Below are 52,988 nucleotides of genomic sequence, written 5' to 3'. Positions count from 1 at the left end.
GTCGACACCTACCGCTCGTCGGGGGCGGGCGGGCAGCACGTCAACGTCACCGACTCGGCCGTCCGCCTCACCCACCTTCCCACCGGCATCGTCGTCTCCTGCCAGAACGAGCGCAGCCAGTTCCAGAACAAGGCCAAGGCCATGCAGATCCTGGCGGCCAAGCTGGCCGAGCGGGAGCGGGAGGAGCGGCGGGCCAAGCTGGACGCCCTCTCCGGCCCCCAGAGCCGGGTGTCGCGCGCCGGGAGCTTCATCCGGGGCTACGTGCTGGCGCCCTACCAGAAGGTCAAGGACGAGCGCACGGAGATGGAGACGGGCAACGTCCAGTCCGTGCTGGACGGCGACCTCGACCCGTTCATGGAGGCCTACCTACGGTGGCGGCGGACCCAGGGGTAGCCTGAGGCCGGAGCGGGGCGTCGCCGCGGCTCCACCGTCCCCCTCATGATCAAACTCGAGTCCGTCACCAAGGCCTACAAGGGCACCACCGTCGCGCTGCGGGACTGCTCGGTCGACATCCAGAAGGGCGAGTTCGTCTTCCTGGTGGGCCCGTCGGGGTCCGGCAAGTCGACCTTCCTCCGCCTCCTCACCAAGGAGGAGGAGCCCGACGCCGGCCGCATCTGGGTGGCGGGCAAGGACATCGGCCAGCTCAACTCCTGGAAGGTCCCGTACCTGCGCCGGAACATCGGCTGCATCTTCCAGGACTTCAAGCTGCTGCCCAACAAGTCGGTCTACGAGAACGTGGCCTTCGCCCTCGAGGTGATCGGCCGCCCCAAGCACGTGGTGGCCTCGCAGGTACCGCAGATCCTCGACCTCGTCGGGCTGGCCAAGAAGATGGACAACAAGCCCAACGAGCTGTCGGGCGGCGAGCAGCAGCGGGTGTCGATCGCCCGGGCGTTCGTCAACCGGCCCCTGATCCTGCTGGCCGACGAGCCGACCGGGAACCTCGACCCCAACACGACCATGGGGATCATGCGCCTGCTGGACCGCATCAACCGGACCGGCACCACCGTGGTGATGGCCACCCACGACCAGGGCATCGTCGACTCGATGCGCCGTCGGGTCATCGAGCTCGACCGCGGGACGGTGGTCCGCGACCAGGCACGGGGCGTGTACGGGTACGGCACGTGAGCCCCGGCGGCCGCGCCGGCGCCCGGGGTGCCCCGGCCGGCCCCCGGCCCGCTTCTGGCACCAGGAACCGGCGCCATGCGGTCGATTCCTGGTGCCAGAACGAGGGAGGGCCCGGCTCGGCCGACTGGTGGTTCCGGCGCCAGCTCGTGATGGCCGGCGTCGCCGCCGTCGTGGTCCTCCTGGCCGTCGCCGGCGCCGGCTTCGCCATCGACCGGGGCAGGGATGCGGCCGCCGCCGCCCTGCGGCCCACGGCCGACGGCCGGGGCGTGATCGCCGTGTCGCCGGCCGCCGAGTCGACGCGGGCCGCCACCTGGGTGGTGGCCGTCGCCGTGGTGGCGGTGGCCGCCGTCCTGACCGTGCTGTTGGACCACACCTTCCGGGTGGCCCGTTTCGCGGTGCTGGCCCGACCGGGCCGCGCCTACCCCGAGGAGGCCGCCGCCGAGGCGGCGCAGGAGGAGCCCCGAGCATGGCCCTGAGCCTCGACTACGTCGTGCGGGAGACGGCGAGCAACCTGCGGCGCAACGTGTTGATGACGGCTGCCGCCGTCCTCACCGTCGCCGTCTCCCTGTCGCTCGTGGGCGGCGCCCTGCTGCTCAAGCAGGGCGTCTCCAAGGCGAGCCTCCAATGGCGGGGCGGCGTGGAGCTGTCGGTGTTCATGCTCCCCGAGTCGACGGCCGAGCAGAAGGCCGCCGTCGAGACCGAGCTCTCGGCCATGCCCGAGGTCAAGAGCTTCACCTTCGTGGACCAGAACGCGGCGTTCGAGGAGTTCAAGGAGATGTTCGCCAACTCCCCCGACCTGGTGGAGAGCGTCGGCCCGCCCGATCTGCCCCCCTCGTACCGGATCGTGCCCAAGGAGGCGGAGTTCGTCGACGTGGTCGGCGACCGGTTCAAGAACCGGCCCGGGGTGAAGGAGGTCGTCTACGCCCGCGAGGTCGTCGAGACGCTGCTCAAGGTCACCCGGGCGCTCCAGATCGGCATCGTCTCGGTGGCCGGCGTCCTGCTCCTGTCGGCCGTCCTGCTCATCCTGAACACCATCCAGATGGCGATCTTCGCCCGGCGCCGGGAGGTGGCGGTGATGAAGCTGGTGGGGGCCACCAACTGGTTCATCCGCGTCCCGTTCATGCTGGAGGGGATGGTGCAGGGGCTGGTCGGGGCGACGGCGGCGTTCGGCGTGGTGGCGGTGGTCCGCAACCTCCTGGCCGGAGCGGTGGGCGACAGCGAGCTCGGGGTGCAGCTGCTGCCCCCGGCCAGCGACGTGGTCGGTACCGGACTGTTCGTCCTCTTCGCCGGCGCCGCCATCGGGACGGTCGGCTCCGCCTTCGCCGTGCGCCGCTTCCTGGACGTCTGACGCTTCGACGTCATTCGTTCGCTTCGCCCACTCCATTCGGTCGAGTCGGATCGAGCTCCGGCGGGCGACGGCCTCCCGTCCCGACCAGTCGGCGGCGGACCGCCACCGCGCCCTCCCGCCGGCCTCTCAAGGTCGCCCCCCGGGTGGTCGACCTTTCCGGAGGTGACCCGGGCCCCCCGCTCCACCTTGGCCGCCGCCGTCGCGGTGGCCCTCGTCGCCTGGGCCGGGCCGTCCGTCGCCGAGACGCCGAAGAGCGCAGCCGACCGCCAGGCGGAGATCAAGGCGGAGATCAAGACGCTCAAGGAGGAGGTGTCCGAGGCGTCCGAGGAGGAGTCGGCCCTGCTGGCCGCCCTCGACGAGGCCCAGGAGCGCCGGGCGTCGCTGGACCGGAAGGTCACCGTGCTCGACCCCCAGGTGGCTTCGGCGGAGGGGGAGGCGGCGATCGCCGAGGCGGCCCTCGAGAGGGTGCAGTCGGAGTTCGTCCGGGCCCAGACGCAGCTGGCCGTGGAGAACGAGGCGCTGGCGTCGGAGAAGGCCCGGCTGCGCCGGCGCGCCGTGGCCGCGTACATCGCCAACCCCCCGGCACGGGCGGCCGAGCTGCTGCTGCGGGCCGGCGACCTGCGGGAGATCGCCGCCACCTCCGGCTACCTGTCGAGCGTGGTCGAGGCCCAGCGCGACGCCGTCCGTCGCTACACGGCCAGGCGCGACGCCACCGACACCCTGCGGGCGACGGTCGAGGTCCGGAAGGACGCCGCCAAGAAGCAGCGCGACGTCGTGGTGAACCGCTTCTCCGACCTGGAGGGGCTGCGCAACGAGCTGGCCGCCGTGCGGGCCGAGGCGGCGGGCGAGGAGGCCCGCCACGCCTTGCTGCTCGAGCAGGTCCGCCTGCGCAAGACCGACTTCGAGAACCAGATCGCCGCCCTGCGCGTGGAGTCGAGCGGGGTCAGCGCCCTGCTCCGGGGGCTGACGCCGGTGGCCGGCGCCGTCACCATGGCGCCGGGCCGGCTGTCGCTCCCCGTCAGCGGCGTGCCCCTCACGTCGAACTTCGGCCCCCGGCTCCACCCGATCTTCGGCACCGTGCGAGACCACGACGGCGTCGACTTCGCGGCACCGTCCGGCTCCGCCATCCGGGCGGCGGCGGCCGGCACCGTGGTCGCGGCCAACCCCCGTGGCGGCTACGGCAACGCCACGATCGTCGACCACGGCGGCGGCGTCGCCACGCTGTACGCCCACCAGAGCGAGATGTTCGTGGCGCCCGGCACCGTCGTGGGGGCAGGCCAGGTGATCGGGTCGGTGGGGTCCACGGGGTTTTCCACGGGCCCGCACCTGCACTTCGAGGTCCGGGTCCGGGGCATCCCCGTCGATCCTCTCGGGTTTTTCGCCGTTCGCTGAGGTTCCCGGTTGGTTGGGGCGCTCGCCCCGTCTGGGTAGGACCTACGTCGTGGGGACGGCTGCCGATCTCATCCCGGCGGATGCGTCGCTCGACTCGCTTCGTGGCATCGCCGCGTCGTGCACCGCCTGCCCCCTCCACGAGCGTGGGACGCAGACGGTGTTCGGCCAGGGGCCCGGCTCGGCTGTGGTGATGCTGGTGGGGGAGCAACCGGGCGACCGGGAGGACGTGGCCGGGGAGCCGTTCGTGGGCCCGGCGGGGGCGCTGCTCGACCGTGCCCTGGCGGACGCCGGGATCGACCGGTCGGACGCGTACGTGACGAACGTGGTGAAGCACTTCAAGTGGCGGCCCGCCGGCAAGCGGCGGATCCACCAGAAGCCGACCGCGGCGGAGATCGCCGCCTGCCGGCCGTGGCTGGACCGCGAGATCGAGCTGGTCGACCCCCGGGTGGTGGTCTGCCTCGGGGCGACGGCCGCCCAGGCGCTGCTCGGGCGCTCGTTCCGGGTGACCCGGTCCCGCGGCCAGTTCGTGGAGTGGGAGCGGGAGCCGCTGGCGCTCGCCACGGTCCATCCGTCCTCGATCCTGCGCGCCGCCGACGACACCAGCCGCCGGGACGAGCTGGCCGCCTTCGTGGCCGACCTGAGGGTGGTGGCCGCCGCCCTGGCGCCTGCCCGTTAGGGTTTGCCGCGCCGATCCGGTGGGCAACAACTCAGCATACCGGGAGATCCCGGGGGCGATCAAGACCTCACAAGGAGGCCAGAAGTTATGGGTATCGGTGTCAGCGTTTTCCTCATCGCAGTCGGTGCAATCCTTTCGTTCGCCATCGACGTCACGACCGAGGGCGTGAACCTGGACACGGTCGGCGTCATCCTCATGATCGTCGGCGCCATCGGGCTGCTGGCGTCCCTGCTGTTCTGGAGCAGCTTCAGCCCCTACAGCCGTGGCCGCGACGAGGTGGTCGTCCGCGACCGCGAGATCGTCTGATACCACGAAATACCTTTTCACCAGCGTCGATGCCGCCCTTCCGGGCGGCATCGACGCGTCCGGGCCGGTCCCCCGCTGGGCCGTGACCGACCATGAGCAGCTGACCGGCGCCGAGCTGGAGGCACAAGAGGGCGAAGCACTTCCCGACCGTGAAGCGATGCCCACCGTCAAGGTGGGGATCGGGACCGGCATCGACAACTTTGCGATGCCGATCAACGAAGCCATTGCCATCAAACGACGAGTCGATCGGGTAACCCCGTCAGGTCCCGCCGGCGAACCTTGGGGGGTAACGACGGCCCAGTGGTGAAGAGCTGGTGGAGGGCGTTCAGTCGGTTGTGGACATTGAGCGCGGCGGTCTGAATCGGGTGCGGATGGTTGCGAAGGCCGTCGCGCTGCCCTCGCTGCGGAACGTGCCGCTGATCTTGCCTCGACCTCGAACACGACGACCCCGACGACGACCGAAGCCGCCGTCGACCACCACGACCGCCGGCGCCACGACCACGACCACCGGGTCCGGGTAGGTGGGGCGGCTGCTGGTCGTCGCCGTCGCAGGGGCGCTGCTCGCCGGCGTCGCCGGCGCGTGCGGGGGGTCGCCGGCGAAGTTCCAGCCCCCGTTCGACTGCTGGGCGGCCAGGACGAACGCCTGGCGGGAGGCCAGCGAGGCGGGCGACGAGGGCGGCCCCCTGGCCGACGCCGAGGAGGCGATGGCGCGGCTCGGCGCCGGGCGCCTTACCCTCCAGCTGTCGACGTCGGCCGGGGAGGGCGAGAAGGCGGGCCCGGTCGGGTTCCGCATGGAGGGCCCCTTCGCCATCGGCGACGGGGCGATGCCGGTGCTGGACCTGCGGTACACCCGCCTGCTGGGCGACCGGACGTCCGAGACCCGGGTGGTGTCGACGGGCGAGGTGGCGTTCGTGGTGGCCGACGGGAAGACCATCGAGGTGCCGCCCGAGGAGGCCGCCCGCCTCCGCCTGGGGGACGGCGACGGCGGCATCGCCGACCTCGGCATCGCCGGGTGGGCCCGCGCACCCGAGGTGGAGGAGCGCGACGGCGGGGTGCGCGTGGTCCGGGGGACGGTGGACGTGGCCGACCTCCTGTCGGACCTGGCCCGAATCGGCGAGCAGGCGGGCGGTGGCGGACGCGGCGAGCCACTCGACGACGAAGCGGCCGAACGACTCCAGCGCCTGGTCGAGTCGAGCGAGCTGGTCGCCGAGCTCGGCACCGACGATCTCCCCCGCTCGCTCCGGGTGGTCGTCGACTTCGCCGGCCGGGTCCCCGACGACCTCCGGGAGGCGCTGGGCGCCTACGCGTCACCCCGGCTCGAGCTCACCCTGTCGCTCGAGCGCCTCGACGGGCCCCTGGAGGTCGAGGCGCCCGAGCGCTGAGCCCGCTCAGCCGCTCTCGATGAAGATGCACTCCCCGGGGCAGTCCTCGGCGGCGTGCACGACGTCGCGCTCGCGGCCGCCGGGGACGGCGGCCAGGCCGTCCGACATGCCGGGGTCGTTGAAGACGTGCTCACCCTCCCGCACGTAGGCGATGCCGTCCTCGAGGAGCACGAACACCTCGGGGCAGTGGTCGACGCACAGGCCGTCGCCCGTGCACAGGTCCTGGTCGATCCACACGCTCAGCGCCACGGCTCCCATCCTGTCAGGCGCGGCGGTCCCGCACCGACGGGGCGGGCCGGCCGGGCCGGAGGACGCCTCGCCACCGGTACGATCGAGGGGTGAGGACGACGCCGGCGCCCGCCGGGTCGACCGGGGCCGCAGGCGCTCCCGACCGGTCGGGGCACGCGCACGACCCCGTCCCGCCCGGCGCCGGCGAGCAGGCGGCCGCCCTGGCCGGCAGCCGGGCGGAGGCGGTGCGACGGGCCCGCCGGCTGAACGTCGCGACCATCGGGTGGAACGCCGTCGAGGGAGTGGTCGCCGTCACCGCCGGCGTCGCCGCCGGGTCGGTGAGCCTGGTCGGGTTCGGCCTCGACTCGGCCATCGAGGTGTCCGCCGCCGTGATCCTCGCCCTGCACCTGCGGCGGGAGGGCGCCGGCGCGTGCATGCAGGAGAGCGACCGCCGGGCGACCCGGGCGATCGGCGTCAGCTTCGGCCTGCTGGCCGTCTACGTCGCCGTGGAGTCGGTGCGTGAGCTGGTCACGACGGGCCGCCCCGAGGCGAGTGTCCCCGGGCTGGCGATGGCGGTCCTGTCGCTGCTCGTGATGCCGTGGCTGGCCCGGGCCAAGAGGCGGCTGGCGCCTGCCCTCGGCTCGCGGGCGGTGGAGGCCGACGCCACCCAGACGAACCTGTGCGCCCTGCTGTCGGGCGTGCTGGTCGTCGGCTTGGGCGCCAACGCCCTGTTCGACTGGTGGTGGGCCGACCCGTTGGCGGGGCTCGCCATCGCCGCCGTCGCCGCCAGGGAGGCGGTCACCACGTGGCGGGCGGAGTCGCTCGAGGACACCTGCTGCGCGTGAGGGAGGCGGGGCGAGGCGGCGCCCAGCCCCGAACCTGTCACGGAAACGACCCGGATCCGGGTCGTTCCGGCGACAGGTTGGCGGCTAGCCGCCGCCCCCGGCCGACTTCTGGCGGGCGACGACGCGGCTGCGGGCCATGGCTGGCGGGCGGGCGCCGGGGGGAGCCACCAGGTCGTCCAGCAGGCGGCGGGTGGCGGCCGCCACCTCCGCCACGGCCCGGTCGAACGCCTCCTGGTTGGCCCGCGACGGCGTGCGGTGGCCGCTGACCTTGCGCACGAACTGGAGGGCGGCGGCGCGGACCTCGGCGTCGGTCGCCTCGTCCTCGCCCCGCAGTGTCACGATGCTCCGGCACATGGCGTCCACGTTGGCACACGGCTCGGCGCGACGGTGGCGGGGCCGGTCGCGGGCGGCCGTCCAGGTGGTGCTGGTCGGCGGCGTGCTCGCCGTCGTGGCGGCGCGAGGCCCCGACGGGGACCCCCTGCTGCCCGACCGGCTCCACGCCCTCCGCCCCGCCCAGGACGGCACCTACCGGATGGTGGGCAGCGAGCGGGACAGCCGAACGGGCCGCACCGTCGACACCTCGGAGACCTTCAGCGTCGAGCCGTGGTTCGAGGTCGGCGGGGTGAAGCACCAGATCACCCGGGCGGGCGGCGCGGCGGAGTGGGAGACGGCGTTCCGCCACGACGGCGCCCACCGCCTCCGCGAGTCGGCGGGCGGGGTGTCGCAGTCGTGGGACCCGCCGCTGCGCACCTACCCGGCGCCGCTCGGGGTGGGGACGACGTGGACGGCCCGCAGCACCGCGACGGTCCCCGACGTGGCCGGGTTCCGTCGGGTCACGACGGTGGAGGCCCGCACCGAGGTGGCCGACGCGGCGACCGTGGAGGTCGCCGGCCGGCGGGTGCGGGCGTACGTGCTACACGCGTGGGTGCGGACGACGGTGACGTCCACCAACCGGGCCGACGGGACGGCCACCACGGCGACGTCGGTAACGGAGGGCCGGTCGTGGTTCTCGCCCGAGCACATGCTGGTCGTGCGCAGCCACCGGGCCACCACGGTGGACGGCGGCGCCGGCGGCCAGCGCTACCGGGTGGTCCGCCGCCTGGAGCTGGAGCGGCTGGAGCCGGCGTGAGTCGTGCTCAGCCGCCCAGGGCGGCGCGCAGGACGGCCAGGCGCTCGGGGACCACCCGGTAGTACGCCCACCTGCCCCGCTTCTCCCGGCTGACCAGGCCGGCGTCGGTGAGGACGGCGAGGTGGTGGCTGATGGTGGGCTGGCTGCGCCCCACCGGCCCGGTGAGGTCGCAGGCGCACGCCTCGTCGCAGTTGGCGATGATCGACAGCAGGCGGAGCCGGACCGGGTCGGCGAGCACCTTGAAGGCGGAGGCCAGCTCCTCGGCCTCCGAGGCGGCGAGGACGGCATCGCCGATCGGGCTGCAGCACGCTTCGATGACCCTCAGCTCCATGCCGCCAGGATACACATTGACAGCCATCGATGGATGCGCGATGGTGGAGACACATCGACAGTCGTCGATGCAACGCTCCCGGGGAGGCCCGATGTCCCGAGTCCAGCTCGCCCTCAACGTGTCCGACGTCGACGAGGCGGTCGCCTTCTACTCGAAGCTGTTCGCCGCCGAGCCGGCCAAGCGGCGGCCCGGCTACGCCAACTTCGCAATCGCCGAGCCGCCTCTCAAGCTGGTCCTCATCGAGAACCCGGCGGCGGCGGGCACCCTGAACCACCTCGGGGTCGAGGTCGCCTCTGCCGGCGAGGTCACCGCCGCCGGGGCCCGCCTGGCCGGCCAGGGCCTGGCCACCGCCACCGAGGAGGACGTCACCTGTTGCTACGCCGTGCAGGACAAGGTGTGGGTCGACGGCCCGGACGCCACGCCGTGGGAGGTGTACACGGTGCTGGCCGACGCCGAGACGCCCGACGGCCGGCCGGCCGAGTCGACGTCGTGCGGTGCGGGCGCCTGCTGCGGCAGCTCGACCGCGACCACCGGGGAGGTGTGCTGCTCATGATCCCGTCGCCCTTCACCGCCGACCTCGCCCGGGACCACCGCTCGGCGCTGGTGGCCCGTTCGTCCCGACACCCGGCCCGCTCGCCCCGCCGGCGGGGGGCGGTCGCCGCTCTCGCCACTATCGTCGCCCTGGCCCGCTCGGTGCGAACCCGGCCGGCGGCGCCGGCCTGCGCCGCCTGTTGAGGTCCGGCCCGCGAAACCGCCCCCGGACGCTCGGTCCGGGGGCGGCGGGGTGGAGGTGGCGGGAATCGAACCCGCGTCCTTCAGCTTCTCAGCAGGGCTTCTCCGAGCGCAGCCGGTGGAGGATCTCGGGCCCCCCGTCGTCACCGGCACTCGGCGAAGGGCCCCAGTCAGCTGAGATGTCCCCGGCGGCCCGCTGACGCAGCTGCCGGGTGAGCCCTACTGGATGGCGCCGGTATCCGGTCCGCAGGGCTGGGACCGGGCCGACGTCGCTACGGTCTAGGCAGCGATTGCGAAGTTCTTAGCTTCGGCATTTGTTGTTGGTTCCGGCTCTTTAACGTGGCTCCGGAGACCACGGCTCGCTTCTCCTGCATCGACGACCGAAGTCGAGGCCAGTCACCCCCTTGATGTGGCGCGTCCCATTCTAACGCCCCGGGAAGGCCGCTTAATCCACCCGCCGCCTCGGGGCGACGGCCCGGTCGGCTTCGCGGGCGGCGTCCCGGGCGGCGATGGCGTGGCGCTTGTCGTAGGTCTTGCGGCCCCGGGCCAGGGCGAGCTCGACCTTGGCCCGGCCGTCCTTGAAGTAGATCGCCAGGGGGACGAGGGTGAGCGACTCCTGCTGGGTGCGCTCCCGCAGCTCGTCGATCTCCCGCCGGTGGAGGAGCAGCTTGCGCACCCGTTCGGGGTCGTGGGCGCCGAAGCCGGTGGCCATGGCGTAGGGCGACACGTGGACCCCGTGCAGCCACACCTCGCCGTCCTGGACGCGGGCGAAGGCGTCCCGGAGCTGGACCTTGCCGTCGCGGATCGACTTCACCTCGCTGCCCTGGAGGGCGATGCCGCACTCGAACGTCGAAAGGACGTCGTAGTCGTGGCGCGCCTTGCGGTTCTGGGCGACCGGGCGCGGGCCCTTCGGCGATTTCGACTGCTTGGCGGCCATGGCCGGTCGAGGCTACCGGGTAGCCTGCGCCGCCCTTCGATGCTGCGCCTCTCCGCCCACGTCCGCCGCCAGATGGTCGACCACTGCCTCGCCGCCCTCCCCGAGGAGGGCTGCGGGCTGCTCGGAGGCACCCCCGACCCGGCCGAGGCCACGGTCTGCTACCCGACGCGCAACGTGGAGGCGTCGGCCCGGCTCTACACCGTCGACCCCCTCCAGCACCTGAAGGCCGACCGGGACGCCGAGGCGCGGGGCCTGGAGCTGATCGGCGTGTTCCACTCGCACACCCACACCGACGCCTACCCGTCGCCCACGGACATCGCCCAGGCGCCCGATCCCGGGTGGCACTACGTGCTCGTCTCCCTGAAGTACGCCGATCCCGTCGTGCGCTCGTTCCGGATCGTCGACGGGAAGGTCGACGAGGAGCCGGTCACCGTCGGTGGAGCGGTGGCCCCGCCGGTAGAATCCTGACCGTCCCGGTCAACGTTTCTTTCAAGGGAGGCCCCGTGCCGGTCGAAGTGCGCCTGCCCACCATCCTGCGCCAGCACGCCGGTGGTCAGGCCTCGGTCAGGGCCAACGGTTCCACGCTCAACGAGGTGTTCGAGGACCTGGTCCGCCAGTTCCCGGGCCTGGCCGGCCAGGTCGTCACCGACGACGGGACGCTCCACAGGTTCGTGAACGTCTACCGCAACGACGACGACGTCCGGTACCTGGAGAAGCTGGAGACCGAGGTCTCCGACGACGACGTGATCTCGATCCTGCCCGCCGTGGCCGGGGGGGCGGGCGGCTAGCCGGGTGGCCGTCTACGCCAGCGTCCTCGACCTGATCGGCAACACGCCGCTGGTCGACGTGTCGCAGCTGAGCGCCAACCCGCGCTCGCGCATCCTCGTGAAGCTGGAAGGCCAGAACCCGGCCGGCTCGGTGAAGGACCGGGTGGCGCTGTTCATGGTCCAGCAGGCCGAGAAGGAGGGGCGGCTGACGCCCGGGCAGACGATCGTCGAGTCGTCGTCGGGCAACACCGGGATCGGGCTGGCCCTGGTGGCCAGGGTGAAGGGCTACCGGCTCAAGATCGTGCTCCCGGAGAACGTGTCGGAGGAGCGCAAGCAGCTACTGGGGATCTGGGGCGCCGAGATCGTCACGACACCCGGGACGGAGGGCTCCAACGGCGCCATGCGCCGGGCCCAGGAGCTGGCCGCGGAGCACCCCGAGTGGTGGTTCCCGTTCCAGTACGGCAACGAGGCCAACCCCCGGGCCCACTACGAGGGCACCGGCCCCGAGATCTGGCGGGACTGCCCCGAGGTGACGCACCTGGTCGCCGGCCTCGGCACCAGCGGCACGCTCGTCGGCGTCGGGCGGTTCCTCAAGGAGCGCAACCCCGACGTGCAGGTGTGGGCGGTGGAGCCCCCGGCGGGCGAGATGGTGGACGGGCTCAAGAACTTCGACGAGGGCTTCGTCCCGCCCATCTTCGAGGCCAACGGCGGCGCCGACCTCCTGGACCGCAAGATGATCGTGCGGCCCCGCGAGTCCCTGGAGGAGGTGCGCCGCCTGATCGACGTCGGCGTGTTCGCGGGCATCTCGTCGGGCGCCGTCCTGGCCGGCGCCAGCCGCTGCGCGTCCCAGATGGACGACGCGGTGATCGTCGCCATCGTCCCCGACGGCGGCTGGAAGTACCTCTCCACCGGCGCCTGGACCGACGACCTCGACGTCGTCACCGAGCGGGCCAGGCGAACCGTCTACTTCTGAGTTGTCTTCCCCGGCCGGGGCCCCAACCCCGGCCTCCTCGCCGAGGCGGGGTCCCCATCCCCGCCCGGCGCCGTGGCTGGCGCCCGACGCCCCAACCCCGGCCTCCTCGCCGAGGCGGGGCCACATCCCCGCCCGGCGCCGTGGCTGGCGTCACGTGGGGCAGAGTGTGGGCGGTGGACGATCGGCCGATCGGGATCTTCGACAGCGGCTTCGGCGGCCTCACCGTGGCCCGCGCCCTGATCGACCTGCTGCCCGAGGAGGACGTCGTCTACTTCGGCGACACGGGCCGCTACCCGTACGGGCCCAAGCCCCTGGACGACGTGCGGGAGTACGCCCGCCAGGTGACGGCCCTGCTGGTCGAGCGCCACGACGTGAAGATGGTCGTGGCCGCGTGCAACACGGCGGCGGCGGCCGCCCTCGACCTCCTGCGCTTCGAGCACGACGTGCCGATCGTGGGCGTGATCGACCCCGGCCTGCGTGCCGCGGTCGCGGTGACGCGTAACCGGCGGGTGGGCGTGATCGGCACGGTCGGGACCATCGGCTCGGGCGCCTATCAGCGGGCCAACGTCGCCCACCGGACCGGCGTCGAGCTGCACTGCTGTGCCTGCCCGGGCTTCGTGGAGTTCGTGGAGAGGGGCGAGACCGACAGCGAGCAGGTGCACGTTCTGGCCGAGCGGCTGCTGGCGCCGCTGCGGGAGGCCGGCGTGGACACCGTGCTGCTGGGCTGCACGCACTACCCGTTCCTGGCCCGCACCATCGGCGACGTGATGGGCCGGGAGGTGGTGCTCGTGTCGTCGGCCGAGGAGACGGCGTTCGAGGTGCGGACCATCCTGGACGACACCGGACTGGTGCGCCGCAGCGGCGGCAAGGGGACGCACCGCTTCGTGTCCTCGGGCGACGTGGACGAGTTCAAGCGCCTCGGGTCCCGCCTGCTCGGTCCCGAGCTGGCCGAGGCGGAGGCGTGGGCGTGGGGCTGACCTTCACCGTCCTCGGGTGCTCGGGCAGCTACCCGGGCCCCGGCGGCGCAGCCAGCGGCTACCTGGTGCGGGGCGGGGGCGTCGCCGTGTGGCTGGACGCCGGCTCCGGCACCCTGGCCAACCTCCAGCGCCACGTCGCTCTCGACGCCGTGGACGGCGTGGTCCTCACCCACGAGCACCCCGACCACATGAGCGACATCGAGGGCTACCGGGTGGCGTGCGCCTACGTCATCGACCGCACCGGGGTCCCCGTGTACGCCCCCTCCGGGGTGCGGGCGCGCCTGTCGGCCGAGCCCGAGCCGGCGTTCGACTGGCGGACCGTCGCCGACGGAGACGCCGTGGAGGTGGGCGGGCTGTCCCTGCGCTTCTCCCGCACCGACCACCCGCCCGAGACGCTGGCCGTGCGCGTCGACGGGGAGGGCCGCTCGATGGCGTACACGGCCGACACCGGTCCGGCGTGGTCCATGGCCGGCGCGTTCGGCGACGGGGTCGACGTGGCCCTCTGCGAGGCGACGTACCTGGCCGACCGCGAGGGCACGGCCGGGCACCTCAGCGGGCGCCAGGCGGGCGCGCTCGCCCGGGCGGCGGGCGCCCGGCGCCTCGTCCTCACCCACCTCTGGCCGGTGATCGACCCCCAGGCGGTCCGGGCCGAGGCCGAGGGCGCGTACGGTGGGCCGGTGGACCTGGCCCGTATGCACGAGACGTACGAGGTATGACCGGCGCGGCACCGGGGCGCCGTCCCGACGCAGCGGTGCCCCGGTGACGGAGCGGAGCTACGGGCGCAAGCCAGACGACCTGCGCCCGCTGAGCTTCCAGCGCGACTACACCGACTTCGCGGCCGGCTCGGTGCTGGTGAGCATGGGACGCACCCGCGTCCTGTGCACCGCCTCGGTGGACGAGCAGGTGCCGCGCTGGATGAAGGGCACCGGCAAGGGGTGGGTGACCGCCGAGTACTCGCTGCTCCCCGGGTCGACGGCCGAGCGGGTCAGCCGGGAGGCGGTCAAGGGCCGACAGTCGGGCCGCACCCAGGAGATCCAGCGCCTCATAGGCCGCAGCCTGCGGGCCGTCACCGACCTGGCGGGCATGGGGGAGATCTCGGTCGTGCTCGACTGCGACGTCCTCCAGGCCGACGGCGGGACCCGAACGGCCTCCATCTGCGGTGCCTACGTCGCCCTCCACGACGCGCTCACCCGCCGGGCGCAGGCCTCGCCGGCCCGCCCCTTCGCCATCAAGGAGGGGTGCGCGGCGATCTCCGTCGGCGTCGTCGACGCGGTGGCCATGCTCGACCTCGACTACTCGGAGGACGTGCGGGCGGAGGTCGACATGAACGTGGTGATGACGTCGTCGGGACGGTTCGTCGAGGTCCAGGGGACGGCGGAGGGCCTCCCGTTCACGCGGACCGAGCTGGACGACCTGCTCGGGCTGGCCGAGCACGGCATCGCCGAGATCCTCGACGCCCAAGCCGCCGTCCTGGCCGAGCCGCCCCCCCGCCGCTGAGCGAGCCGGGCGTGCGGCTGGTCCTGGCCTCCGCCAACCGCGACAAGGCGGCCGAGATCGCCGCCGTGCTCGAGGGCTTCGAGCTGGTGCCCCGGCCGCCGTGGGTGGGGGAGGTCGACGAGACCGGGGAGACCCTCGAGGAGAACGCCCTCCTCAAGGCCCGCGCCATCCGGGAGGCCACCGGGGAGGCGGCGGTGGCCGACGACACCGGCCTCGAGGTGGATGCCCTCGACGGCGCCCCGGGCGTGTACTCGTCCCGCTACGCCGGCCCGGAAGCCTCCTACGCCGACAACGTGGCCGCCCTGCTCGCCGCCCTGGGCGACCGCCCCGACCGCACGGCCCGGTTCCGGACGGTCGCCGTCGCCTGCTTCCCGGATGGCCGGGAGGTGATCGCCGACGGAGCCGTCGAGGGCACGATCACCACCGAGCCCCGCGGCGAGGCCGGGTTCGGGTACGACCCCGTCTTCGTGCCCGACGGCCTCGACGGGCGCACGTTCGCCGAGATGACGGCCGCCGAGAAGAACGCCGTCTCCCACCGGGGCCGGGCCTTCCGGGCCCTGGCCGCCCTCCTGGCGACGCGTCGGTCGCCGACCTGATCGCTCGGCGGACGCCCGGCACCGGTGCGCGGTGCGCAGCGCCCCGGACAACGCGCTCAGACGTCGCGGTCCATCAGGCGCCGGTAGCGGGCCTCGAGGAACGAGAAGAGGCCGAAGGTGAACAGCCCGGCGGCGACGACGGCGAGGAGCGCCGGCCCGTAGGGCGCGTGGGCCAGGCGCTGGAGGGCACCGTCGATGCCCACCGCCTCGTTGGGGTCGTAGCGGACGGCGGCCCGGACGAGGAAGGTGCCGACCAGGCCGAACACCACCGCCCGGGCCGCCAGCCCGACCGTCGCCACACGCGGGAGCCACCGCCGGGCCCGCCGGCTCATGTCGCCCGTGTCGAACTTCTTGCGGTAGTTGCCGGAGGACGCCCGGTACCCGTTGTAGACGCCGGCGCCGATCACGGCCAGGCCGATGGCGGCGACGGCGAGCCGCCCCAGCGGCGCCCGCAGCACAGCGGCGGTGAGGTCGGCCTCCTTGGTGCGGTCGTCGCCGCTCGAGCCGGCCACCAGGCGCAGGGCGGTGAGGCAGAAGCCGGCGTACAGCAGGCCCCGGCCCAGGTCCGCCGCCCGCTGCGCCCAGCCCTTGGGGCCCGTCCCGTCGCCCTCGGTGTCGAGGAACGCCGCCGACAGGCGCCACACGGCGTAGCCGGCGAAGCCCACGGCGGCGGCCACGAGCAGCACCTTGCCGAGGGGTTGGTGGGCGATGGCGGTGAGGGCCCCCTGCTGGTCCGGCCTCTGGGTGGTACGCCCGGCGGCGACCTGGAGGGCCAGCACGCCCACGATGGCGTACAGCGTGCCCCGGGCTGCGAGCCCGGCGCGGCCCAGTCCCTGCACGACCGGGCTCTCGGCGGCCTTGTCGCCCAGGTCCTCGTCGTCGCGCTCGTCCGCGTCGTCGCCCACGGCCCTCGTCCCCCGGATGGTGTCGGTCATCGCCGCCACATGTCCCCAGGGAGGCCCCCGTTCGAACCCCCGCCGCGCAGGTTGTCGCCGAACGCGGCGAACGGTTGGTCGGCCGCCGGGGCGGGTAGGTGCAGGGTACCGAAACGAGACGTCGAGAGCAGAAGGGGTGGCTCATGCCGCAGACCAACGAGAAGGAGTTCCCCGGCGACGACGCCTACGTGGCGCCGGAGGGACAGGGAATCGACGCCGACGACCCGTCCCAGATGTCGCTGTACGACGGCGCCGGCAACGAGACCGTCGTAGTGATGGGCGAGAACGAGCAGGGCCGCCGTGCCCAGGGCACCGGGGCCACCGCCGAGGAGGCCCGGGCGGACGCGGAGAAGGGCGACTCCCTGCTCGGCGAGGGGTTCGGGCCCGCCAACTGACGCCACCGGCCGACGCGGACGAGGGGCGCCTCCGGGCGCCCCTCGTCGCGCGTACGGCGCCCGGTCACCCGGGGACGGGCGGCTCCTGGCCGAGGGCGTGGGCGATGACCGCCGAGTAGTCCAGGCCCCCCAGCCCCGCTTTCTCGGCGTCCTCCATCCACGACCGGGCGGCGGCTCCCACACGGAGGTCGACGCCGTTCTCGGCGGCGGCGTCGGCGACCAGCCCGAGGTCCTTGACGGCGAGGGCCAGCTTGAAGTTGGGCGGCGAGTAGCGGCGCGACTCCACGTTGGCGCGCTTGCTGCGGACGGTCACGCCGATGGGCGACTCGGCGAGCACGTCGAGCACCGCCGAGCGGTCGAGCCCGAGCCCGTCCGCCAGCGCCAGCGCCTCGGCCAGGCCCGTCATCAGCGCACCCAGGGTGGAGTTCGCCACCAGCTTCATGGACGCCCCGGCGCCGAGCGGGCCGAGCAGGACGGGGTGACCCAGGTGGGCCAGGACGCCCTCCCAGCGCCGGAACAACCCGGCGTCGCCGCCCACGAACACCTTGAGGGAGCCGTCGCCCGCCTGCGGCACGCTGCCCAGGACGGGAGCGTCCAGCATGGTCACGGGCTCGGGCAGGCGGGACCGGACGGCGTGGACCGCCGCCGGCCCGATGGTCGACATCTCGACGACGGTGCTGCCCCCGGCTATGGCCGCAGCCGCCCCGTGGTCGCCGAACAGCACGGCGTCGACGGCGCCGGGCGCCGACAGCATGGTGAACAGCGCGTCAGCGCCCTCCGCCGCCTCGGCGGGCGAGCCGGCGAGGCGCGCGCCCCGCTCGACGAGCGGTACCGCCCGCTCCCGCGTCCGGTTCCAGACGGTCACGTCGTGGCCGGCGTCGACCAGCCGGCCCGCCATCGGCGCGCCCATCTGCCCGAGCCCGCAGAAGCCCAGCCTCGCCATGGCGCCAGTCAAGCAGCCGCCGCCGGGTGTCGTGCCGGGGGCCGGAACGGGGGCATACCTACGGGGAGCCGCCGACCGAGGAGGACCGATGGGCCGTCTCGCCGCCGGTCACCACCGTCGTGCTCACCCTCGTCGCCGCCCCGCCGGGGCCGCTCCCGGCGCGGGACGGCCGTTCCCGGACGTCATCGCCCTTCCGACCGGAGTCCAGCCCGAGGGCATCGCGTCGGGGCGGGAACGACGTTCTACGTCGGCTCCATCCCGACCGGGGCGGAGCACCGGGGTGACCTGCGGACGGGCGTGGTCGAGGAGGCCCCGCTCGTCCCCGCTCGGGCCGGGCAGTCGGCCATCGGCGTGGAGGAGGCCGGCGGCCTCCTGTTCGTCGCCGGGGGGAACACGGGCAAGGCGTTCGTGTACGACGCCGCCACCGGCGAGGACGTGGCGGTGCTGACCCTCACCACGGGGGCGACGTTCGTCAACGACGTGGTGGTCACCCGCCGGGCCGCGTTCTTCACCGACTCGGTGAACCCGGTGCTCTACCGGGTCGACCGCGAGACGCTGGAGGTCGGCGTCCTCCCCCTCAACGGCGACCTCGTCCACGTCGCCGGGTTCAACGTGGACGGCATCGACGCCAGGCCTGACGGCGCGACCCTGGTGCTGGTGCAGTCGAACACCGGGCGGCTGTTCACCGCCGACGCCGAGACGGGCGCGACGCAGGGGATCGAGCTGGCCACCGGCGAGGCCGTCCCCGCGGGCGACGGCATCCTGCTGCACGGCCGGACGCTGTACGTCGTCCAGAACCGGCTGAACCGGGCCACCGAGGTCCGCCTCTCGGGTGACCTGGCGACGGGCACGGTGGTGGGGCGGACGGCGAACGCGGCGTTCGACGTGCCGAGCACGATCGCCCGCTTCGGCTCCCGGCTCTACGCCGTCAACGCCCGCTTCGGCACGGCGAACGCGGGGACGGCCGCCTACCCGGTGGTGGGGTTCCCCCGGCCGTGACCCGGCCGGCCGCCGATGAGGGCCTGCTCGGGCTCGGCGCCGTGGCGAGGAGGATGTCGAGGTCGTCGTCGGGCCGACCGATGACGTGGGCGCCCATCGGCGGTTCATGCGGCAGGAACAGGCGATATTCGCCCACTCTTGCCGCATGAACAACGCCGCCCGTCGGGGAACTCGCCAGGCGAGCGCGATCCAGAGATGCCGGTAGGTCGCGGCGAGGCGGTGCTCGCCGCGGCGGCCGGTGAGGCGGCGGGTCCCGCCGCGACTTCCTGATCGGCTGGCGGTCCGCCGCCACCCTCCGGAGAGATGCCGCTCGGCTCCGGAGTGCTGTGGCGGATCTGGCCCACGGGAGAAGCCCGCGGCGAGCGGCCGCCCGAGGCCGAGGTCGTCCCCCTGACAGGGTGGGTGGGCCTGCCACCGCTGGGCGAGGCGATCGGCGTGGTGAAGCAGGCCAAGGCGGCGGTCAAGAAGGCGCTGCAGCGGGACTGAGCAGCAACTCGGGCCCAAGGCGCCACAGCCTGCCGGTGGTCGTCTCCGCCCTGGTCCATCGCCACCAGGCGCCCGTCGGCCAGGAAGCCGAGCCCGTAGGCGTTACGCAACCCCCACGCCACCAGTTCCAGCTCGGAGCCGTCGAGGCGACAGCGCATGACTGCCGCCGTGCACGGCAGGTGGGCGTTCGGCCACCAGCTCGGCGCCCGCCTGCGCCGTCACGGGCGGGCCACCGGCGACGGCTCACGTTCTGTCATGCGCGACAGGGCGAGAACCACCAGCCCGAGCAGGATCACCGCAGCGAACACCACTGCCCCGGTGGCGAACGAGGCGGCCAGTGCTCCGGCCACGCCGTAGAGCACGGCAGCGGGCAGCGATCCCACCAGGGCGGCCACCATAGAGGTGCGCCAGCCGAGGGGCGACGCTCCCGCCATGAAGGCTGTCGTCTCGGCCAGGATCGGCACCGGCCGCGTCACCACGATGGCGAGCACCCCCCATCGGAGCAGGAGTTGCTCGGCACGGCTGCGTTCCTCCTCGGCCACCAGGCGCGCCATGGCCCGCTCGCCCCGACGGCCGAGGGCGAACCCCAATGAGAAGGCACCCACGGATCCGACGAGGGACAGGGCGGCGCCGAACACGATGCCGAACAGGGCGCCGTGCGCCAGCATCACCCCGCTGGAGGGCACCGGAAGGAAGACGTCGGCCCCGAGGAGCCCGATCCCGGTGCCAGCGGCGAGAACTCCTCCTCCAGCATCGAGGAGCGGCCTCGGGTCACTCAGCGGTTCCACGCCCAGCGCCTCGACTACCGCAAAGGTGAGAAGCATCGCCGCCATCACGGCAGCAGGCACGGTCCAGTACCGCCTGGTGGGCACGATGTCACCGGACGCTAGCGCTCGCCGGACCCGCCTCCCGGCTGGCGTCTGCTGACTCCACACGGACGGGGTAGCCGCTCATGTGCGGTGGCAATCGCTGCGTCCGATCCCGGTCCACTCCGAGTGCCGTCCTACGGGGTCTACGCCGAAGCGAGCGACGGCCCCCAAGTGACTACGCTGGCGGCGACATGCCGCAGCGTCGACGGAGTCTCGTTCTGTTGCTGCTGACGGCGCTCGCCACGTTTGCGCTGACGTCGGCGGGAGCCCCCGGCGGCGCTCACTCGTCGGCGCCTCAGAACAGGGCGGACGCGGCCTTTGCCATCGACGGGGACGTCGACGCCTTGACCGCCCGGCTCACCGGCTCCGACCGGCGGGATGCGCCACAGCGAACGTCGACGCAGCGATTCTTGCTGCTCGCGATCGTCGCTGCCCTTCTCGGACTTCATCGCTTCGGCCGACCAAGGGCGCTGCGATTCGACCAGCCCGGGCCGCTCCGGGTGTCGTTGTGGTCGCCGTCGGTCGGACGGGCACCACCTTTCCTCCAGCTCGCGATCGCCTGATCCGATCCGCGCCGGCCTACCGCCGGCAGAGCTGGAGGAACCCACATGTCGAGCGCGTCTCGTTGGCGCGCCGTCGCCGCACTGGTTGCGGTGGTCGGCGCGACGGCCCTGGCGTTCACCCGCTCCCCTCGTCTCGGACTGGACCTGGAGGGTGGAACGCAGATCGTCCTGGAAGCCCAGGACACAGAACGGGTGGAGGTGGACGGGGACGTGGCGTCGCGCACCGTGGAGGTGCTGCGGCGCCGGGTTGACGCGCTCGGCGTGGCCGAGCCCACCCTGCAACGCTCGGGCGAGCGACGCATCATCGTGGAGCTGCCCGGGGTGGCCGACCCCGACGAGGCGGTGGAGGTCATCGGTCGCACGGCGCAGCTCGAGTTCCGCCCGGTGCTCGGGGTCGACGCCGGCCCTGCCGAAACGCCGAGCAGTGGACCACCACCACCACCACAAGGCCCCGAGGACGAGATCTTCGAGAGCGAGGACGGCGAAGAACTGCGGCTCGGTCCGCCCGCGCTGGCGGGGGAGGCGGTCGGCTCCGCGCGGGCGCAGGTGGCGGTCGATCTCGGCGCCTCCTGGCACGTCGTGGTGAGCTTCCGGGGCGACGGCGGCCGCCAGTGGGCGGCGCTGACGGGCGAGGCCGCCTGCGCGCCGGCGGGCGACCCCCGGCGCAGGGTGGCCATCGTGTTGGACCGCGAGGTCGTCTCCAGCCCCCAGGTGAGCCCGGAGGTGGCGTGCGGCGAGGGGATCGCCGGCGGCGAGACCTCCATCACCGGCAGCTTCAGCGAAGGCGAGGCCAAGGACCTGGCGCTGTTGATCCGAGCCGGCGCGTTGCCGGTGCCGGTGGAGATCGTCGAGCAGCGCACCGTCGGGCCCACGCTGGGCGACGCCGCCATCCGGGCCAGTGTGCTGGCGGCCGCCATCGGCGCCGCTTTGACCATCCTGTACATGGTCGCCTACTACCGCCTGCTCGGCGTGCTCGCGGCGCTGGCACTGATGGTCTACGGGCTGCTCTCCTACGCCACCCTCCTCGCCATCGGCGCCACGCTCACCCTGCCCGGCATCGCCGGGTTCATCCTGGCCATCGGCATGGCGGTGGACGCCAACGTGCTGGTCTTCGAGCGGGCCAAGGACGAACACGAGGCCGGCCGCGGCGTCCGACCGGCCACCGTGGCGGGCTTTCGGCGGGCGTGGTCGGCCATCGCCGACTCCAACGCCACCACCCTGCTCGCCGCCGTGCTGTTGTTCTTCTTCGCCTCCGGTGCCGTGCGGGGCTTCGGCATCACGCTGTCGGTGGGTGTGCTCGTCTCCATGTTCTCGGCCCTGGTCGTCACCCGCGCCCTCGTCGAGGCGGTCCTGCGCTGGCGGCGGGTGCTCGCCGCCCCTGGGGTTCTCGGCCTGCGCGTGGGCGGCCGGCTCCGGAGCTGGTTGGCCGAGCGCGGCCCCGACCTGCTCGGTCGCCGACGGCTGTGGTTCGCCATCTCCGCCGGCGTCCTCCTCGTCGCAGTGGCCGGCATCGCCACCCGGGGCCTGAGCTACGGGCTCGAGTTCTCCGGCGGGCGCCTCATCGAGTACCAGACCGAGCGCCCGGCCGACCTCACCGCCGTGCGCCAGGAGCTGGCCGACGCCGGGCTTCCACGCGCCGTGGTGCAGGAGTCCGGCGACGGGAACGTCACGGTGCGGACCGGCAAGGTCACCGCCGCCCAGGAGGACGACGTCGCCGCCGCCGTGCGGAGTGCGGGTGGGGACGCCCAGGAGGTCCGTGACGAGTTCGTGGGGCCGACCATCGGCGACGAGCTGCGCCGCAAGGCCTTCATCGCCCTGGGCCTCGCCCTCGCCGCCCAGCTCGCCTACCTGGCCGTCCGCTTCCGCTGGACCTACGCCACGGCCGCTGTGGCCGCCATGTTCCACGACGTCACCATCCTGCTCGGGGTGTTCGCCTGGCTCGGCAAGGAGCTCGACGGGGTGTTCCTCGCCGCCATGTTGACGGTGATCGGCTACTCGATCAACGACTCGGTGGTGGTGTTCGACCGGATCCGCGAGCAGCGCCGGGCCCGCTCGGGCGAGTCCCTGGCCGAGGTGGCGAACGACGCCTGCCTGCAGACCATCCCCAGGACCATCAACACCGGCCTCGGCGCCTTGTTCATCTTGGTGGCCCTGTACCTCCTGGGCGGGGCGACGTTGACCGACTTCGCCCTGGCCCTGCTCATCGGGATCGTGGTGGGCACCTATTCGTCGATCTTCACCGCCGCTCCGCTGGCCGTCGCCCTGGAACGACCTGGCCCGCTCCCGCCCGCCCGCGCCGCTCCACCCCTCAAGCCCCGGCAGAGCGCCTCGGGCGGCGACCGGCTCGACGAGGCCGAACCGGCACCGTCGCCGCCCTCTGCCCGGGTGCTCGTCCCGGTCCGCTCGCCGCAGCCGGTGCCGCGACCGCGCAAGAACCGACGTCGAGGAGGACGCCGACGATGAATCCATCCGAGCCCCGCCGCCGTCTCGTCACCGGGGACGTCACCGAGGTGGCGCTGCCCGGCATCGGCCAGCGCTACGACGTGCCCACCGTCGAAGGCGGCACCGTCACCGTGGTGATCCACCACTCCGGGCGACGCGACCTCTACGTCCTTCGCGGCGGCGACCAGCCCCAGGCGGCGGTGGCCCTCACGGACTCCCAGGCGCGCACGCTGGGCGCCATCCTGGGCGGCGCCTACTTCAAGCCCGCCGTCGTCGAGGAGATCGAGGCGGTCATCGGCGGCCTGCTCATCGACTGGGTGACCCTGGACGAGAACTCGCCGGGGACGGGCAGGACCATCGCCGACCTCCAGGTCCGCAGCGAAACGAAGATGACCATCGCCGCCATCCTGCGCGACCACGAGACCCTCGTCGCCCCCGAGCCGTCGGAGACCCTGCGCGCCGGGGACCGCCTGGTGGTCATCGGCCGCCAGGAGGACCTGCCCGGGTTCCGTCGCCACGTCGTGCGCCGCTGAGCAGTGGGCGACACCCTCGTCGCGGTGGGAGGCGCCTTCCTGGCCGCCGGCCTGCTGGCCCGGGCCGGTCGGCGCGTTGGGCTGCCCACCATCCCGTTCTTCATGGCCGCCGGGGTCATCTTCGGCCCCAACACACCCGGCCTCGCCCTGGTCGAGGACCCTCACGACCTGGAGCTGCTGGCTGCCCTCGGGCTGATCCTGTTGTTGTTCCACCTCGGCCTCGAGTTCAGCCTCAACGACCTGGTCGCGGGGGGGCGCCGGCTGCTCGGGATCGGCTCCATCTACCTGCTGCTCAACGTCGGCGGTGGGTTCCTGCTCGGGCTCGCCTTCGGCTGGGGAACCAGCGAGGCACTGGTCATCGCCGGTGCCGTGGGCATCTCGTCGTCGGCCATCGTGACCAAGCTGCTCGTCGAGCTGCGCCGGCTGGCCAATCCCGAGAGCCGCCTGATCCTCGGCGTCATCGTGGTGGAGGACATCTTCCTCGCCTTCTACCTGGCCCTGCTCCAGCCGGTGCTGGGCGACGCGCAGGGGGCGGCCGACGCCGCACTCCAGTTCGGCGCCGCCTTCGTGTTCCTCGTCTCCCTCGGCGCCGTCGCCCGCTGGGGAGCGGGGATGGTCGGCCGCCTCGTCGACAGCCCCGACGACGAGCTGCTCACCGTCTGCTTCGTCGGCGTCGCCGTCCTCGTCGCCGGCGTGGCCGAGGAGCTCGGCGTCTCCGATGCCATCGGCGCGTTCATGGCCGGCCTCATCCTGGCCGAGAGCCCCGTCGCCCACCGCATCGAGCGGCTGGTGCTCCCGCTGCGCGACGCCTTCGCGGCAGCCTTCTTCTTCGCCTTCGGTCTCACCATCGACCCCGGCGACGCCTGGGAGGTGGCCGGGCCGGTGGCGGTGGCGGTGGCCCTGTCCGTCGTGTTGAACCTGGCCGCCGGGGTCATCGCGGCTCGCCTCCAGGGCTATGGGCGGGCGGCGGCGGCCAACATCGGGTTGACGATCCTGGGGCGAGGCGAGTTCTCGCTCATCCTCGCCACGCTGGCGGCCTCCGCCGGCCTCGACGCCCGCATCGGCCCGTTCGTGGCCCTCTACGTCCTGGTCCTGGCCATGCTCGGACCCCTCCTTGCCGCCCGGGCGCCCTCGCTCGCCCGCCTGCTCCCGGGCCGTCTCTTCGCCGCCGAGTCGCACCCGGCGACCAACGTCTCCGTTCCCGGGGCGCCGAGTGGCTAGCTCGATCCCGAGCGCCGCCGTCACCGTGGCCCTCGCCGCCGCGTTCGGCGTGGCGTGGCATCTCGGGTTGTGGCTGGCCGTCGTCGCCATGGTCGCCACCGCCATCACCTTGGTGGCGTGCCAGCGCCTGGGCGAGCTGGTGGTGGCACGGCGGGCGGCGGCGTGGGCCCTCTACGCCCCGCAGGGCACGACGCCAGCGAGCCACCTCGAGCGCACCCTCGCCGCCGACCTCGCCACCGTCGCCGTGGGCGACGCCAGCGTGCTCGACCACAGCATCACCCGGGCTCACGACACGATCGCCGATCCGTGGGTACGAGGGCTCGCCGTCGAACGCCTTCAGCTGGCCAAGGAGCTCCTCGCCGACGGGGCGCTGCCGCACCCGCCTCCCCCACTCGAGGCACTTGCCGCTCCAGCCACCCGGTGGACGGCCGTCGCGGCGACGGTCGGGTTGACCCTCGCCGCCGTCGCGACCCGCCAGCACCTGCTCCTCGTGCCGTTGACCCTCACCATGGTCGTGGTCGCCATCGGCTGGGGCGAGGCGAGACGGCGGGATCGGCTGCCCAGGCTGCTGTGCCAGGAGGCATCCGCCCCACCGCCTAGAGGAGTGATCTTGATGCCTGAGAGCGCGGTCGTCGCCGCCCTCTCTTCCCTGACCGGGTCGCGGCGGCGCGTTCTGGCCGACGCCATGGCTCTGGTCGTCCACCGACGCTCTCCGCGTGGCGACCTCGGGCTGCACCGCCTCACCCTCGCCCGCCAGTGCGGCTGTCCTCAACCACGACCCACCCTGACCACCGCGGTCGTTTCGTGGGCGGTGTGCGCCGCCGTGATCGTCGTGGTGCTCGCGGTGCTGTGACGGAACGTCCGAACGCGACAGGAAGGAACCTCATGATCCTAGACAGCGGCACCTCCTCGCGAGACGGCGTGAAGCCACCGGGGCGGCCGTCATCTGGGGTCGCAGCCTGGCGAACGTTCTCTGGCGGTAGGCGAACGGCGACGGAGCGATGAACGGCACCACCACCACCGGGCGACCGACCGGTGGAGCGCCATTCCGCGTCCGCCGGGCGGGGACTGCGGGCTTCGCGGTCGCCGGTCTGGTCGTTGTGATGCTGGTCGCGGTACCTCGCTTCCTCGACGCCCCGCACCTGGTTGACCGATTGACCGTGGAGAACCCCACCGGCTACGACATCTCCATCGACGCGACCGACCACCGACGCCAGGGGTGGGTCCGGTTGGGCACGGCGCATCGCGGCACCACCTCGACGTTCGAGGAGATCGTCGACCAGGGCGACGTATGGATCTTCCGGTTCTCGGCACAGGGCGAGGACGGCGGAGAATTGCAGGCCCCCCGCCAGCAGCTCGAACGCGACGGGTGGCGGGTTCGGGTCCCGACGGAGGTCGGTGAGCAGTTGAAGGTGGCTGGGGCCCCCTTGCCGCCGTAGCCGGGTGTGTGGAGACGCCGGACCCACATCGCCCGGCGTCGCGGTCGGGCGCGCGGCGGGGGGCGAGGGACGTGGTGTGGTCGCCAGAAGCTCGAAGTGTCAGCCGTGGCTGGTCGGGTCGCTACCTGACGTCCCCCGCCGGGACACGGTGTTGGTTGGGAGGGAGAGCACGACGGGCTCGCCGGCGACCAGCGGGAAGGTGTTCGCGTGATGACTCATCAGACTGCCAAGCGGCCAGTGTGCGAAGCGAGCCGTCGGCGGGTTGACCGCCCGCGCCGGTGAAGTCGTGCACCGGCTTCTGGCCGTGTGCCATGAGCCAGGCTCTTCCTCATTTCCTCGGAACCATTGTGATGGTTGCAGGGTCGTGGGGGGCATGGAGGCCGAAGCGCTGGTCGGGCACGCTGAAGCGCTGGCACGTGGTGTCGATCGGACCGCCGCGCTGGAGGGCGTCTTTCGGCGCGAGTACGACGCCATGCCGCGCCTGGCGCACCTCGCAGCTGGCAGCGCCGACGGATCCTGGAGCGGGCTGCGCGTGGACGAGACCGACCTGGTCCTATACCGCGACGAGCTCGGCCGCCGAACCGTGACTGGCCCGGCGAGGGCGGCACCAGCGTGACCGTGAGCACCTTCGGCCTCGACGACGATGAGCTGGCCGCCCTGGTGGCCGGCTTGCGCAGCGGGTCGGCGCTGGAGGTGCGGCCCGCCCTGCCGAGCGGTTTCTCCGAGCTGTCCCGAACGGCCCTGCCGGTGTCGGGCGGTGAGCAGGTTCACGTCCCGACGACGCCGCACCGCTGTCGACGGCGGCGAGGCCGGCGGGCCGGGACTGGAACCTGGAGGCGAAGTCGCACCAACGAGCAACCAGCGACTCAGCCTCGTACCGCGGCGTTCGCCGCAGCCACCGGCGCCGCAGAAGACTCCGCACCGGGCGGTTCCGCTGCGGCCAGCGGGGTGTCGTCGTCCTGGGGCGGCCTCTGCGGCGGCGACAGCTTCCGTGACGCCAGCGCCACCGCGATGCCGAGGGCGCCCCCGACGAGCACGTCGGAGGGGTAGTGCGCTCTCTTGCGGACCAGCGACCAGTGTACCGCCATCGTGCCCAGGGAGAGCGGGACGAACAGCTTCGGCAGCTCCTGGGAGGCTCCGAACACGAAGGCGAGGTCCGCCGCCGCGTGGCCGGAGGGGAACGAGGAGGTGAAGGGGCCCAGCTGGTGGAGGGCGGCGCCGGGAGGATGGCGACGACCCACCGCCGCCTTGATGGGGAGGTGGGCGGCCGCCGCACCGAGGTAGCAGGCTCCCCCACGTATGGCGGCGCGTCGACCTCGCGGCCCGAACAGCGAGATGAGACCGGCCAGCGCCGCCCAGCTCGGAGGGCGCTGTACGACATCGCCGACCCGGCTGAACGGCGTCGACCCCTTGCGCGACCCCTTCCCGACGAGCCGGCTGACCAGCCGGTCTTCGGCCGATCGTGCGCCCAATTTGGTGGCTCCCATCATGGTGAGGCTTCCTCTCTGCTCGAAGTTGGAGGTCCGATCCCGGCACTCACCGGAGTGGCGGCGCCGCCCGGGACGACGCCGCCGTCGGCCGACACCGGCGAGGGCACATCGATGGAGCACTCGACAGCGATGAAGCGGAACGATCCCATTCTGCCGTTGAACTCGATGAACACCGGTCCGAGAAGGTCCATGGCGTGGGCGCCCCAGAGATCCATCTCGACGACCCTCCACTGCCCCGCAAAGGCTCGTCACTCACGGCGCAAGTCCGGATCACGAGGGGCCGGCTCAGCTACGGCTCGCAACCGGAGGCTTCAGGGGTCGAGCGCCTCTCCTTGCCCCGTCATGGCAATGCCCGCGAGCATGAGGACGTACGGGGATCGAGCAGTCCGTCGTACACCCCAGCGAGTGCCGAGCACCGAGTGCTGCCTCCCGGGCGATGGTAGCCAGCGTGGGGGTGGTTCTCGGAGCGATGTCGGATGCCGGTGGGGAGTTCCTGATCGCCCGCGAAACGCCCTTGGCAGCAAGGGCAGAACCGGCCGTAGTCCCGTCGCGTGCGCAGCTTCCCGGGATCGCCCCACCCTGATCTCGCCGTCAGCTCTGTTACGGAACATCGGGGTTGCCCGACCTGTGAAGCGGACAACCGTCGACGCCGGCACTTGCGATGAACCAGTCGCCGGGCGGGATGGCGTGGCGCTCGCCGTGCTGGTGTGCGAGACGGATCGGCGAGTCGAAGGGCGCCGAAGCGCACTCCCGAGCTCCGGCGGCAGGCGCGCCGACGCCCTACGGCGCGCAGCGCCGTTCATGCATCGGGCGCGCCCTGGCCCGGCGATGACGGCGGAGCACGGAGCAGCGGCGCGAGCGCCCTGGCCACCGCTGAAGGCTGGCGCACGGCGAGGTGGTGGTCTCCGTCCACCACGTGGAGCTCGGTCCGCACTCCCGCGACCCCCACCTCGTCGGTCAGCGCCCTGACGTAGTGGACAGGGGCGGTGGTGTCACGCTCGCCATGGAGCAGGGTGACGGGCACCGCAAGGGCGCCCAGGTCGTCGGCCACCCGATGGCCCAGCACCACGCCCTCGAGGGTGCGGTGGTACGAGGCCCAGGTGTGGAGGGCGCCGTCGGCGGCGATGGAGGGAGGCAGGTCCCGCATGAGCACAGGGGCGATGGCGGTGGCCAGCGGCCGCAACCGGCACATGGCGATGCACAGCGTGCGGGCCAGGGGATTGCCGTCCACGGTGAGGCGCGCCAGCAGCCCGAGGCGGCCGACCTCGCGGCGGGCGGTGGCTTCGTCGGCGAAGGCGGGGAGGCCGAGAAGGAGCAGGGCGGCCACGGAACGAGGACGGGCGGCGGCGAGGGCGGCGGCCAGGATGGCGCCGGTGGAGTGGCCGACCACGACGGCCGCGCCGGCGGGAAGCAGCGGCGCCAGCGCCTCGAGGTGGCAGGCGACGTCGTAGCTGGCGCAGGGCGGTTTGGGCGAGCGGCCGAAGCCGAGCAGGTCGGGAGCCACGGCGGCATAGCCGGAGCTGGCCTCGGCCAAGGGCTCCCAGTAGCGAGAGGAAGCGCCGAGGCCGTGCAGCAGCACGACCGGCGGGCCCTGGCCCCAGGTGCGGGCGAACAGCGCGGGTGCGCTCATCCGCGCTCAGCGGGCAGGCGGGCGAGCACGGCCAGATAGACGGCGAGGGCGGCGAGGAAGACCGCGAACCAGGTGAGGTTGCGCCCAGGGACGAAGTGGGTGCTGATGTGGCCGAGGAACACGTCGATCCACCGCTCGTGGGCCATGCCGGCGGTGAAGAGGAAGTCGGGGAACATGGCCACGACAGTTGGCCATCTGCACGGGCGGGGCAGACTGAAACATGTGCACCCACGGACGAAAACGGAATCGACTGCCGGGAACGAACCCGACCCGCGTTGGAGCCTGGCGAACGAACGGACACTTCTCGCATACGAGAGAACGGCGCTTGGCCTCTTGGTCGCGGGTCTCGCGGTGAGCGGTAGCCAGGCGCTCGCTGACGCCCCACTGTGGTTCGCAGCCCTGGGAGTCCCTTTCATCGTCCTCAGTGCAGCAGTAGCACTGGAGGGTCGGCGGCGCTTCGTGACGGCACAGGAGGCGATGCGCACGGGTGCGCCGCTCGAAGCCCCCGTGGTCGCAACCTTGTTGCCGTGGGGCATCACCGTCCTGGCCACCATCGGTGTCGTAGCTGCCGTCGCGCAACTCGCCACGTCGGTGTAACCCCAGGCGCTCCACGTCCTCGGCAGCGGGTGAGCAGCTCACTGGACGGCTCGTCGGCCGGACGATACGACTGGTCGTGCGGCCACCGTGGCGCGCTTCCACAGGCGCTGCCGTGGTCAGTCGCCACCCGCCACACCGTGTGGGGGCCGAGCATCCGAGGCCTGATCGGCGATCTTGTGCGCTCGGTCCTGTCATCGCGATCGAGGACCGCCGGGGCGCGGATCGTCGACGGGAGTCGTCGCCACCTACCGCACGTGACCGGCGGCGTCGAGTCACGACAAGTCGGCGGGGCGCGTCGCCTTCGCCCTGTCGAGAGGATCGTCGAACTCACGGGTGACGTCCCTGTCCAGCAACTTGAGTTGGCGCTCCAGAGCACCTGCTCGGTCCGCTGGAGCGGCAGCGACAAGGTCGGTGAGCGCCCCGCGGAGCCGGCGTACCACCTGGAGCGATCGTCCCGAGTAGAGGCGGATCTCGTCGAACGCGAGGTCGACGTAGTCCTCCCAGGACAAGCGAGGGGCGATGACCCGCAGCTCCCCGCTGCGGTCAACTCGGGCGCGGGAGGGGAACTCGCGTCCGACAAGGCGGCGGAGGAGGTCGTGGAGCTGGTCGATGGCCTGGGCGGCCGTGGTCGGGTCGTTGACCCCCGGGGACAGGGCACGCTCGGCGATGTCGACGATCTGGCGAAAGCCGAAGGCGGCGTCCTGTTCGATGGTCCGCTCGTCGGCGAAGGCGATGCAGTCGAGCAGCGCACCCCCGTCGACAGCCGGCTGTGGTGACCAGACGTCGAGCACCGGGGCTCCTTCGGCCACGAAGTCACCCATCAGCGGCACGATCCGCACCACCAGGCGGGCTTCCGCTGCCACGTCGAGGAGCCGGTCCTCGTCGACGGCGACCATGACGCCCGGACGCAGCGACCGAACGGTCGCCGTCGGCTCCTCCGACGGCAGTGGCACATCGGGAGCCGCTTCTCCGATCTCGTCGGGATAGAGATTGTCGAGCGACTGGCGTGTCTCGTCGTGCACCGCGCGCAGGACCGTCACCGCCCGTATGGAATGGGCGATGTGGTGGATGTAGCGAACGAACAGCCCGAGGCTTACGAGCGTGAGCACCACGGCGACGGACACCGACACCGCTGGAACGAACGCCGGTCCCTGCTCGCTTGCTGCCGTCACCGATGGCAGCACCAACAAGCTGTACACGAACGTGGAGAGGTAGACGCCGAGGACAGCTTGAACGAGACGGTCGCGCAGAAACGTGCGCAGGACCCGGGGCGAGTACTGAGCGCTCGCCAGCTGGAGCACCACCATGGTGACCGAGAAGATCAAGCTGATGGAGGTCACCATCGCGGCAGCAATCGTGGAGAGCAGGTTGCGGGCGCTCTCGGCGCCGCCGGGGAAGAGAAGCGGCCAGTCCCGGGCCTGGGGAAGGCGGTGGTCGAGGGCGATCAGGCCCGCCGCCAGCCCCACGGCGGCGGTCACCGACAAGGCGGGGATGAACCACAGGCTCATCCGCAGCGCCTCGCGTGCCGAAAAGACCCGGACCCGCGCCGTCACCTTCGCCGTTCCGACGGGGACGTTGTGTTCACCTTCGGGCGGCCTCGTCGTCGGAGGTGCGCTCGCCAGCCATGCCACGTCGCCCATCGAGAACGGCGGCGAGGCTGCGGGTGGCCTGGAGGGCAACGATGTCGGTGGGAATCTCGATGTCGTTCGCTGCGAACGCCTCCTTGACCGCCTGAACGGCGCCACTGAGGGTGCGTCGCATCTCCAGCTGGTGCGAGGCACACCAGAACTGCACGTCGAGCTCGACGCTCGAGGTGGCCAGCTGCATGCCGAGCACCTCAGGCGGCGGCTCGGATGCAACACCGTCCACCGCCCGGACCGCCTCGAGGGCCACCTGGCGCGCCGTGTCGATGTCCGTCTCGTAGGCGACGCCGACGACGAAGTTGGCGCGGATCAACCGCCGCGCCGTCTGGACGGTGATGACGTCCGAGTACACCTTGGCGTTGGGGATGAGGACGCGCCGACCCTCGAAGGTGACGATCACCGTCTCGCGGATGTTGATCTCCTCCACCGTGCCGGCCACGTCGCCCACCTCGATCTGGTCGCCGCCCCGGAAGGGCTGGCGGAACAACAGCAGGAGGCCGGCCAACAGGTTCTGGAGGATGTCTTGGAACGCGAACCCGGCGGCGACGGACAGCACACCGGCGCCGGCCAGCAGATCGACGGGACGGACCGAGGGGAACACGATGGCCACGGCGGTAAGGAACCCGAGCAACGTCATGGTGGCCGAGGTGAGGCGGGCGAACACTCGGCTGAAGCTGGGTGTCCTCGACCGAGCGAGACGGCGGCGGACGACCGGGCGCAGGAGACGGCCGACGACGAAGAAGCCTGCGAGGACCGCGAGGGCGATCCCGGCACGGGGCAGCGCTTCGACGAAGGTCTCCCACGCGCTGTTTGCGCTTTGTCGCAACTCGGCCACCTCGGTGGCCGGATCGTCCTGCGTCAGGCGCCAGGAGCGGGCGAGGTCAGCGGTGAGGGTGACGAGCCTCCAAGAGAGGACGAAGGATCCTGAGCGGGGACGGCGTCGGCGGATGGGCTGCCACTTGACCCGGTGTCGTGTCGACCCTACCCGTCGGTCATCGTCGCCAGACTCCTCGACGCGCCGATCGACCTCCATGGTTGCTCATTGGCACCGTGGAGCCACCGTCTCGTCTCCGCAGGAGGCGCAGCGGCGGCGCTCGGCCACGTGGCGTGACGCGCAGCCGCACCTCGGGGATCTCGAGCACCATGCGGCGGACCTCTGAAGCTGTATCGGTTGACGCCGCCACCGTCCACCGCTCGGCTCGGAGGACCTTGCCCTTGTCTGGTCTGCCGCCCTGGCGGCGAGGCGAGCGCCCGGGCGAGGCGCTGTGGCAGAGGTCCGAGTCAGCGCCGCACGATGCGGGTCTCCTCGTCGACGGCCTCCCGGCGCCACGGCGACCGCTGCGCCGCGAGCAGCGCCCAGATCAAGCCGAGCCCGCCGGCGATCATCAAGATGACCCCGACGACGTCGAGGTCGACTCCCTGGATGTCGCCCGTGACCGCCCAGTAGAGGACAGCGCCGACCGCGAGCAGGAACACGCTCGCTCCGATTCCCATCGTGCCTCCCTTCGTGACAACCATCTGGACATCCCGGGGTTTTCCCCTACCCGCGTAACGGGACGGTCTGGCGCACGTCACGCCGAGGCACCCGAGCGGGAGGCCGACCGGTTCGACATCACCCGTCCACGCCCGCAGTGCCAGACGCTGCCGCGGGGCGGTCGAGGCGGTCGACCTCGAGGAGCTCGCCACCGCTGGGTGCCTAGGGTTCACGTTTGAGCTTTTTCGGGTACTGCGCGGGCGTCACCGCCGACGGCGCGGGCGTCACCGCCGACGGAGAGTGGCTCCGTTGCCGACGACTGACTGGTCACTGATGCGTCACGGGTTCGCACGAATCGCGTCGATCGGGGTCGCCACGCGCCGGTGGCGACTCATCATGAATGGGATGCCGGAAACCCTGCCTCGTGATGTGGTCTCATTGCTCGACCGCCTCGACTCCGTACTCCAGATGGAGGTGCTCATCGCGCTCTACGACGCCCAGGAACCCCTCGCCGCCGAGGTGCTCACCCGCCGCTTCGGCGGTTCCGTCGGCCAGGTCCGGGAGTGCCTCGACGGCCTCGTCGGCCTTGGACTGGCTTGTGCACACACCGACCCGAAGGGGAGCGCCTACTCCTACCGGACCAACGAGATGGACCACACGATGGACCGCCTGGCCGAGCTCTACATCACCCGGAAGGTCCGCGTCGTCGCCGCCCTCCTGCGATCGGCCTGACGGGGCGTATCCCCGGGTTCGGCCGGGCCACCGTCCGGCTTTCAGCTGTCGCTTGGCGCGTGGAGCAGCCCGGCGCAGCGGCATCGCCGCACGCGCAGCCAGGGAGGTCCCGCCCACCACGCCGTGGCACGACGGGCAGACCTCCGGGTCGCCGGCCCGATCGAGCGTGGTCGTGGTCGTGTTGCCGTTCTCCCAGCACACGAGGACCGACGCCCCTGGCGCGAGCTCCCACATCGTGGTCGTGGCCACCACGCGATAGCGGGAGCGGTGCGAAGGCTGTAGTACGTGCGTCCGACCCGATGGCCCGTGGCCGTCATGGTCGCCGCTGGCATGGAGGCGGTCACGGGAGCGGCCGTCATCGTGTTACCAGCACAACCGAGCACCTCCGCCTCGGCGGGCACCCCGAGCTGCGATACCGCTCGTTCGAGCGCCTCGGGCGACGGGCGCCCGTCTCCTCCGGTGGACGCCGTGAGTCGCCGCGAGGCGGCATGAGGCCCGGTCCGGGGATGGCCGCGAGGAGGGCGTCGCCGATGGCGGCGACACCAACGACCTCGACGTCCATCCCCGGCGCGAGCAGCCGCAGCCCCGCCCCGATGGCTTCGGTCGTGGAGGCCGACCCGTCGGTGGCTACGAGGATCCGCCTTCGTGCCGCGCCGTGCGCAGCGGACGGTTCGGTGGGCGGGCAGGGCGTGGCGGGCGGCACCATGGTGCCGACGATGCAGGTAGCGCCAGCGGTGGGCAAGACGGTACGGGCGTGCCGTGACCGAACCGTGACGTCTGTGGACGGCCAGACATGCCCCGAGCCGGCGCGCGCGTGGCACGCTGATCTCATGTCCGGGCACATCCTCGTGGTGGAGGACGATGCGTCGGTCCGAGAGGCGGCTGCGATCGTCCTCGAACGGGCCGGGTTCTCCGTGACCGGGGTAGGTGACGGCGACGAGGCGCTGGCGTCGCTCGCCGCCGAGCCCTCGTTCGACCTCGTGCTGCTCGACCTCATGCTGCCCTGCCGCAACGGGTACGACGTGTGCCGAGAGATCCGTCGGACCTCGGGCGTCCCCATCGTCATGCTTACGGCGAGAACCGAGGTCACCGACGTGGTCGCCGGCCTGGAGCTCGGCGCCGACGACTACATCACCAAGCCGTTTGCTCCGGCCGAGCTGGCGGCTCGAATCCGGGCTGTGCTCCGGCGGTCCTCGGGCGACCAGCCCGGGGCCGGTGCCGAGGAGCTCCGCTGCAACGATGTCGTGGTGGACGAGGCCGGCTTCAGGGCGTACCGGCGAGGTGAGGAGATGCGGCTCACCACCATCGAGTTCCGGCTTCTCGCCGAGCTGGTCCGCAACGCCGGGAGGGTGATGACCCGCGAGATCCTGCTCGAGCGCGTGTGGGGCTACGACTACCTCGGCGACTCGCGGCTGGTCGACATGGCCGTCAACCGCCTGCGGGGAAAGCTCGGCGACCCACCGGGCGACGAGGGTTACATCACGACGGTGCGCGGTGTCGGGTATCGGTTCGAGCGTGGATGACAGGGCGCCGCACCGGTTCCGGCGCCGGCTCACGGCCGCCTTCCTGATCGTCGCGGCGGTGAGCGCCGGCGTGGTCGCCGTGGTGACGTTCGTCCTGGCGCGGGAGTACCGGTGGCGCAACTTCCGCGCCGCCAGCCTGCGTGAGGCGCGCATCGCCCTCGCCTTTGCGCCCCGCGACCTGGACCACGAAAGCTTCACCCGGCTCCGCGAGGCGTACGAGCAGCGCAGTGAGGCCGACATGATCGCGTCGCAGGGAGGCCGGACCTTCTCGTCGTCGCCGAGCCGCAACCTCTCCGACGTACCGCCGTCGCTCGTCGCCCGGGACATCGACCAGGAACCGGCCGTCGTCGAGGACGTGGTCGACGGACGTGACTCGCTCGTCGTCGCCGCCGAGGGCCCCGCCGCTTCGCGGTACTACTTCTTCTTCTCGCTCGAGCAGCTGCGTGAGAGCCTCGGCGAGCTCGGCAGAGTCGCCGCCGCCGGATGGGCGGTGACGGTCGTGTTGGCCGGTGCCGTCGGCCAGGTCGTCGCTCGGCAGACGCTGCGCCCCGTCGCCGCCGCCGCCGAAGCTGCCGAGGCGATCGCCGGCGGGGACCTGGACGCGCGGCTGGAGGCCGCGTCGCGGGACGAGTTCGGCGCCCTCGCTGCGTCGTTCAACCACATGGCCGACGAGCTCAAGGAACTGATCGACCAGCTGAACGAGTCGGCGGAGCGCGAGCGCCGCTTCACGGCTGACGTCGCCCATGAGCTGCGGACCCCCCTCACCGGCATGTCGGCCTCCGCGTCGGTCCTCGCCGAGCACCTCGACGATCTCCCGTCGTCGCTGCGACGCGTGGCGACCGTGCTCGTCGCCGACGTTCATCGTCTGCGGGACCTCGTGCTGGAGCTCCTGGAGCTGTCGCGGCTGGACCGGGGGACGGAGCCCGTTCTGGCCGAGCCCCTCCGCCTCTCCGACGCCGTCGCCGCCGTTGTCGCGTCGGCGCATCTCCGGCGAGATGCCGGCATCGAGATCGACCTGCCGGACGGCCTCTCCGTGCTCGCCGAGCCCCACCGCCTCCGGCGCATCCTGGCGAACCTGCTCGACAACGCGATCGTCCACGGCGGCGGGCGGGTTCGCATCTCCGCCGAGGCGGACGGCGCCGACGTGCTGGTCAACGTGGTCGACCACGGCCCGGGCATCGCGGCGGGCGACGAGGAGCGTGTGTTCGACCGGTTCTTCAAGTCGGACGCTTCGCGAGCCGCCACAGGTTCGGGTCTCGGCCTGTCGATCGCCCGCCAGCACGCCCTTGCCCAGCACGGCGAGCTGTTCCTCGGCGACGCCAGCGCCGGCGCCACATGCTTCACGCTCCGCCTGCCCGCCGCCGCACCGCCCGCCACCGAGGTGCGGCCCCACGCTGTTGCCCAGCCGTGACCCGATGGCGACCGATGGGCAGCACGTAGCTGCCACGCTCGACGACATGGTGCGGACCGAGCCGGGGATGGGCAGCGGACCGCCTGCGCCGCTGCGCGGCCGGGTCCTCGTCGTCTGCACCATGGCCGAGACGAGGGACCGGATCGAGCGCGTGGTCCGCAGGGTGGGTCTGACCACGGTGTTTGCGGCCGATGGCGAGACCGCGCTCTACCTGGCGGGCGTCCACCTGCTCGACGCCGTCGTGGTGGCGTCGGCGCTGCCCGGAATCGACGTACCCGAGTTGTGCACGCAAATCCGGCGGCGAGGGCGGACGGCCATCCTGGTCGTTTCCGCCGGGGGGGCGGTGAGCCGACTGGCCGCGCTCGACGCCGGTGCCGACGATCACATCGACCTCCCCTTCCACCCTGACGAAGTGGCTGCCCGCCTACGGGCGGTCGTCCGGCGGACGGCCGGCCCGCTGGCCGCCGAGCGGACCGTGCGGCTCGGCCCCGTCGCCGTCCGGGTCGCTCGGGGGGCGGGCCGGATGGAGGGTGTCGACCAAGACGTGACGGCCGAGGACGCCACCGTGCTCGGCACCCTGGCGGAGCGCTGCGGGTGCGTCGTCACGCGCGCCGCCCTCCGGGAGCGTCTCGCGGCCCGCCATGGCCGGGGCGCGGCGGAGCGCCTCGACGAGTGCATCGCCCGGCTGTCGGCCGTCCTGACGGCCGCCGGTGCGCCAGCCGTCGAAGCGGTCCAAGGCGACGGCTTCGTGCTCCGGCCGTGAGCCGCTCCCGCCTGTTCGGCCTGCGAGGCCGCGTGGCGATCGGGTTCGCCCTGACCGGCCTCGTGGTGGCCGTGGCCGTCGCCGTCGCCGGTTACGTCCTGGCTCGCCGGTACCTGCTCGAGCAGCGGGACGACGCGGCCCGGTCACAGGCATACGCGCACGCTCGCCTCGTGCGCAGCGCCCTGAGGGCGAGCGACGCCGACCTGGCGGCCCTCATGGCGAGCATCGACGGTGGCAACGCGTCCGACGCCGCCCTGCGCTACCACGGCGAGTGGTACGCGACCGTGATCGGCGGTGCCGACGCCGTCCCCCGCGACCTGACGAGGGTGGTGGGCGCCGGCCATGCCGGCCTCCAACGCACGGCGGGTGCGGACGGCCGTCCCCGCCTCGCCGTCGGCGTCCCGGTGCGAGCCGTGGACGCCGAGTGGTACGAGATCTTCCCGCTGGACGACGTGGACCGCACGCTTTCGCTGTTCGCACGGGCGTCGTCCGTGGCGGCGGTCGCCGCGAGCGTGGTCGCCGGAGGGCTGGGATGGGCCAGTGCCGGGCGGGCGGTGCGCCCCCTCGCCCCGGTCGGCGCGGCGGCGGCGCGCATCGCCGCCGGCGATCTCGCCACCCGGCTTCCGGTACCTGCGGACGGCGAGCTGCGTCCTCTCGTCGTCGCCTTCAACGACATGGCGGCCGCCCTCGAGTCCCGGGTCGAGCGCGAGATCCGGTTCACGGCCGACGTCACCCACGAGCTGCGCTCGCCGCTCGCCGCCATCCGCGCCTCGGTCGACGTTCTCCAGCGGAGGCGAGCCACCTTCACCGCGGATGCCGCGGCAGTCCTCGACGTGCTGACCCAGCGGGTGGCCGGGTTCGAGCGGACGGTCGTGGAGCTGCTGGACATCGCCCGGAGCGACGCTGGCACGGCAGAGGTCCGTGCCGAGCCCGTCGATCTCGAGGCGCTGGTCCGCGACCAGCTCGACGAGCACGCCCCCGGCGCCCGCCTCGCCATGGCCGACGGCGCACCGAGGGAGATCGTCGCAGACCGGCGCCGCCTCGCCCAGGCGCTGGCCAACGTGATGGTGAACGCCGGCGTCTACGCCGGGGGCACGACGCAGGTGACCGTGGCCGCGAGCGACGGCGGCGTGCGGATCGTCCTCGACGACGACGGCCCCGGGGTGCCGCCGGAGGAGCGAGACACGGTGTTCCGTCGCTTTGCTCGCGGCTCGGCCGGGGTCGAGGCGGGCACTGGCACCGGGACGGGGCTGGGGCTGGCTCTGGTGGAGGAGCACCTCCGGCTGCACGGTGGGCGGGCCTGGGTCGAGGAGGCCCCCGGCGGCGGCGCCCGCTTCGTGTTCGAGCTTCCCGGTATCCGCCCGTGAGGACGGCCCGCGTCGCCCTGGCGTGCGCCGTCGTGCTCGTCGCGATCGGGTGCGGTGTGCCGGTCGAGCGTTCGGCTCGGACGGAGGCCGATGGCGCTGTGCCCTACGCGCTGCTCGACCCGGACGCACCACCGCTGCTGCGCCCGACGGCCGAGACCACGGCGGACGTCGAGCTGTGCTTCGTGGCCGGCCGGATGGTCGTTCCCGTCGCCCAGCCGATCGAGGCCTCGCCAAGCCCGCTCGACGTGGTGGGCGCGCTCGTCTCGCCGCCTCGTGAGCCCGCGGGCCTGACCACCGCCCTGCCCGACGTGGCGCTGGTCCTGGCGGTGGACGTCCGCGCCGGTGTCGCCCAGGTCGACCTGGCGCCGGCCGCCGCCGCCGTCGGCTCCGACGCCCAGGTCATGCTCGTCGCCCAGCTGGTCTGCACCCTGACCGCTCTGCCCGGCGTGGGCCAGGTCGCCTTCCGGCTCGACGGCGTCCCCGTCCAGGTCCCCCGCTCGGACGGGTCGTTGGCCCCGGCGCCCGTTGCCCGGGACGACTACGCCGGCATGATCGCCTGAGGCGACGGCCGTGACGCGACCGTGACCTCGTTGCCATCGGCCCAAGAAGCTGCCGGGGCAAGATGGGACGGGTGCGTGCGACCACCGCGCCCCGACGTCCGCAGCGGTGATGCTCGCCCACGCCGAGACCCCGACGACCGCGTGCGGGTCCTCCGAGGAGGCGGGCGCGGTCTGCACGGCCCTGTTCCGGCTGACCGGGAGCGAGGCGGCGGCCCGGGCGGGCGACCTGTTCCTGGCGCGGCCGACCAAGATCCTGCTCGTCCTCGCCCTGGCGTGGCTCTCCGCGCGCCTGGTGCGCAGGGCGGTCGGGCGGTTCATCCGGGGGCTCGGGGCGGTCAGCGCGGACGTCGTGTCCGCCAGCGAGCGCTCGGCCGGGGCCTTGCTCCGGACCGGTGGCCCGCCGACGGCCCGCACGGCGCAGCGGGCCGAGACGATCGGGGGGCTGCTCGCCAGCGTGGCGGGGTTCGCCATCTGGACGGTCGCCGCCCTGACCGTCCTCGGCGAGCTCGGCGTCGACCTGGGGCCCCTCGTGGCGGGTGCGGGGATCGTCGGCATCGCCCTCGGCTTCGGGGCCCAGAACCTCGTGCGCGACTTCCTCTCGGGGATCTTCATGCTCATCGAGGACCAGTACGGCGTGGGCGACGTGATCGATGTGGGACCGGCGTCGGGGACGGTCGAGGGCCTGAGCCTGCGCACGACCCGGCTGCGGGACGTCGAGGGCAACGTCTGGCACGTGCCGAACGGCGAGATTGCCCGCGTCGCCAACAAGTCGCAGGACTGGTCGAGGGCCCTGCTCGACGTCCAGGTCGCCTACGCCACGGGTACGTACCGCGCCGCCGAGGTCATCGAGCGGGTCGCCCGGGAGACGTGGGAGGACCCGCACTGGTCCGAGTCGATCCTCGCCGAGCCCGAGGTGTGGGGCGTCGAGGCGCTCGGCGCGGACGGCGTCGTGATCCGCCTGGTGGTCAAGACCCAGCCGCTGGCCCAGTGGCGGGTGGCCCGGGAACTGCGAGCGCGCATCAAGCGGGCGTTCGACGACGCCGGCATCGAGATCCCGTTCCCACAGCGCACCGTGTGGTTTCGGTCCGGCGGCCCGGACGCGAGGGAGGCGGCGACGGCGGGCGGGCCGGACCGACTCGAGGGCGGGTGAGGGAGCCGGCGGCGCCCCGCCCACGGCTGGACGACCTGCGTCGCGGGTAGGGACGAACCGATGCGCGGCGCGATCGCTGGCGAACTCGACCGAGCGGCTGACCGGCACCACGGCGCCGGCCCGCCCGGGGGCGGCGGCGGGCACGCCCGGAGCTGGGACGACCGGCGGCGCCTGTGGGCGGACTCGGCGCGCCGCTTTCGCGCCGAGGCGGCCGACGACCGGATCACCGGGGTGGCCGCCGAGGTCGCCTTCTTCGCGTTCCTCGGCGTCTTCCCGGGCCTCCTGGCGCTCGCCGCCACCCTCGGGTTCCTCGACGCGCTGCTGGGCGCCGACGTGGCCGATCGCACGCAGCGGGTCGTGGTCGGCTTCCTCGACGGGGTGCTGGGGGAGCGGGCCAGCGGGACGGTCGAGGCGGTGGACTCGTTGTTCGACGACCGCGACGTGGCCCTGCTCTCGTTCGCCGGTGCAGGCCTGGTCTGGTCGGTGTGGCGGTCGACGCGGGCGGCGATGCGGGCCCTGGCGGTGGTCTACGACGCCGAGGAGGACCGCTCGCCCCTGGAGGTGGCCGGCCTCGCCCTCGTCTTCTCGGTGTCCACGCTCCTCCTCGCCGCCCTGGTGCTGGCCATGTTCGTCATCGGGCCGCTGCTGGGCGGGGGGCGCGTCGTCGCCCGGGTCGTCGGGCTCGGGAGCGCCTTCGCCACGCTCTGGACCTGGGCCCGCCTGCCGCTGGCGGCCGCCCTCCTCGTCGGATGGGCGACGCTGTTGTTCCGGACCGCGCGCCACCGACGGGGGTCGCTGCGCTCGGAGGTGCCCGGTGCCGTCGTCACCGGCGTGCTGTGGCTGGCGTTCTCCGCAGGTCTTCACGCATACCTCCGCGTGGCCGGCGGGGCGAGCCAGGTCCTCGGCGCCATCGGTGGCGTCATGACCGTGCTCCTGTGGGTCTACCTCCTCAGCCTCGCCCTGCTCGTCGGCGCCGAGGTGAACGCGGTGCGGCAGGCGGCGTCGCCTCACGGCCGTCCCCCCGACGATGGCGGGGACCGTGAGGCGGCACGGTAGGGGCACCGGCCCGGGCCGGGCGCAGCCGACCGCCAGACACCGCCGGGCCGGCCGCGCGAGCCGTCCACGCGGCGCCCTGCCGGGCGTTATCCCGTTGCCCGGACGGCCGTAACGCCGCCGGTCCTGCCGGGGACGGTTCCTCGGAAGGGGAAGTCGGCCACGGCGGAGCATCGGCGCGGCCGCGAAGCCATAGCGGGCCGTTCCCTGCCATCGAGACCCGGGAGGACACAGGCCACATGACACCGAGGTACGACGCCATCGTGATCGGCGCCCGCTGTTCCGGCTCGCCCACGGCGATGCTCCTGGCCCGCCGGGGGTATCGCGTGCTGATGGTCGACCGGGCGACCTTCCCGAGCGACACCGTGTCGACCCACTTCATCCATGCGCCGGGCGTCGCCGCGCTCGCCCGATGGGGCCTGAGGGACGAGCTGGCGGCGTCGGGCTGCCCGCCCGTCCGGACCTACAGCTTCGACTTCGGGCCGTTCACGATCGCCGGGTCCCCGCGGCCGGCGGACGGCGTCGACGAGGCGTACTGCCCCCGGCGGCAGGTGCTGGACACGATGCTCGTGGGGGCCGCCACCAATGCCGGGGTCGAGTTCCGGTCGGGCTTCTCGGTCGACGGGATCCTGGTGGAGGACGGAATGGTGGTCGGCGTCCGGGGCAGGGAGGCGGCCGGCCGCGCGGTGGCCGAGCACGCCCGCATCGTCATCGGCGCCGACGGCCGGAATTCCTCGCTTGCGAGGGCGGTGCGGCCCGAGGAGTACAACACCAAGCCGCCGCTGGCCCCGACGTTCTACTCCTACTGGAGCGGCGCCGGCAGCGCCGGCTTCGAGGTGGCGGTGAGGGGCACCTCCGGCATGGCGGCGTTCCCCACCCACGACGGCCTCACCCTCGTGATCGTGGGCCTTCAGCAGGACGAGTTCGATGCCGCCAGGGAAGACGTCGAAGGAACGTTCCGGCGGACCTTCGACCTAGTCCCCGAGCTGGGGGAGCGCCTGCGCGGGGGCCGGCGCGAGGAGCGCTTCCGCACGGCGAGCGACCTGTCCGGGTGGTTCAGGAAGCCCTACGGAGCGGGGTGGGCGCTGGTCGGCGACGCCGGCTATCGCGTGCACCCGATCACCGCCCAGGGCATCACCGACGCCTTCCTCGACGCAGAGCGCGTCACCGACGCCATCGACGCTGCGTTCACCGGCCGCCGCCCGTACGCCGAGGCGATGGCTGCTTACCAGGCCGAGCGCGACCGCTCCGTCATGCCGATGTACGAGATGACGTTTCAGCTCGCCCACCTCCAACCTCCACCGCCGGAGCAGCAGGACCTCCTGGCGGCGGTCGCCGCTGACCGCCGGGCGGCCGACGATTTCGTGAGCGTCCAGGCCGGCACGTTGCCCATCCCGGAGTTCTTCCACCCGGACAACGTCGCCCGCATCCTCGCGGGGAGCGCTCCAGCGGTGCCGTGAAGGCGCGTCCGCGGAAGGTCTCCGCCGTAGCGCCGAACCGGTAGCGTGCGCCGAATTGCCAGAGGGGAGTTTCCCGCCGATCTCCGAGCGTTCGTCGAGCGGTGCTTCACCAGCGCCGTCCAGCTGGAGGTCCTCCTGCTGATGCACGAGCGGCCCGGCGGTGCGTGGACGGCGGCGTCGGTGGGCCGGGAGCTGCGAGTGGACCCCGAGCAGGCGGGCGCCGCCCTGGGCCACCTCGCCCGCTCCGGGCTCTTGGCGCGCGAGCGTGAGGCGTTCCACCTCCGGCCGAGGCGGCCCCGCGATGCTCGGCTGGTCTCGAGCCTGGCCGAGCTCTACCCCACCTATCGCGTGGCGATCGTGTCGATCATCTTCTCGAAACCGAGCGGCCCGATCCGCGACTTCTCGGACGCCTTCCGCCTGAGAGACGAGGACTGAGATGGCAGAAGCGGTGTACCTCCTCTGCGCCATCACCAGCGTTACCTGCGCAGTGCTGCTGCTCCGGGCCTACGCCCGCACGCGGACCCGTCTCCTGCTTTGGAGCGGCCTGTGTTTCGTCGGCGTCGGGCTCAACAACGTCGTCCTGGTCGTGGACCTCATCCTCGTCCCCGACACCGACCTTTCGACATGGCGGCTGGTTCCCGCGGCCGCCGGCATCGTCCTGCTCGTCTACGGGCTGGCCTGGGACGCCGAATGAGGCAGCTACTGTCCGGGATCATCGCCATGGGCTCCCTCGTCGCGGCGCTGTCGTTCCTCAAGTTCTGGCGGCGATCGGGCGACCGGTTGTTCGCGCTGTTCGGCGCCGCCTTCGCCGTGTTTTCCGCCAACGCCGTGGCCCTCGGGCTGAGTGATCCGGGCGCCGATCCGCGAGTCGCCCTCTACGTCGTTCGTCTGCTGGCCTTCGTGCTCATACTCGTCGCCATCGTGGATAAGAACCGGTCGCACCGGCGGTAGCCGCCTGCCGGGCCCCCGGGCCGCCTGCGCGCCCACCGCCTGCCGGGAATCTGACGGGGGAAGCGCTCAGCCGACGCCGTGGTCCGCCTGGCGGTGGCGGCGTGCTGCGAGGCGCAGCTGGACGACGCGGCCGAGCGCAAGCGACGAGTCGATCAGCGCGCCGGCGACGGCGGCCAGGAGCATGGCGGCGCCGATCGGGAGCTCGAAGTCGAACCACAGGAACTCCAGGCCCGCTCGTGTCGGGCCTCGCCCTCGCGACGTATGGCCTTCTCGTGGGGCTCGTCATCGGCGCCATCCTCGGAGTCCTCGGGCAGTGGGCATTGGCGGGGCGGCGGGATTTTCAGTCCGTCGGCGCCGTCGCGGCCGGCCGCTACGAGCTTCTCTGCGATGAGGACGTCGCTCCCCGAGCCATGGCCGCGCTCCGCGATGCGACACCCGTTCGCGGCTGACGCAACGTTGGGGGCGTGGTGAGCCGTCGCTGGCTCCGCTGGCCAGCGTCGCCGTTGGCGAGGGGAAAGCGGTCCCCTGACGAGGTGCTCGACGAAGGTGGAGCGCACCGAAGGGCCATTGCTTCGACGCGACGGGAGCGGACACCCGATCACTGGAAGGGCCCGGCGCGTGAAGGGCACGATCCGTGATGGCGGCCCAATGAGCGATCGGGCGCCCACGGCGGCGCCCTCGGTAGGACTTGAACCTACCTAACCCGGCGCGGGAGGCCGGTGCTGTTTCCGCTGAGCTACGAGGACAAGCCTGGATTCTACGCGTTGTCGGAATCCGAGGTGGGAGTGGCGGCGCGCCTGCGGCGGTGAGCCGCCGATGGTTCGCCGTCGCGCTTCCGGTGGGTGCGGCTGTTCAGCCCCGAGAGACGCTGGGGGTCGGAGTCCAAATGCCCCTGCGTTACCAAACCGATGCTGTGCGGACTCCGGCCCGCCGCCGTAGCATCGGTCGCTGATGCCAGGAGAAGCGGCGGTCAGCACCCATCCTCCGGGCGAGGCGGCGCGACTCGCCGCTGTCCGTCGCTACGACGTGGCCGAGCCACCCGGCGATGGCAGCTTCGACCGGATCACCGCGTTGGCGTCGTCCATCTTCGACGTCCCGATCAGCATCGTCAGCATCGTCGACGAGGACCGCATCTGGTTCAGGTCTCGCCACGGCATCGACGTGGACCAGATCCCCCGCCATCCCGGGCTGTGCTCGTCCGCCATCGTGCGGAGCGAGCCCTACATCCTCGAAGACGCCACCCTGGACCCGGTCGCCCTCACCAATCCGCTGGTCGCCGGCGACTTCGGCCTGCGCTTCTACGCGGCCGCGCCGCTGACCACCTCCGACGGCCACAGCCTCGGCACGCTGTGCGTCATCGACAAGCAGCCGCGGTCGTTCACCCCCGCCCAAGCCGAGGTGCTGCGCCAGCTGGCCGGGCTGGTCGTGGACGAACTGGAGTTGCGGCTGTCCGCTCGCATCTTCATGGCGGCAGAAGCCGAGTTGCGCCGCCACGCCGAGTCCGACCGTGGGCGGGCCGAGTCGCTGGCTGCCGCGCTCCAGCACTCGCTGTTGCCACCCCGGTTGCCGTCGATTCCGGGCATCGACATCGCCGCCCGTTACCGGCCGGCGGGGGGCGCCGAGATCGGCGGTGACTTCTTCGACGTGTTCCCGCTGCACCGTCGCTCCTGGGGCGTCGCCATTGGCGACGTGTGCGGAAAGGGGCCGTCGGCCGCCTCCATCACCACCGCGGCCCGCTACGCCCTTCGAGCGGCCGCCATCGACCACCCCGAGCCGGCCCAGGTCCTCTCCCTGGTCAACGACGCCCTCGTGCTCGACGACGAGGACGACGGGATGCGTTTTTGCACCATGGTGTACGGGCGGCTGCGACCGCAGAGCGGTGGCTACCGCCTTACCGTGTCCGCCGGCGGCCACCCGCTCCCGTTGCTCAGGAGGCCCGATCGGCGGATCCAGTCGTTGGGCGCGCCGGGTACAGCGGTCGGCCTGCTGGCCGACGCCAGCTTCGTCGAGCGAAGCGTTCGACTCGGACCCGGGGACTGCGTGGTGTTCTACACCGACGGCCTCAGCGAGCTGCGGGTCGGTACGGAGCTGTTCGGAGCGGCCGGCGTCGCCGCGGCGCTGGCCGGTGCCGGCGGCAGCGCCGAGGACGTCATCCACGCCCTCGAGGCGGCGATGGAGGAGTCGGGCGGCCGGCAGTCCGACGATGTCGCCATCCTCGCCCTCGTCGTGGACGAGCACTTGGACGTATAGCCCGTGCGTTGGCGTCCGGGAAGCGGCGCGGCTGAGCGGACTGGCCGCGCGAGTCACGGTCGGCGGCGCCCGGCGGCGACCACCATGGGCTGGCGACCGGCGAGTCGGCCGCCGGTCACGAACGGCGCCCAGCCCTGGAGCACGACACGTTCCAGGGCGGCCTTCGCCTCCTCCGGCGCGGCGGCGACGATCGGTGCCATCGGGGTGATGTTGATGTACTGCCAGAGGAACTCCTTTGGTGGCGGCAGCCGGAGTTCGACCGTGGTCACCGAGGCGCTGACGTCGTTGAGCCCGGCGTGGCGGAGCAGCCCGGCGACCGCGCCGGGGTCGTACATCGAGAACACCAGCCTCACGAAGGCGCCGAGGTCGGCACCGATGTGCTCGACGATGGCGCGCTCCATGATCTCGAACGGGGGCTGGATGGCGCCCGGCGTGACGACGACGGCGCGCCCGCCAGCAGCGAGGACGCGCCGCATCTCGGCGACCGCCGCCTCCTTGTCGGCCATGAACATCAGGCCCATCTGGCACACGGCCACGTCGTAGGAGGCGTCGGGGAACGGCAGGGAGGCGGCGTCGCCGACGTGCCACTCGATGCGGGGCTCGGCCGGGGCCGGCGCCCGGCGGGCGACGTCGATCATGTCGGCGGCGAGGTCGAGGCCGGTCACGGCCCCGCTCGGGCCCACCGCGTGGGCGGCGCGACGGGCGACGACGCCGGTGCCACAGGCGACGTCGAGGACGCGCTCGCCGGCACGTGGCGAGGCGGCCTCGAGGGTGAGATCGGCGACGGGTACGCCGATGGCGGGCACGAAGTGGCGCTCGTAGTTCTCGGCCGCCGTGCCGGTGAACTCTCGGTAGGAGACGGTGGTCATCGGGTACTCCTCTCTCAGGGCCGGAGCATGGGGGCCTCGGCCGCGTGGCGGGCGCGCCGCGAGGCGTCCCAACCGCCGTTGCAGTACGTGGTCACCGCCGTGATGCGGCCGTCGATGACTTCGCAGACGTGGAGCCGAAGGGCGGTGACGGTCCCGCTCGCTGTCTGCTGGGTCTCGATGTTGGCGCTCCACCGTCGCCCGGTGCTGGTTGCGGTGGCCATGGTGTCACGGTACGAGCGGGACTTCGTCGAGACATCGCCCGCGTCCCCCATTTGTGCCGATTTACGGATGGGGCGAACGCCCTACGGGCTGAGCAGGCCGTCCTCGTAGGCGCGGGCGGTGGCGGCGGCGCGGGTGGTGACGCTGAGCTTGGCGAAGATGTTCTCGACGTGGCGGCCGGCGGTATGGGGGCTGATCACGAGCGCTTCGGCGATCTCGCGGTTCGTCCTCCCGGCGGCCAGCAGGGCGAGCACCTCGCGCTCGCGTTGCGACAGCACCGACGGCGTCGGCGTCGGTGTGGCATCGGCGACCAGGCGCTCGAGGTCGAGGCGGGCGCCCAGCTCGACGAACGTGGACCGGGCGCTGTCCCGCTCGAGCGACGCCGTGCCACCGTCGCCGAGGGCGTCGCAGGCGGCGGCGATCTCGACTGCGGTGCGGGCGGCGTCGTACGGCATACGCAGCGCCTGCCACGCCCGGGCCGCGTCCCACAGCTCGCTGAGCCCCCCGGCGGCGTCGCCCTCGGCGGCCAGCGCGCAGCCGCGGGCGTGGGCGGCCATGGCGCTGAGTACGGGCGAAGACGCGAACGAAGCGAGCGAGGCCAGCTCGTCAGCGGCGGCCCGGGCCCCGGAGACGTCGCCGGCGGCCCGGTGGATCTCGACGGCGGCGGCCAACAGCGGTGCCCGCTCCAGGCCGGAGCGCCGCTCCTGCAGGGCGCGGGCGACGGTCCTCGCCGCCGCCCCGGCGTCGCCCTGGGCCAATTCGAGAAGGGCGAGGCCGGGGACGGGATCGTGGCCGTGGCGGCCGGCGGCGCGGTACTCGGCCGCGGCCCGGTCGAGATCTCCATGGAGGCGATGCAGCTCGCCCGCCTGGTAGTGGGCGAGCCCGAGGGCGGGATGAGTCGGGTCGGCCAGGTGACGACAGGCGAGCTCGGCGGCGGCGGCGGCGTCGGCCCATCGCCCGGCGACCTGGTCGAGCTGGGAGCGGTGCACGAGGCACTGGCCGCGGTACGGGACGAGACCGGTCTGGGCGTCGCACCAGTCGCCGAGCGCGGCGGTCCACTCCGACGCCCGGGCCAGGTCGAACAGGCGGAGGCACTCGATGATCACCGCGCAGTAAACGATGCCGGCGACGACGGGGCCCACCTCGCCAGCGGTGACCGACACCATCACCTCGTCGAGGCGGGCGGTGCCCCGCCGCGTGTCGCCGGTGGCGAGCAGCGCCTGGCCGTGGCCGAGGATGCCGAGGGCGGCGAGGTCGGCGTCGCCACACCGGCGGGCGATGGCGATCGCCTCCTCGGCGAGGGAAGCGGACGCGGCCGGGTCGTGATCGAGGGCGGCGAGGAGGCGGGGCACGAGGACGTACCCGGTCGCCGCGCCGTTGCCCGCCTCGGCGGCCAGCGTCTCCGCCCGGGCCAGCCAGCCCCCGGCGTGCGCCATCTGGCCGCGGAGCACGAGACACAGGGCGAGGAGGACGGCCCGCCGGGCCGCCTCGCCTGGGTCGCCGGCGTCGACCGCGGCCCGGTGGGCCGCCTCCCACGCCCGGGTGCAGTCGTCGTCGCGCCCGGCGAGGTAGGCGGCGACGGCGTACCGCTCGAGGTCGTCGCCACCCAGCGCCCCACCCGCCTGCGCCTCCGCGAAGCCGGCGCAGGCGTCGGCCCACGACCGGCGGGCGGTGGCGTCGAGCGCCCGTTCCAACGGCGAGGTCATCGTGTGTCCAGTCTGTCCCAGTGCCCGGCGTAGGACATGCCGGGCGAGGAGTTCCGTACGAGCGTCGCGTCGCTCGACCGGCGCCTGGCTCAACCAGCCAGGCCGCGGTGAGGACGGTCGGGCGTCCCTCGGCGCCGGAGGTTGCCCGCCGAGCGACACGGTCATCGCGCTCCGCCCACCGCCGTTCGGGTCGTTGGACGTGCGCCTGGAGGCCCGTTGCTCGGAGCGTCGGTCGGTGGCCCTCATCAACCGACCTGTCGTCGCGATCTTGGGGCCACTTCAGCTGACCGCTCGCTGACCTGCGGCGCCACGGTCGGCGCCAAGGGTCGTCCGGCGCCTGGTCACCGTGTGAGAAGAGCGGCTTGCTGAGGGAAGGCGGAAGTGAAAGCACGGTTCGGCGGGGGCGCCGTTGGGAACTGGACGCTCATGGGGCTCATCGAGATCGTCCTTGTGGTCCTGCTCGTGCTCGTCCTTCTCAGCGCCTTCGGCTACGGCGGGGGGTCGTACCGAACGCCGGGGATCGGGGTGGGCGGCGTCCTGCTGATCATCCTGCTCATCCTGCTGCTCACATGACGAGCACCTGAGAACCGTCCCGCTTCGCACCGCCCCGCAAGGCGATCGACGAACGTCCCGCCCCCGCGGATGGCCCGCGAGGCGGCACGCTCCGGCCATGAGCACGGCCACGCCTGTCCCTGCACGCTTCTGATCGTCGCCGCCGTGCGCGGCTACGCCGGGTGCGAGGTCCTGGCGGTGAGCAACTGGCTGCTCCGTCGCGACGACAAGGTGGGTTGCGCGCTGTCCGCCCCGTCGAACCACCGCGAGCGCCCTGTGGCGGGCGGAACACCGTCCCGTCGGCCGGCCTAGCCGCTCGTCCCGCCGGGGTTGCCCGGTGGCTCGTTCAACCTGAGGGTGTTGCGGAAGGGGTCGAGCAGCGTCATGCACGTCCCGATCTCGTCCACACCGACGCCGGGCCGGAGATACCCGTAGTCCTTGGCAGCCAGCTCGGCGTGGTAGGAGCGGACACCGGAGGTCTCGATGTAGACGGCTGACCCCGGGGTGCCGTCGCCGTGGTGCTCCGAGAGGTGCAGGACGAGGCCGCCTCTGGACACCTGCATGTAGAGCGGAGCGTCCTGGCTGAATCGGTGCTCCCAGTCCACGGTGAAGCCGAGGTAGTCGACATAGAACTGGCGCGCCTTGCCGACGTCGAAGACCCGCAGGATGGGTACGACCCTCCGAAAGATGGCTTCCATCGTTCCTCCCAACGCTCCGACGTGGCTAGGGTCACGTGGCGAGACGTCATCCAGCCTCGCGCCGCACCACGCCTGGACGGGGCGGTACGGCCGACGCGATGGTGCGCGGCGATGGTCGGTCCGTCATCCACCGCCGGATGGTTCTTCTCGATCGTGGAGGCGAAGTCCGGTTCCACCATCCGGTGGGCGGGAGCGAGGGTGACGGAGGAGGGCACGTTGGAGATCGAAATCGCGCTGTGCCTTCCTCGTGAGGCCGAGACCGTCGGCATCGTCAGGGACGTGGCCGTCCTGTCGCTCATGCGCCTCGGTGTCACCGAGGCGTGTGCCGAGGACATCCGCATCGCACTGAGCGAGGCGTGCACGAACGTCGTCGATCATTCCGAGGCGGACGACCAGTACGAGGTCAGGCTGCAGGTCGACGGTCGCAGGTGCGAGGTCCGCGTCATCGACACGGGCCGGGGGTTCGACGTCATGTCGCTGTCCGCTGTTCCCGTCGCGGCGGACTCGCCGCGTGGTCGAGGCATCAGCCTCATGCACGCGCTGGTGGACTCGATCAACTTCACGTCCCAGCCGGAGGAGGGAACCATCGTCCACCTGGTCAAGACGCTCGACCTGGTCCCGGGCACGCCTCTGGACCGCCTCGCCCCGCCCGCCGAGACGTAGCGGCCATCGGCCACGCGATCGACGGGCACGAGGCCCTCGACAAGGCCATGGTCGACACCTACGACGTGTGGTGCTGGACCGGGACCTCCCGGAGATGCACGGCGACGACGTGTGGTCGGGCCCTCGTCGACGGGGGCCGCAGTGCCCGCATCCTCATGCTCACTGCGTCGAGCGCAGTGGACGATCGCGTCGAAGGCCTGAGCCTGGGGGCCGACGACTACCTCCCCAAGCCCTTCGCCTTCCCCGAGCTGGTGGCGCCGGTCCGCTCGCTCGCCGCCGCCCGCCCCCCGCCCCCCGTCCTGCGGGCGGGCGACGTGGAGCTCGACCCCGGGCGACGCACGGCCCGCGCGCCGGCCGCGACCTGGCGCGGGCGCCCAAGTAGTTCGCCGTGCTCGAGGTCCTCCCTCGCCGCCGACGGGCGCACCGTGGGTCACCATGGTGAAGCTCCAGCGCAAGCTCGGTGAGCCCCACGCCACGCGCAGCACGGTCCGCGCGGTCATCCTTCAGCCGGCGGAGCGCGTCTGGCACAGGAATCGACACCATGGTGCCGGTTCCATGGTGCCAGACGTCCCTGGAGGACGGCGCCTCGGGTAGAGGCCAGCTTCGTCGAGCGTGAACTCCACGAAGCCGCCCTGCGACGGCTGGAGGTCCAGCGCCTGGGAGCCACCTGTGCCCGCCCCGGGCCGGAGGACGTAGCTGCCCTCCTTGAAGATCGCGTCGAAGATCGTGCCCACGACATGGAACGACGAGTTCTCGCTCGCCAGGACGGCGACGGTCGCCCAAGGCGGACATGACGAGCGCCAGGCCGTCTCGATCGGGTCGGTCACTTCCCCTGCCGGCGACCTCAGCGCTCACGCTACGGGAGCCGGTCTCCATGCCATCGATGGTCCATGCGTCCTCGCCCCGGTGACAGGGCCGCTCGTCCCGGCTGGCCGGGACCTTCGCCCCTCGCCGACCGGTTGCGCCCCGAGCGGCCGAGCCACGTCAGCCGGCGTGGGCGTAGCTGGCCCGAAGGCTCGCCGCGTCGGCGGCGTCGGGAGCGGCCGTCTCCGAGCCTTGCGTGAGGCACGACGCGCTCGACCCGGAGTGCCCGAGCCCGAGAGCGTGGCCGATCTCGTGGCAGGCGAGGTTGTCCTTCTGCGCCTGGGTGAACGTGCGGTCCGCGTCGAAACGGATGCGAGCTCCGCCCAGGTGGCCGTCGGGCGCGCTGTGGAGGGCGGCGGCGCCCCTCCAGCCGGCGGGCAGCAGATCGCGGCACACGGGGATGATCGGACCCTCGGGCTCACAGCCGATGCCGCCCTCCGTCCAGGAGAGCCGCACGTCGGCGCCGACCGCGTTCCAGGTGTCCACGGCCTGGCGGGTGGCCTGCTGCCACCCGGGATCGCCGGTGCGGTCGCTCACGACCAGCGACCGCTCCGCCCAGTGGGCGAACGACGGCGATGCGGCCGCACGACCGGGGGCGGCGGCGAAGGCGAGAGCGGCGGCGAGTGCTGCGGAGGCGGCGACCGCGGCAAAGGCGGCGGAACGGCAGGAGCGCATGGGAGGTCCCTTCTTCCGTGAGGCTGGAATCCAGGACCGGCTGACTTCGGCGGCTCGGCTGACTCGATGAGTCCCGTGGCTTTGCGGACCGGTCTCACGACCGGGGTGCTCTTGTCGGACCAGCCTGGCTACTCAGTTCTTCGGCACACCTCCCGTCGGCCTTGACAGGGTTCGCGCCGTTTGGTGGTGCTGCCCCCCGGTGGGACCGACGTGACCCGGAGCGTTGCCGGGCGCGCCGCGACGAAGCCGGCGGAACGCTCCGGGCTCCCCGGCGAGCGTTGTCGTGCCATCCGCCGCGCCGGCGGCGCCACCCGAGCGGATGACATCCCTGCGGGTCGCACCACCAGCCGCTCGAAGCGACGGTCGGCGCGACGGAGCGGGGGCGTCCGGGCGATCAGTCCTCCGACCAACGCCCGCCGGCTCCACCCCGGGGCCGGCGCCGACTCCAAGGAGAGCCTCGAAATGTTCAGCATCAGCTCCGTCGCCGCCGCCGCCGTCGCCGTCGCCCTCGGTGGCACCGGCACCGCCGCCGTCGTCATGAACTCCCCGCCTGTGAGCGTCGACGCCGGCGCCGAGATCACCGCCAGGGCCCACGCCGACCTGCGGGCGGCCGAGCAGGCCC

Annotated in this window: 68 protein-coding genes, 1 tRNA gene, 1 other RNA gene and 1 riboswitch (1 of these 71 running past the window's edge); of the genes, 48 read left to right on the top strand and 22 right to left on the bottom strand. The window is 72.8% G+C overall.

Going from position 1 to position 52,988, the window contains the following annotated elements:
- The 9 genes from prfB to VM242_01365 form a co-directional block, all read left to right on the top strand.
- Positions 1 to 393, top strand: partial view of a peptide chain release factor 2 gene (gene prfB, locus VM242_01405; protein HVM03803.1) — the 3' end only. 714 nt of this gene lie to the left of the window's left edge; 393 of the gene's 1,107 nt are visible here — the last part of the coding sequence; the start codon falls outside the window, past its left edge; the stop codon is at positions 391 to 393.
- A 45-nt stretch (positions 394 to 438) separates the two neighbouring features.
- Positions 439 to 1,125 carry a cell division ATP-binding protein FtsE gene (gene ftsE, locus VM242_01400; protein ID HVM03802.1) on the top strand — a complete coding sequence of 229 codons (687 nt, stop codon included), beginning with the start codon at positions 439 to 441 and terminating at the stop codon, positions 1,123 to 1,125.
- Positions 1,122 to 1,601: a hypothetical protein gene (locus VM242_01395; GenBank protein HVM03801.1), complete on the top strand. Its 480-nt coding sequence runs from the start codon at positions 1,122 to 1,124 to the stop codon at positions 1,599 to 1,601. Before ftsE ends, VM242_01395 begins: the two co-directional genes overlap by 4 nt.
- Positions 1,592 to 2,473 carry a permease-like cell division protein FtsX gene (gene ftsX, locus VM242_01390; GenBank protein HVM03800.1) on the top strand — a complete coding sequence of 294 codons (882 nt, stop codon included), beginning with the start codon at positions 1,592 to 1,594 and terminating at the stop codon, positions 2,471 to 2,473. The genes VM242_01395 and ftsX overlap by 10 nt, the downstream gene beginning before the upstream one ends.
- Before the next feature lie 162 nt (positions 2,474 to 2,635).
- The gene (locus tag VM242_01385) at positions 2,636 to 3,865 is read left to right on the top strand and encodes a M23 family metallopeptidase (GenBank protein ID HVM03799.1); all 1,230 of its coding nucleotides are present in this window, start codon (positions 2,636 to 2,638) and stop codon (positions 3,863 to 3,865) included.
- Positions 3,866 to 3,914: 49 nt separating this feature from the next.
- The gene (locus VM242_01380) at positions 3,915 to 4,541 is read left to right on the top strand and encodes a UdgX family uracil-DNA binding protein (GenBank protein HVM03798.1); all 627 of its coding nucleotides are present in this window, start codon (positions 3,915 to 3,917) and stop codon (positions 4,539 to 4,541) included.
- Positions 4,542 to 4,628: 87 nt separating this feature from the next.
- Entirely contained in the window at positions 4,629 to 4,847 is a 219-nt protein-coding gene (locus VM242_01375; protein ID HVM03797.1) for a DUF6458 family protein, read from the top strand.
- Positions 4,848 to 4,929: 82 nt separating this feature from the next.
- A complete protein-coding gene (locus VM242_01370; protein HVM03796.1) occupies positions 4,930 to 5,154 on the top strand; it encodes a hypothetical protein in 225 nt (74 codons plus the stop codon).
- A 214-nt stretch (positions 5,155 to 5,368) separates the two neighbouring features.
- Positions 5,369 to 6,229, top strand: coding sequence for a hypothetical protein (locus VM242_01365; GenBank protein HVM03795.1), 861 nt, complete (start codon positions 5,369 to 5,371; stop codon positions 6,227 to 6,229).
- Positions 6,230 to 6,235: 6 nt separating this feature from the next.
- Here VM242_01365 and VM242_01360 read toward each other — a convergent pair whose 3' ends face one another.
- Positions 6,236 to 6,478, bottom strand: a complete 243-nt coding sequence (locus VM242_01360; GenBank protein ID HVM03794.1) for a ferredoxin — start codon at positions 6,476 to 6,478, stop codon at positions 6,236 to 6,238.
- An 89-nt stretch (positions 6,479 to 6,567) separates the two neighbouring features.
- On the opposite strand from VM242_01360, the gene VM242_01355 reads away from it, so the two are divergent.
- Complete coding sequence (locus VM242_01355) at positions 6,568 to 7,302, top strand: cation transporter (GenBank protein HVM03793.1); 735 nt, start codon at positions 6,568 to 6,570, stop codon at positions 7,300 to 7,302.
- Positions 7,303 to 7,386: 84 nt separating this feature from the next.
- Here the strand turns inward: VM242_01355 and VM242_01350 are convergent, their stop codons facing one another.
- Positions 7,387 to 7,656, bottom strand: coding sequence for a DUF2277 domain-containing protein (locus VM242_01350; GenBank protein ID HVM03792.1), 270 nt, complete (start codon positions 7,654 to 7,656; stop codon positions 7,387 to 7,389).
- On the opposite strand from VM242_01350, the gene VM242_01345 reads away from it, so the two are divergent.
- Entirely contained in the window at positions 7,655 to 8,431 is a 777-nt protein-coding gene (locus tag VM242_01345; protein ID HVM03791.1) for a hypothetical protein, read from the top strand. The genes VM242_01350 and VM242_01345 overlap by 2 nt on opposite strands.
- A gap of 7 nt (positions 8,432 to 8,438) precedes the next feature.
- On the opposite strand, the gene VM242_01340 is transcribed toward VM242_01345, so the two are convergent.
- Complete coding sequence (locus VM242_01340) at positions 8,439 to 8,762, bottom strand: metalloregulator ArsR/SmtB family transcription factor (protein HVM03790.1); 324 nt, start codon at positions 8,760 to 8,762, stop codon at positions 8,439 to 8,441.
- Between the two features lie 91 nt (positions 8,763 to 8,853).
- Here VM242_01340 and VM242_01335 point away from each other — a divergent pair, with 91 nt between their 5' ends.
- Complete coding sequence (locus VM242_01335; protein HVM03789.1) at positions 8,854 to 9,315, top strand: ArsI/CadI family heavy metal resistance metalloenzyme; 462 nt, start codon at positions 8,854 to 8,856, stop codon at positions 9,313 to 9,315.
- Complete coding sequence (locus VM242_01330; GenBank protein HVM03788.1) at positions 9,312 to 9,497, top strand: hypothetical protein; 186 nt, start codon at positions 9,312 to 9,314, stop codon at positions 9,495 to 9,497. Before VM242_01335 ends, VM242_01330 begins: the two co-directional genes overlap by 4 nt.
- Before the next feature lie 47 nt (positions 9,498 to 9,544).
- Here the strand turns inward: VM242_01330 and ssrA are convergent.
- Together ssrA and smpB are read right to left on the bottom strand one after the other, a co-directional pair.
- Positions 9,545 to 9,898, bottom strand: a transfer-messenger RNA (tmRNA) gene (gene ssrA / locus VM242_01325).
- Between the two features lie 41 nt (positions 9,899 to 9,939).
- Positions 9,940 to 10,431, bottom strand: coding sequence for an SsrA-binding protein SmpB (smpB, locus tag VM242_01320; protein HVM03787.1), 492 nt, complete (start codon positions 10,429 to 10,431; stop codon positions 9,940 to 9,942).
- Between the two features lie 39 nt (positions 10,432 to 10,470).
- Here smpB and VM242_01315 point away from each other — a divergent pair, with 39 nt between their 5' ends.
- From VM242_01315 to rdgB, 7 genes are all read left to right on the top strand, one after another.
- On the top strand, positions 10,471 to 10,899 hold the full coding sequence (locus VM242_01315) for a M67 family metallopeptidase (GenBank protein HVM03786.1): 429 nt from the start codon (positions 10,471 to 10,473) through the stop codon (positions 10,897 to 10,899).
- A 35-nt stretch (positions 10,900 to 10,934) separates the two neighbouring features.
- Complete coding sequence (locus VM242_01310; GenBank protein ID HVM03785.1) at positions 10,935 to 11,219, top strand: ubiquitin-like small modifier protein 1; 285 nt, start codon at positions 10,935 to 10,937, stop codon at positions 11,217 to 11,219.
- Between the two features lie 4 nt (positions 11,220 to 11,223).
- The gene (locus VM242_01305; GenBank protein HVM03784.1) at positions 11,224 to 12,171 is read left to right on the top strand and encodes a cysteine synthase family protein; all 948 of its coding nucleotides are present in this window, start codon (positions 11,224 to 11,226) and stop codon (positions 12,169 to 12,171) included.
- Positions 12,172 to 12,344: 173 nt separating this feature from the next.
- Complete coding sequence (gene murI / locus VM242_01300) at positions 12,345 to 13,148, top strand: glutamate racemase (GenBank protein ID HVM03783.1); 804 nt, start codon at positions 12,345 to 12,347, stop codon at positions 13,146 to 13,148.
- Positions 13,133 to 13,864: an MBL fold metallo-hydrolase gene (locus VM242_01295; protein ID HVM03782.1), complete on the top strand. Its 732-nt coding sequence runs from the start codon at positions 13,133 to 13,135 to the stop codon at positions 13,862 to 13,864. Before murI ends, VM242_01295 begins: the two co-directional genes overlap by 16 nt.
- Positions 13,865 to 13,907: 43 nt before the next feature.
- Positions 13,908 to 14,645, top strand: a complete 738-nt coding sequence (gene rph / locus VM242_01290) for a ribonuclease PH (protein HVM03781.1) — start codon at positions 13,908 to 13,910, stop codon at positions 14,643 to 14,645.
- 11 nt (positions 14,646 to 14,656) lie between these two features.
- Positions 14,657 to 15,241 carry an RdgB/HAM1 family non-canonical purine NTP pyrophosphatase gene (rdgB, locus tag VM242_01285; protein HVM03780.1) on the top strand — a complete coding sequence of 195 codons (585 nt, stop codon included), beginning with the start codon at positions 14,657 to 14,659 and terminating at the stop codon, positions 15,239 to 15,241.
- 56 nt (positions 15,242 to 15,297) lie between these two features.
- Here the strand turns inward: rdgB and VM242_01280 are convergent, their stop codons facing one another.
- Positions 15,298 to 16,176, bottom strand: a complete 879-nt coding sequence (locus VM242_01280; protein HVM03779.1) for a DUF1206 domain-containing protein — start codon at positions 16,174 to 16,176, stop codon at positions 15,298 to 15,300.
- A gap of 143 nt (positions 16,177 to 16,319) precedes the next feature.
- Between VM242_01280 and VM242_01275 the strand changes: the two genes are divergently transcribed.
- A complete protein-coding gene (locus VM242_01275) occupies positions 16,320 to 16,571 on the top strand; it encodes a hypothetical protein (GenBank protein ID HVM03778.1) in 252 nt (83 codons plus the stop codon).
- A 64-nt stretch (positions 16,572 to 16,635) separates the two neighbouring features.
- Here the strand turns inward: VM242_01275 and VM242_01270 are convergent, their stop codons facing one another.
- Positions 16,636 to 17,514, bottom strand: a complete 879-nt coding sequence (locus VM242_01270) for an NAD(P)-dependent oxidoreductase (GenBank protein HVM03777.1) — start codon at positions 17,512 to 17,514, stop codon at positions 16,636 to 16,638.
- Between the two features lie 297 nt (positions 17,515 to 17,811).
- Here VM242_01270 and VM242_01265 point away from each other — a divergent pair, with 297 nt between their 5' ends.
- Both VM242_01265 and VM242_01260 read left to right on the top strand, forming a co-directional pair.
- A complete protein-coding gene (locus tag VM242_01265) occupies positions 17,812 to 18,513 on the top strand; it encodes a hypothetical protein (protein HVM03776.1) in 702 nt (233 codons plus the stop codon).
- Between the two features lie 303 nt (positions 18,514 to 18,816).
- Positions 18,817 to 18,999, top strand: coding sequence for a hypothetical protein (locus VM242_01260; protein HVM03775.1), 183 nt, complete (start codon positions 18,817 to 18,819; stop codon positions 18,997 to 18,999).
- Positions 19,000 to 19,217: 218 nt separating this feature from the next.
- On the opposite strand, the gene VM242_01255 is transcribed toward VM242_01260, so the two are convergent.
- Positions 19,218 to 19,871, bottom strand: a complete 654-nt coding sequence (locus VM242_01255; protein HVM03774.1) for a VTT domain-containing protein — start codon at positions 19,869 to 19,871, stop codon at positions 19,218 to 19,220.
- Between the two features lie 218 nt (positions 19,872 to 20,089).
- On the opposite strand from VM242_01255, the gene VM242_01250 reads away from it, so the two are divergent.
- The 7 genes from VM242_01250 to VM242_01220 all read left to right on the top strand — a co-directional run bounded on the left by VM242_01250 (position 20,090) and on the right by VM242_01220 (position 26,682).
- A complete protein-coding gene (locus tag VM242_01250; GenBank protein HVM03773.1) occupies positions 20,090 to 20,431 on the top strand; it encodes a hypothetical protein in 342 nt (113 codons plus the stop codon).
- Positions 20,432 to 20,476: 45 nt separating this feature from the next.
- Positions 20,477 to 22,894 carry a protein translocase subunit SecD gene (gene secD / locus VM242_01245; protein ID HVM03772.1) on the top strand — a complete coding sequence of 806 codons (2,418 nt, stop codon included), beginning with the start codon at positions 20,477 to 20,479 and terminating at the stop codon, positions 22,892 to 22,894.
- Positions 22,891 to 23,406: a TrkA C-terminal domain-containing protein gene (locus VM242_01240; protein HVM03771.1), complete on the top strand. Its 516-nt coding sequence runs from the start codon at positions 22,891 to 22,893 to the stop codon at positions 23,404 to 23,406. Before secD ends, VM242_01240 begins: the two co-directional genes overlap by 4 nt.
- Before the next feature lie 24 nt (positions 23,407 to 23,430).
- Positions 23,431 to 24,627: a cation:proton antiporter gene (locus VM242_01235; protein HVM03770.1), complete on the top strand. Its 1,197-nt coding sequence runs from the start codon at positions 23,431 to 23,433 to the stop codon at positions 24,625 to 24,627.
- Positions 24,620 to 25,480: a hypothetical protein gene (locus tag VM242_01230; GenBank protein HVM03769.1), complete on the top strand. Its 861-nt coding sequence runs from the start codon at positions 24,620 to 24,622 to the stop codon at positions 25,478 to 25,480. The genes VM242_01235 and VM242_01230 overlap by 8 nt, the downstream gene beginning before the upstream one ends.
- Before the next feature lie 148 nt (positions 25,481 to 25,628).
- The gene (locus VM242_01225) at positions 25,629 to 26,066 is read left to right on the top strand and encodes a hypothetical protein (protein ID HVM03768.1); all 438 of its coding nucleotides are present in this window, start codon (positions 25,629 to 25,631) and stop codon (positions 26,064 to 26,066) included.
- 373 nt (positions 26,067 to 26,439) lie between these two features.
- Positions 26,440 to 26,682, top strand: coding sequence for a hypothetical protein (locus VM242_01220; protein HVM03767.1), 243 nt, complete (start codon positions 26,440 to 26,442; stop codon positions 26,680 to 26,682).
- Positions 26,683 to 26,932: 250 nt separating this feature from the next.
- Here the strand turns inward: VM242_01220 and VM242_01215 are convergent, their stop codons facing one another.
- The 4 genes from VM242_01215 to VM242_01200 all read right to left on the bottom strand — a co-directional run bounded on the left by VM242_01215 (position 26,933) and on the right by VM242_01200 (position 29,368).
- Positions 26,933 to 27,553 (bottom strand): phosphatase PAP2 family protein, encoded by a 621-nt coding sequence (locus tag VM242_01215; protein HVM03766.1) that lies wholly within the window; start codon positions 27,551 to 27,553, stop codon positions 26,933 to 26,935.
- Positions 27,553 to 27,771: a hypothetical protein gene (locus VM242_01210; GenBank protein ID HVM03765.1), complete on the bottom strand. Its 219-nt coding sequence runs from the start codon at positions 27,769 to 27,771 to the stop codon at positions 27,553 to 27,555. Before VM242_01210 ends, VM242_01215 begins: the two co-directional genes overlap by 1 nt.
- A 584-nt stretch (positions 27,772 to 28,355) precedes the next feature.
- Positions 28,356 to 29,186: an alpha/beta hydrolase gene (locus tag VM242_01205; protein HVM03764.1), complete on the bottom strand. Its 831-nt coding sequence runs from the start codon at positions 29,184 to 29,186 to the stop codon at positions 28,356 to 28,358.
- Positions 29,183 to 29,368, bottom strand: coding sequence for a hypothetical protein (locus VM242_01200; protein ID HVM03763.1), 186 nt, complete (start codon positions 29,366 to 29,368; stop codon positions 29,183 to 29,185). Before VM242_01200 ends, VM242_01205 begins: the two co-directional genes overlap by 4 nt.
- Before the next feature lie 277 nt (positions 29,369 to 29,645).
- Between VM242_01200 and VM242_01195 the strand changes: the two genes are divergently transcribed.
- Positions 29,646 to 29,783, top strand: a complete 138-nt coding sequence (locus VM242_01195; GenBank protein ID HVM03762.1) for a hypothetical protein — start codon at positions 29,646 to 29,648, stop codon at positions 29,781 to 29,783.
- A gap of 272 nt (positions 29,784 to 30,055) precedes the next feature.
- On the opposite strand, the gene VM242_01190 is transcribed toward VM242_01195, so the two are convergent.
- From VM242_01190 to VM242_01180, 3 genes are all read right to left on the bottom strand, one after another.
- Positions 30,056 to 31,291 (bottom strand): DUF2254 domain-containing protein, encoded by a 1,236-nt coding sequence (locus VM242_01190; GenBank protein ID HVM03761.1) that lies wholly within the window; start codon positions 31,289 to 31,291, stop codon positions 30,056 to 30,058.
- A 73-nt stretch (positions 31,292 to 31,364) separates the two neighbouring features.
- Entirely contained in the window at positions 31,365 to 32,252 is an 888-nt protein-coding gene (locus tag VM242_01185) for a mechanosensitive ion channel domain-containing protein (protein ID HVM03760.1), read from the bottom strand.
- Between the two features lie 455 nt (positions 32,253 to 32,707).
- A complete protein-coding gene (locus VM242_01180) occupies positions 32,708 to 32,920 on the bottom strand; it encodes a DUF6458 family protein (protein HVM03759.1) in 213 nt (70 codons plus the stop codon).
- Positions 32,921 to 33,305: 385 nt separating this feature from the next.
- On the opposite strand from VM242_01180, the gene VM242_01175 reads away from it, so the two are divergent.
- From VM242_01175 to VM242_01115, 13 genes are all read left to right on the top strand, one after another.
- A complete protein-coding gene (locus VM242_01175; GenBank protein ID HVM03758.1) occupies positions 33,306 to 33,632 on the top strand; it encodes a hypothetical protein in 327 nt (108 codons plus the stop codon).
- A gap of 830 nt (positions 33,633 to 34,462) precedes the next feature.
- Positions 34,463 to 35,155, top strand: coding sequence for a response regulator transcription factor (locus VM242_01170; GenBank protein HVM03757.1), 693 nt, complete (start codon positions 34,463 to 34,465; stop codon positions 35,153 to 35,155).
- A complete protein-coding gene (locus VM242_01165) occupies positions 35,148 to 36,566 on the top strand; it encodes a HAMP domain-containing sensor histidine kinase (GenBank protein ID HVM03756.1) in 1,419 nt (472 codons plus the stop codon). Before VM242_01170 ends, VM242_01165 begins: the two co-directional genes overlap by 8 nt.
- A 46-nt stretch (positions 36,567 to 36,612) precedes the next feature.
- Positions 36,613 to 37,329: a response regulator gene (locus VM242_01160; GenBank protein ID HVM03755.1), complete on the top strand. Its 717-nt coding sequence runs from the start codon at positions 36,613 to 36,615 to the stop codon at positions 37,327 to 37,329.
- Positions 37,326 to 38,696: a HAMP domain-containing sensor histidine kinase gene (locus tag VM242_01155; protein HVM03754.1), complete on the top strand. Its 1,371-nt coding sequence runs from the start codon at positions 37,326 to 37,328 to the stop codon at positions 38,694 to 38,696. The genes VM242_01160 and VM242_01155 overlap by 4 nt, the downstream gene beginning before the upstream one ends.
- Complete coding sequence (locus VM242_01150) at positions 38,693 to 39,256, top strand: GerMN domain-containing protein (protein HVM03753.1); 564 nt, start codon at positions 38,693 to 38,695, stop codon at positions 39,254 to 39,256. The genes VM242_01155 and VM242_01150 overlap by 4 nt, the downstream gene beginning before the upstream one ends.
- Before the next feature lie 109 nt (positions 39,257 to 39,365).
- Positions 39,366 to 40,406, top strand: coding sequence for a mechanosensitive ion channel family protein (locus VM242_01145; GenBank protein ID HVM03752.1), 1,041 nt, complete (start codon positions 39,366 to 39,368; stop codon positions 40,404 to 40,406).
- A 60-nt stretch (positions 40,407 to 40,466) separates the two neighbouring features.
- Positions 40,467 to 41,462 (top strand): YihY/virulence factor BrkB family protein, encoded by a 996-nt coding sequence (locus tag VM242_01140; GenBank protein HVM03751.1) that lies wholly within the window; start codon positions 40,467 to 40,469, stop codon positions 41,460 to 41,462.
- Positions 41,463 to 41,698: 236 nt separating this feature from the next.
- Positions 41,699 to 42,919, top strand: coding sequence for an NAD(P)/FAD-dependent oxidoreductase (locus VM242_01135; protein HVM03750.1), 1,221 nt, complete (start codon positions 41,699 to 41,701; stop codon positions 42,917 to 42,919).
- 45 nt (positions 42,920 to 42,964) lie between these two features.
- Positions 42,965 to 43,354 carry a hypothetical protein gene (locus VM242_01130; GenBank protein ID HVM03749.1) on the top strand — a complete coding sequence of 130 codons (390 nt, stop codon included), beginning with the start codon at positions 42,965 to 42,967 and terminating at the stop codon, positions 43,352 to 43,354.
- Position 43,355: 1 nt separating this feature from the next.
- Entirely contained in the window at positions 43,356 to 43,613 is a 258-nt protein-coding gene (locus VM242_01125) for a DUF5985 family protein (protein ID HVM03748.1), read from the top strand.
- Positions 43,610 to 43,870: a DUF5985 family protein gene (locus VM242_01120; protein ID HVM03747.1), complete on the top strand. Its 261-nt coding sequence runs from the start codon at positions 43,610 to 43,612 to the stop codon at positions 43,868 to 43,870. Before VM242_01125 ends, VM242_01120 begins: the two co-directional genes overlap by 4 nt.
- Before the next feature lie 272 nt (positions 43,871 to 44,142).
- Entirely contained in the window at positions 44,143 to 44,319 is a 177-nt protein-coding gene (locus VM242_01115) for a hypothetical protein (protein HVM03746.1), read from the top strand.
- Between the two features lie 224 nt (positions 44,320 to 44,543).
- Here the strand turns inward: VM242_01115 and VM242_01110 are convergent.
- Positions 44,544 to 44,616: transfer RNA gene (locus VM242_01110), tRNA-Gly, on the bottom strand.
- A 205-nt stretch (positions 44,617 to 44,821) separates the two neighbouring features.
- Here VM242_01110 and VM242_01105 point away from each other — a divergent pair.
- Positions 44,822 to 46,120: a SpoIIE family protein phosphatase gene (locus VM242_01105; GenBank protein HVM03745.1), complete on the top strand. Its 1,299-nt coding sequence runs from the start codon at positions 44,822 to 44,824 to the stop codon at positions 46,118 to 46,120.
- 53 nt (positions 46,121 to 46,173) lie between these two features.
- Here VM242_01105 and VM242_01100 read toward each other — a convergent pair whose 3' ends face one another.
- The 3 genes from VM242_01100 to VM242_01090 all read right to left on the bottom strand — a co-directional run bounded on the left by VM242_01100 (position 46,174) and on the right by VM242_01090 (position 48,914).
- Positions 46,174 to 46,989, bottom strand: coding sequence for a methyltransferase domain-containing protein (locus tag VM242_01100; protein ID HVM03744.1), 816 nt, complete (start codon positions 46,987 to 46,989; stop codon positions 46,174 to 46,176).
- Between the two features lie 14 nt (positions 46,990 to 47,003).
- Positions 47,004 to 47,210 carry a hypothetical protein gene (locus VM242_01095; protein ID HVM03743.1) on the bottom strand — a complete coding sequence of 69 codons (207 nt, stop codon included), beginning with the start codon at positions 47,208 to 47,210 and terminating at the stop codon, positions 47,004 to 47,006.
- An 81-nt stretch (positions 47,211 to 47,291) separates the two neighbouring features.
- Positions 47,292 to 48,914 carry a LuxR C-terminal-related transcriptional regulator gene (locus tag VM242_01090; protein HVM03742.1) on the bottom strand — a complete coding sequence of 541 codons (1,623 nt, stop codon included), beginning with the start codon at positions 48,912 to 48,914 and terminating at the stop codon, positions 47,292 to 47,294.
- A gap of 381 nt (positions 48,915 to 49,295) precedes the next feature.
- Here VM242_01090 and VM242_01085 point away from each other — a divergent pair, with 381 nt between their 5' ends.
- Complete coding sequence (locus VM242_01085) at positions 49,296 to 49,487, top strand: hypothetical protein (GenBank protein ID HVM03741.1); 192 nt, start codon at positions 49,296 to 49,298, stop codon at positions 49,485 to 49,487.
- Between the two features lie 287 nt (positions 49,488 to 49,774).
- Here VM242_01085 and VM242_01080 read toward each other — a convergent pair whose 3' ends face one another.
- On the bottom strand, positions 49,775 to 50,164 hold the full coding sequence (locus tag VM242_01080; protein ID HVM03740.1) for a glyoxalase superfamily protein: 390 nt from the start codon (positions 50,162 to 50,164) through the stop codon (positions 49,775 to 49,777).
- Between the two features lie 111 nt (positions 50,165 to 50,275).
- On the opposite strand from VM242_01080, the gene VM242_01075 reads away from it, so the two are divergent.
- Together VM242_01075 and VM242_01070 are read left to right on the top strand one after the other, a co-directional pair.
- The gene (locus VM242_01075; protein HVM03739.1) at positions 50,276 to 50,827 is read left to right on the top strand and encodes an ATP-binding protein; all 552 of its coding nucleotides are present in this window, start codon (positions 50,276 to 50,278) and stop codon (positions 50,825 to 50,827) included.
- A 47-nt stretch (positions 50,828 to 50,874) separates the two neighbouring features.
- On the top strand, positions 50,875 to 51,291 hold the full coding sequence (locus tag VM242_01070) for a hypothetical protein (protein ID HVM03738.1): 417 nt from the start codon (positions 50,875 to 50,877) through the stop codon (positions 51,289 to 51,291).
- 39 nt (positions 51,292 to 51,330) lie between these two features.
- On the opposite strand, the gene VM242_01065 is transcribed toward VM242_01070, so the two are convergent.
- Positions 51,331 to 51,654: a hypothetical protein gene (locus tag VM242_01065; GenBank protein ID HVM03737.1), complete on the bottom strand. Its 324-nt coding sequence runs from the start codon at positions 51,652 to 51,654 to the stop codon at positions 51,331 to 51,333.
- A 157-nt stretch (positions 51,655 to 51,811) separates the two neighbouring features.
- Positions 51,812 to 52,366 (bottom strand): matrixin family metalloprotease, encoded by a 555-nt coding sequence (locus tag VM242_01060; GenBank protein HVM03736.1) that lies wholly within the window; start codon positions 52,364 to 52,366, stop codon positions 51,812 to 51,814.
- A gap of 45 nt (positions 52,367 to 52,411) precedes the next feature.
- Positions 52,412 to 52,486, bottom strand: a riboswitch (cyclic di-GMP riboswitch).
- Positions 52,487 to 52,988 lie beyond the last annotated feature (502 nt).

Source organism: Acidimicrobiales bacterium, assembly GCA_035540975.1.
Classification (GTDB): domain Bacteria; phylum Actinomycetota; class Acidimicrobiia; order Acidimicrobiales.
This window is presented reverse-complemented; position numbering and strand designations above follow the sequence as displayed.

What these genes read in the sequence shown, in the direction of transcription:
- ftsE (HVM03802.1), top strand. Translation starts at nt 439, where the DNA reads ATGATCAAACTCGAGTCCGTCACCAAGGCCTACAAGGGCACCACCGTC.
- ftsX (HVM03800.1), top strand. Translation starts at nt 1,592, where the DNA reads ATGGCCCTGAGCCTCGACTACGTCGTGCGGGAGACGGCGAGCAACCTG.
- VM242_01375 (HVM03797.1), top strand. Translation starts at nt 4,629, where the DNA reads ATGGGTATCGGTGTCAGCGTTTTCCTCATCGCAGTCGGTGCAATCCTT.
- VM242_01345 (HVM03791.1), top strand. Translation starts at nt 7,655, where the DNA reads ATGGCGTCCACGTTGGCACACGGCTCGGCGCGACGGTGGCGGGGCCGG.
- VM242_01350 (HVM03792.1), bottom strand. Translation starts at nt 7,656, where the DNA reads ATGTGCCGGAGCATCGTGACACTGCGGGGCGAGGACGAGGCGACCGAC.
- VM242_01340 (HVM03790.1), bottom strand. Translation starts at nt 8,762, where the DNA reads ATGGAGCTGAGGGTCATCGAAGCGTGCTGCAGCCCGATCGGCGATGCC.
- VM242_01335 (HVM03789.1), top strand. Translation starts at nt 8,854, where the DNA reads ATGTCCCGAGTCCAGCTCGCCCTCAACGTGTCCGACGTCGACGAGGCG.
- VM242_01330 (HVM03788.1), top strand. Translation starts at nt 9,312, where the DNA reads ATGATCCCGTCGCCCTTCACCGCCGACCTCGCCCGGGACCACCGCTCG.
- smpB (HVM03787.1), bottom strand. Translation starts at nt 10,431, where the DNA reads ATGGCCGCCAAGCAGTCGAAATCGCCGAAGGGCCCGCGCCCGGTCGCC.
- VM242_01315 (HVM03786.1), top strand. Translation starts at nt 10,471, where the DNA reads ATGCTGCGCCTCTCCGCCCACGTCCGCCGCCAGATGGTCGACCACTGC.
- VM242_01280 (HVM03779.1), bottom strand. Translation starts at nt 16,176, where the DNA reads ATGACCGACACCATCCGGGGGACGAGGGCCGTGGGCGACGACGCGGAC.
- VM242_01275 (HVM03778.1), top strand. Translation starts at nt 16,320, where the DNA reads ATGCCGCAGACCAACGAGAAGGAGTTCCCCGGCGACGACGCCTACGTG.
- VM242_01270 (HVM03777.1), bottom strand. Translation starts at nt 17,514, where the DNA reads ATGGCGAGGCTGGGCTTCTGCGGGCTCGGGCAGATGGGCGCGCCGATG.
- VM242_01260 (HVM03775.1), top strand. Translation starts at nt 18,817, where the DNA reads ATGCCGCTCGGCTCCGGAGTGCTGTGGCGGATCTGGCCCACGGGAGAA.
- secD (HVM03772.1), top strand. Translation starts at nt 20,477, where the DNA reads ATGTCGAGCGCGTCTCGTTGGCGCGCCGTCGCCGCACTGGTTGCGGTG.
- VM242_01240 (HVM03771.1), top strand. Translation starts at nt 22,891, where the DNA reads ATGAATCCATCCGAGCCCCGCCGCCGTCTCGTCACCGGGGACGTCACC.
- VM242_01225 (HVM03768.1), top strand. Translation starts at nt 25,629, where the DNA reads ATGAACGGCACCACCACCACCGGGCGACCGACCGGTGGAGCGCCATTC.
- VM242_01220 (HVM03767.1), top strand. Translation starts at nt 26,440, where the DNA reads ATGGAGGCCGAAGCGCTGGTCGGGCACGCTGAAGCGCTGGCACGTGGT.
- VM242_01215 (HVM03766.1), bottom strand. Translation starts at nt 27,553, where the DNA reads ATGGGAGCCACCAAATTGGGCGCACGATCGGCCGAAGACCGGCTGGTC.
- VM242_01210 (HVM03765.1), bottom strand. Translation starts at nt 27,771, where the DNA reads ATGGATCTCTGGGGCGCCCACGCCATGGACCTTCTCGGACCGGTGTTC.
- VM242_01205 (HVM03764.1), bottom strand. Translation starts at nt 29,186, where the DNA reads ATGAGCGCACCCGCGCTGTTCGCCCGCACCTGGGGCCAGGGCCCGCCG.
- VM242_01190 (HVM03761.1), bottom strand. Translation starts at nt 31,291, where the DNA reads ATGAGCCTGTGGTTCATCCCCGCCTTGTCGGTGACCGCCGCCGTGGGG.
- VM242_01180 (HVM03759.1), bottom strand. Translation starts at nt 32,920, where the DNA reads ATGGGAATCGGAGCGAGCGTGTTCCTGCTCGCGGTCGGCGCTGTCCTC.
- VM242_01175 (HVM03758.1), top strand. Translation starts at nt 33,306, where the DNA reads ATGCCGGAAACCCTGCCTCGTGATGTGGTCTCATTGCTCGACCGCCTC.
- VM242_01170 (HVM03757.1), top strand. Translation starts at nt 34,463, where the DNA reads ATGTCCGGGCACATCCTCGTGGTGGAGGACGATGCGTCGGTCCGAGAG.
- VM242_01160 (HVM03755.1), top strand. Translation starts at nt 36,613, where the DNA reads ATGGTGCGGACCGAGCCGGGGATGGGCAGCGGACCGCCTGCGCCGCTG.
- VM242_01145 (HVM03752.1), top strand. Translation starts at nt 39,366, where the DNA reads ATGCTCGCCCACGCCGAGACCCCGACGACCGCGTGCGGGTCCTCCGAG.
- VM242_01140 (HVM03751.1), top strand. Translation starts at nt 40,467, where the DNA reads ATGCGCGGCGCGATCGCTGGCGAACTCGACCGAGCGGCTGACCGGCAC.
- VM242_01135 (HVM03750.1), top strand. Translation starts at nt 41,699, where the DNA reads ATGACACCGAGGTACGACGCCATCGTGATCGGCGCCCGCTGTTCCGGC.
- VM242_01125 (HVM03748.1), top strand. Translation starts at nt 43,356, where the DNA reads ATGGCAGAAGCGGTGTACCTCCTCTGCGCCATCACCAGCGTTACCTGC.
- VM242_01120 (HVM03747.1), top strand. Translation starts at nt 43,610, where the DNA reads ATGAGGCAGCTACTGTCCGGGATCATCGCCATGGGCTCCCTCGTCGCG.
- VM242_01105 (HVM03745.1), top strand. Translation starts at nt 44,822, where the DNA reads ATGCCAGGAGAAGCGGCGGTCAGCACCCATCCTCCGGGCGAGGCGGCG.
- VM242_01100 (HVM03744.1), bottom strand. Translation starts at nt 46,989, where the DNA reads ATGACCACCGTCTCCTACCGAGAGTTCACCGGCACGGCGGCCGAGAAC.
- VM242_01095 (HVM03743.1), bottom strand. Translation starts at nt 47,210, where the DNA reads ATGGCCACCGCAACCAGCACCGGGCGACGGTGGAGCGCCAACATCGAG.
- VM242_01090 (HVM03742.1), bottom strand. Translation starts at nt 48,914, where the DNA reads ATGACCTCGCCGTTGGAACGGGCGCTCGACGCCACCGCCCGCCGGTCG.
- VM242_01080 (HVM03740.1), bottom strand. Translation starts at nt 50,164, where the DNA reads ATGGAAGCCATCTTTCGGAGGGTCGTACCCATCCTGCGGGTCTTCGAC.
- VM242_01075 (HVM03739.1), top strand. Translation starts at nt 50,276, where the DNA reads ATGGTCGGTCCGTCATCCACCGCCGGATGGTTCTTCTCGATCGTGGAG.
- VM242_01070 (HVM03738.1), top strand. Translation starts at nt 50,875, where the DNA reads ATGGTCGACACCTACGACGTGTGGTGCTGGACCGGGACCTCCCGGAGA.
- VM242_01060 (HVM03736.1), bottom strand. Translation starts at nt 52,366, where the DNA reads ATGCGCTCCTGCCGTTCCGCCGCCTTTGCCGCGGTCGCCGCCTCCGCA.